Source organism: Rhodococcus sp. 06-156-4 (genome assembly GCF_002259345.1).
Taxonomy (GTDB): domain Bacteria; phylum Actinomycetota; class Actinomycetes; order Mycobacteriales; family Mycobacteriaceae; genus Rhodococcoides; species Rhodococcoides fascians_E.
The window spans coordinates 1-57,282 of sequence record NZ_NPGB01000003.1; the positions used below are offsets into that span (position 1 = coordinate 1).

55 protein-coding genes and 1 riboswitch (1 of these 56 only partly in view) are annotated in these 57,282 nt (G+C 65.5%); of the genes, 26 read left to right on the top strand and 29 right to left on the bottom strand.

Annotation, left to right across the window (positions count from 1 at the left end; all coding sequences use genetic code 11):
- Window positions 1-1,519, top strand: a 1,519-nt coding sequence (locus CH290_RS00245) for a phosphopantetheine-binding protein (protein WP_249277795.1), incomplete at its 5' end; no start/stop codon positions are given.
- 320 nt (window positions 1,520-1,839) lie between these two features.
- Here CH290_RS00245 and CH290_RS00250 read toward each other — a convergent pair.
- Genes CH290_RS00250 through CH290_RS00280 form a run of 7 tightly spaced genes read right to left on the bottom strand, consistent with a single transcriptional unit; the run spans window position 1,840 to window position 8,583 of the window.
- A complete protein-coding gene (locus CH290_RS00250; RefSeq protein ID WP_019663636.1) occupies window positions 1,840-2,730 on the bottom strand; it encodes a siderophore-interacting protein in 891 nt (296 codons plus the stop codon).
- 30 nt (window positions 2,731-2,760) lie between these two features.
- Entirely contained in the window at window positions 2,761-3,708 is a 948-nt protein-coding gene (locus CH290_RS00255) for a methionyl-tRNA formyltransferase (protein ID WP_019663637.1), read from the bottom strand.
- A gap of 60 nt (window positions 3,709-3,768) precedes the next feature.
- Window positions 3,769-5,067 (bottom strand): lysine N(6)-hydroxylase/L-ornithine N(5)-oxygenase family protein, encoded by a 1,299-nt coding sequence (locus CH290_RS00260; RefSeq protein WP_033190004.1) that lies wholly within the window; start codon window positions 5,065-5,067, stop codon window positions 3,769-3,771.
- A 39-nt stretch (window positions 5,068-5,106) separates the two neighbouring features.
- Window positions 5,107-5,952: an ABC transporter ATP-binding protein gene (locus CH290_RS00265; protein ID WP_033190005.1), complete on the bottom strand. Its 846-nt coding sequence runs from the start codon at window positions 5,950-5,952 to the stop codon at window positions 5,107-5,109.
- Window positions 5,952-7,004 (bottom strand): FecCD family ABC transporter permease, encoded by a 1,053-nt coding sequence (locus CH290_RS00270; protein WP_033190006.1) that lies wholly within the window; start codon window positions 7,002-7,004, stop codon window positions 5,952-5,954. Before CH290_RS00270 ends, CH290_RS00265 begins: the two co-directional genes overlap by 1 nt.
- Window positions 7,001-8,092, bottom strand: a complete 1,092-nt coding sequence (locus tag CH290_RS00275) for a FecCD family ABC transporter permease (RefSeq protein WP_033190007.1) — start codon at window positions 8,090-8,092, stop codon at window positions 7,001-7,003. The genes CH290_RS00270 and CH290_RS00275 overlap by 4 nt, the downstream gene beginning before the upstream one ends.
- Window positions 8,093-8,151: 59 nt before the next feature.
- Window positions 8,152-8,583 carry an HIT family protein gene (locus CH290_RS00280; RefSeq protein WP_019663642.1) on the bottom strand — a complete coding sequence of 144 codons (432 nt, stop codon included), beginning with the start codon at window positions 8,581-8,583 and terminating at the stop codon, window positions 8,152-8,154.
- 57 nt (window positions 8,584-8,640) lie between these two features.
- Here CH290_RS00280 and CH290_RS00285 point away from each other — a divergent pair, with 57 nt between their 5' ends.
- On the top strand, window positions 8,641-9,441 hold the full coding sequence (locus tag CH290_RS00285) for an HAD-IIA family hydrolase (RefSeq protein ID WP_019663643.1): 801 nt from the start codon (window positions 8,641-8,643) through the stop codon (window positions 9,439-9,441).
- Here CH290_RS00285 and purB read toward each other — a convergent pair.
- Entirely contained in the window at window positions 9,427-10,845 is a 1,419-nt protein-coding gene (purB, locus tag CH290_RS00290; protein WP_019663644.1) for an adenylosuccinate lyase, read from the bottom strand. The genes CH290_RS00285 and purB overlap by 15 nt on opposite strands.
- Window positions 10,846-10,856: 11 nt before the next feature.
- Complete coding sequence (locus CH290_RS00295; RefSeq protein ID WP_033190008.1) at window positions 10,857-11,507, bottom strand: TetR/AcrR family transcriptional regulator; 651 nt, start codon at window positions 11,505-11,507, stop codon at window positions 10,857-10,859.
- A gap of 54 nt (window positions 11,508-11,561) precedes the next feature.
- On the opposite strand from CH290_RS00295, the gene CH290_RS00300 reads away from it, so the two are divergent.
- On the top strand, window positions 11,562-12,554 hold the full coding sequence (locus CH290_RS00300; protein WP_033190009.1) for a threonine aldolase family protein: 993 nt from the start codon (window positions 11,562-11,564) through the stop codon (window positions 12,552-12,554).
- Here the strand turns inward: CH290_RS00300 and CH290_RS00305 are convergent.
- Window positions 12,551-13,705 carry a pyridoxal phosphate-dependent aminotransferase gene (locus CH290_RS00305; protein WP_033190010.1) on the bottom strand — a complete coding sequence of 385 codons (1,155 nt, stop codon included), beginning with the start codon at window positions 13,703-13,705 and terminating at the stop codon, window positions 12,551-12,553. The genes CH290_RS00300 and CH290_RS00305 overlap by 4 nt on opposite strands.
- Window positions 13,706-13,767: 62 nt before the next feature.
- Here CH290_RS00305 and thiM point away from each other — a divergent pair, with 62 nt between their 5' ends.
- The gene (thiM, locus tag CH290_RS00310) at window positions 13,768-14,589 is read left to right on the top strand and encodes a hydroxyethylthiazole kinase (protein ID WP_019663648.1); all 822 of its coding nucleotides are present in this window, start codon (window positions 13,768-13,770) and stop codon (window positions 14,587-14,589) included.
- Window positions 14,590-14,707: 118 nt separating this feature from the next.
- Here the strand turns inward: thiM and purD are convergent, their stop codons facing one another.
- The 3 genes from purD to CH290_RS00325 are packed head-to-tail and all read right to left on the bottom strand — an operon-like array spanning window position 14,708 to window position 19,215.
- Window positions 14,708-15,958, bottom strand: a complete 1,251-nt coding sequence (gene purD, locus CH290_RS00315) for a phosphoribosylamine--glycine ligase (RefSeq protein WP_033190011.1) — start codon at window positions 15,956-15,958, stop codon at window positions 14,708-14,710.
- A 45-nt stretch (window positions 15,959-16,003) separates the two neighbouring features.
- On the bottom strand, window positions 16,004-17,977 hold the full coding sequence (locus CH290_RS00320) for a glycosyltransferase family 39 protein (RefSeq protein ID WP_033190012.1): 1,974 nt from the start codon (window positions 17,975-17,977) through the stop codon (window positions 16,004-16,006).
- On the bottom strand, window positions 17,974-19,215 hold the full coding sequence (locus CH290_RS00325; protein WP_019663651.1) for a bifunctional glycosyltransferase family 2/GtrA family protein: 1,242 nt from the start codon (window positions 19,213-19,215) through the stop codon (window positions 17,974-17,976). Before CH290_RS00325 ends, CH290_RS00320 begins: the two co-directional genes overlap by 4 nt.
- A gap of 122 nt (window positions 19,216-19,337) precedes the next feature.
- On the opposite strand from CH290_RS00325, the gene CH290_RS00330 reads away from it, so the two are divergent.
- Entirely contained in the window at window positions 19,338-19,763 is a 426-nt protein-coding gene (locus tag CH290_RS00330) for an HIT family protein (protein ID WP_033190013.1), read from the top strand.
- Here the strand turns inward: CH290_RS00330 and CH290_RS00335 are convergent.
- The gene (locus CH290_RS00335; RefSeq protein WP_019663653.1) at window positions 19,756-20,271 is read right to left on the bottom strand and encodes a winged helix-turn-helix transcriptional regulator; all 516 of its coding nucleotides are present in this window, start codon (window positions 20,269-20,271) and stop codon (window positions 19,756-19,758) included. The genes CH290_RS00330 and CH290_RS00335 overlap by 8 nt on opposite strands.
- 79 nt (window positions 20,272-20,350) lie before the next feature.
- Here CH290_RS00335 and CH290_RS00340 point away from each other — a divergent pair, with 79 nt between their 5' ends.
- Window positions 20,351-21,721 carry an MFS transporter gene (locus CH290_RS00340; RefSeq protein ID WP_020113378.1) on the top strand — a complete coding sequence of 457 codons (1,371 nt, stop codon included), beginning with the start codon at window positions 20,351-20,353 and terminating at the stop codon, window positions 21,719-21,721.
- Here CH290_RS00340 and CH290_RS00345 read toward each other — a convergent pair.
- Both CH290_RS00345 and CH290_RS00350 read right to left on the bottom strand, forming a co-directional pair.
- Complete coding sequence (locus tag CH290_RS00345) at window positions 21,718-23,127, bottom strand: sensor histidine kinase (RefSeq protein WP_033190014.1); 1,410 nt, start codon at window positions 23,125-23,127, stop codon at window positions 21,718-21,720. The genes CH290_RS00340 and CH290_RS00345 overlap by 4 nt on opposite strands.
- Window positions 23,124-23,822, bottom strand: coding sequence for a response regulator transcription factor (locus tag CH290_RS00350; protein ID WP_026347530.1), 699 nt, complete (start codon window positions 23,820-23,822; stop codon window positions 23,124-23,126). The genes CH290_RS00345 and CH290_RS00350 overlap by 4 nt, the downstream gene beginning before the upstream one ends.
- 90 nt (window positions 23,823-23,912) lie before the next feature.
- On the opposite strand from CH290_RS00350, the gene CH290_RS00355 reads away from it, so the two are divergent.
- The 4 genes from CH290_RS00355 to CH290_RS00370 all read left to right on the top strand — a co-directional run bounded on the left by CH290_RS00355 (window position 23,913) and on the right by CH290_RS00370 (window position 26,829).
- Entirely contained in the window at window positions 23,913-24,911 is a 999-nt protein-coding gene (locus CH290_RS00355) for a permease (RefSeq protein WP_020113379.1), read from the top strand.
- Window positions 24,908-25,585, top strand: a complete 678-nt coding sequence (locus CH290_RS00360) for a TIGR03943 family putative permease subunit (protein ID WP_033190015.1) — start codon at window positions 24,908-24,910, stop codon at window positions 25,583-25,585. Before CH290_RS00355 ends, CH290_RS00360 begins: the two co-directional genes overlap by 4 nt.
- Before the next feature lie 25 nt (window positions 25,586-25,610).
- Window positions 25,611-25,674, top strand: a riboswitch (guanidine-III (ykkC-III) riboswitch).
- Window positions 25,675-25,687: 13 nt separating this feature from the next.
- A complete protein-coding gene (locus CH290_RS00365; RefSeq protein ID WP_020113381.1) occupies window positions 25,688-26,002 on the top strand; it encodes a DMT family transporter in 315 nt (104 codons plus the stop codon).
- A gap of 26 nt (window positions 26,003-26,028) precedes the next feature.
- Window positions 26,029-26,829 carry a hypothetical protein gene (locus tag CH290_RS00370; RefSeq protein ID WP_019663660.1) on the top strand — a complete coding sequence of 267 codons (801 nt, stop codon included), beginning with the start codon at window positions 26,029-26,031 and terminating at the stop codon, window positions 26,827-26,829.
- A 20-nt stretch (window positions 26,830-26,849) separates the two neighbouring features.
- Here CH290_RS00370 and CH290_RS00375 read toward each other — a convergent pair whose 3' ends face one another.
- Window positions 26,850-27,989, bottom strand: coding sequence for an acyl-CoA dehydrogenase family protein (locus CH290_RS00375; protein WP_020113382.1), 1,140 nt, complete (start codon window positions 27,987-27,989; stop codon window positions 26,850-26,852).
- A gap of 83 nt (window positions 27,990-28,072) precedes the next feature.
- On the opposite strand from CH290_RS00375, the gene CH290_RS00380 reads away from it, so the two are divergent.
- Entirely contained in the window at window positions 28,073-28,660 is a 588-nt protein-coding gene (locus CH290_RS00380; protein WP_019663662.1) for a TetR/AcrR family transcriptional regulator, read from the top strand.
- Between the two features lie 11 nt (window positions 28,661-28,671).
- Window positions 28,672-29,208: a hypothetical protein gene (locus CH290_RS00385; protein WP_033190016.1), complete on the top strand. Its 537-nt coding sequence runs from the start codon at window positions 28,672-28,674 to the stop codon at window positions 29,206-29,208.
- 1 nt (window position 29,209) lies between these two features.
- Here the strand turns inward: CH290_RS00385 and CH290_RS00390 are convergent, their stop codons facing one another.
- Window positions 29,210-31,297, bottom strand: a complete 2,088-nt coding sequence (locus CH290_RS00390) for an HNH endonuclease signature motif containing protein (protein WP_249277796.1) — start codon at window positions 31,295-31,297, stop codon at window positions 29,210-29,212.
- Between the two features lie 68 nt (window positions 31,298-31,365).
- On the opposite strand from CH290_RS00390, the gene CH290_RS00395 reads away from it, so the two are divergent.
- Entirely contained in the window at window positions 31,366-31,722 is a 357-nt protein-coding gene (locus CH290_RS00395) for a DUF1801 domain-containing protein (protein WP_230594276.1), read from the top strand.
- Between the two features lie 4 nt (window positions 31,723-31,726).
- Here the strand turns inward: CH290_RS00395 and CH290_RS00400 are convergent, their stop codons facing one another.
- Both CH290_RS00400 and CH290_RS00405 read right to left on the bottom strand, forming a co-directional pair.
- Window positions 31,727-32,389: a response regulator gene (locus tag CH290_RS00400; protein WP_026347531.1), complete on the bottom strand. Its 663-nt coding sequence runs from the start codon at window positions 32,387-32,389 to the stop codon at window positions 31,727-31,729.
- A 2-nt stretch (window positions 32,390-32,391) separates the two neighbouring features.
- On the bottom strand, window positions 32,392-33,936 hold the full coding sequence (locus CH290_RS00405; protein ID WP_019663667.1) for a sensor histidine kinase: 1,545 nt from the start codon (window positions 33,934-33,936) through the stop codon (window positions 32,392-32,394).
- A gap of 119 nt (window positions 33,937-34,055) precedes the next feature.
- Between CH290_RS00405 and CH290_RS00410 the strand changes: the two genes are divergently transcribed.
- From CH290_RS00410 to CH290_RS00430, 5 genes are all read left to right on the top strand, one after another.
- On the top strand, window positions 34,056-35,051 hold the full coding sequence (locus tag CH290_RS00410) for a Bug family tripartite tricarboxylate transporter substrate binding protein (protein WP_230594274.1): 996 nt from the start codon (window positions 34,056-34,058) through the stop codon (window positions 35,049-35,051).
- Window positions 35,052-35,106: 55 nt separating this feature from the next.
- The gene (locus CH290_RS00415) at window positions 35,107-36,504 is read left to right on the top strand and encodes a CitMHS family transporter (RefSeq protein ID WP_019663669.1); all 1,398 of its coding nucleotides are present in this window, start codon (window positions 35,107-35,109) and stop codon (window positions 36,502-36,504) included.
- 26 nt (window positions 36,505-36,530) lie between these two features.
- The gene (locus CH290_RS00420; protein ID WP_019663670.1) at window positions 36,531-36,914 is read left to right on the top strand and encodes a universal stress protein; all 384 of its coding nucleotides are present in this window, start codon (window positions 36,531-36,533) and stop codon (window positions 36,912-36,914) included.
- A gap of 188 nt (window positions 36,915-37,102) precedes the next feature.
- Entirely contained in the window at window positions 37,103-37,735 is a 633-nt protein-coding gene (locus CH290_RS00425) for an ANTAR domain-containing protein (protein WP_019663671.1), read from the top strand.
- A 61-nt stretch (window positions 37,736-37,796) separates the two neighbouring features.
- Complete coding sequence (locus CH290_RS00430) at window positions 37,797-39,383, top strand: phytoene desaturase family protein (RefSeq protein WP_033189550.1); 1,587 nt, start codon at window positions 37,797-37,799, stop codon at window positions 39,381-39,383.
- A gap of 33 nt (window positions 39,384-39,416) precedes the next feature.
- Here CH290_RS00430 and CH290_RS00435 read toward each other — a convergent pair whose 3' ends face one another.
- Entirely contained in the window at window positions 39,417-39,818 is a 402-nt protein-coding gene (locus CH290_RS00435) for an STAS domain-containing protein (protein ID WP_230620978.1), read from the bottom strand.
- Window positions 39,819-40,061: 243 nt separating this feature from the next.
- On the opposite strand from CH290_RS00435, the gene CH290_RS00440 reads away from it, so the two are divergent.
- Window positions 40,062-41,243: a zinc-dependent alcohol dehydrogenase gene (locus CH290_RS00440; RefSeq protein WP_033189258.1), complete on the top strand. Its 1,182-nt coding sequence runs from the start codon at window positions 40,062-40,064 to the stop codon at window positions 41,241-41,243.
- On the opposite strand, the gene CH290_RS00445 is transcribed toward CH290_RS00440, so the two are convergent.
- Window positions 41,240-41,758 carry a MarR family winged helix-turn-helix transcriptional regulator gene (locus CH290_RS00445; RefSeq protein WP_170947619.1) on the bottom strand — a complete coding sequence of 173 codons (519 nt, stop codon included), beginning with the start codon at window positions 41,756-41,758 and terminating at the stop codon, window positions 41,240-41,242. The genes CH290_RS00440 and CH290_RS00445 overlap by 4 nt on opposite strands.
- Window positions 41,759-41,927: 169 nt before the next feature.
- Here CH290_RS00445 and CH290_RS00450 point away from each other — a divergent pair, with 169 nt between their 5' ends.
- Both CH290_RS00450 and CH290_RS00455 read left to right on the top strand, forming a co-directional pair.
- A complete protein-coding gene (locus CH290_RS00450) occupies window positions 41,928-43,922 on the top strand; it encodes an MMPL family transporter (protein ID WP_019663676.1) in 1,995 nt (664 codons plus the stop codon).
- A gap of 5 nt (window positions 43,923-43,927) precedes the next feature.
- Entirely contained in the window at window positions 43,928-44,539 is a 612-nt protein-coding gene (locus CH290_RS00455) for a lipocalin family protein (RefSeq protein WP_026347535.1), read from the top strand.
- Window positions 44,540-44,630: 91 nt separating this feature from the next.
- On the opposite strand, the gene CH290_RS00460 is transcribed toward CH290_RS00455, so the two are convergent.
- Window positions 44,631-45,140: a MarR family winged helix-turn-helix transcriptional regulator gene (locus CH290_RS00460; protein ID WP_033189257.1), complete on the bottom strand. Its 510-nt coding sequence runs from the start codon at window positions 45,138-45,140 to the stop codon at window positions 44,631-44,633.
- A gap of 74 nt (window positions 45,141-45,214) precedes the next feature.
- Here CH290_RS00460 and CH290_RS00465 point away from each other — a divergent pair, with 74 nt between their 5' ends.
- Window positions 45,215-46,585 (top strand): FUSC family protein, encoded by a 1,371-nt coding sequence (locus CH290_RS00465; protein WP_033189256.1) that lies wholly within the window; start codon window positions 45,215-45,217, stop codon window positions 46,583-46,585.
- A 31-nt stretch (window positions 46,586-46,616) separates the two neighbouring features.
- Here CH290_RS00465 and CH290_RS00470 read toward each other — a convergent pair whose 3' ends face one another.
- Entirely contained in the window at window positions 46,617-47,462 is an 846-nt protein-coding gene (locus tag CH290_RS00470; protein ID WP_026347536.1) for an SDR family oxidoreductase, read from the bottom strand.
- 110 nt (window positions 47,463-47,572) lie between these two features.
- Between CH290_RS00470 and CH290_RS00475 the strand changes: the two genes are divergently transcribed.
- From CH290_RS00475 to CH290_RS00485, 3 genes are all read left to right on the top strand, one after another.
- Window positions 47,573-47,947: a winged helix-turn-helix transcriptional regulator gene (locus CH290_RS00475; protein ID WP_019663681.1), complete on the top strand. Its 375-nt coding sequence runs from the start codon at window positions 47,573-47,575 to the stop codon at window positions 47,945-47,947.
- Between the two features lie 90 nt (window positions 47,948-48,037).
- The gene (locus tag CH290_RS00480) at window positions 48,038-50,011 is read left to right on the top strand and encodes a neutral/alkaline non-lysosomal ceramidase N-terminal domain-containing protein (RefSeq protein ID WP_033189254.1); all 1,974 of its coding nucleotides are present in this window, start codon (window positions 48,038-48,040) and stop codon (window positions 50,009-50,011) included.
- 74 nt (window positions 50,012-50,085) lie between these two features.
- A complete protein-coding gene (locus CH290_RS00485; RefSeq protein WP_052083153.1) occupies window positions 50,086-51,021 on the top strand; it encodes an ABC transporter substrate-binding protein in 936 nt (311 codons plus the stop codon).
- 18 nt (window positions 51,022-51,039) lie between these two features.
- Here CH290_RS00485 and CH290_RS00490 read toward each other — a convergent pair whose 3' ends face one another.
- The 3 genes from CH290_RS00490 to CH290_RS00500 are packed head-to-tail and all read right to left on the bottom strand — an operon-like array spanning window position 51,040 to window position 54,222.
- Window positions 51,040-51,600, bottom strand: coding sequence for a TetR/AcrR family transcriptional regulator (locus tag CH290_RS00490; protein ID WP_026347538.1), 561 nt, complete (start codon window positions 51,598-51,600; stop codon window positions 51,040-51,042).
- Window positions 51,590-53,059 (bottom strand): MFS transporter, encoded by a 1,470-nt coding sequence (locus CH290_RS00495; RefSeq protein WP_230620977.1) that lies wholly within the window; start codon window positions 53,057-53,059, stop codon window positions 51,590-51,592. Before CH290_RS00495 ends, CH290_RS00490 begins: the two co-directional genes overlap by 11 nt.
- Before the next feature lie 53 nt (window positions 53,060-53,112).
- Window positions 53,113-54,222 (bottom strand): AbrB family transcriptional regulator, encoded by a 1,110-nt coding sequence (locus tag CH290_RS00500; RefSeq protein WP_230620976.1) that lies wholly within the window; start codon window positions 54,220-54,222, stop codon window positions 53,113-53,115.
- 93 nt (window positions 54,223-54,315) lie between these two features.
- Between CH290_RS00500 and CH290_RS00505 the strand changes: the two genes are divergently transcribed.
- Window positions 54,316-54,804 carry a MarR family winged helix-turn-helix transcriptional regulator gene (locus CH290_RS00505; RefSeq protein WP_020111867.1) on the top strand — a complete coding sequence of 163 codons (489 nt, stop codon included), beginning with the start codon at window positions 54,316-54,318 and terminating at the stop codon, window positions 54,802-54,804.
- Window positions 54,805-55,161: 357 nt separating this feature from the next.
- Here the strand turns inward: CH290_RS00505 and CH290_RS00510 are convergent, their stop codons facing one another.
- Together CH290_RS00510 and CH290_RS00515 are read right to left on the bottom strand one after the other, a co-directional pair.
- Window positions 55,162-56,184 carry a hemolysin family protein gene (locus tag CH290_RS00510; RefSeq protein ID WP_026347541.1) on the bottom strand — a complete coding sequence of 341 codons (1,023 nt, stop codon included), beginning with the start codon at window positions 56,182-56,184 and terminating at the stop codon, window positions 55,162-55,164.
- Window positions 56,181-57,282 carry the 3' portion of a hemolysin family protein gene (locus CH290_RS00515; protein ID WP_019663690.1) on the bottom strand. Its footprint extends 302 nt past the window's final position, so 1,102 of the gene's 1,404 nt are visible here — the last part of the coding sequence; its start codon lies beyond the right edge, outside the window; the stop codon is at window positions 56,181-56,183. The genes CH290_RS00510 and CH290_RS00515 overlap by 4 nt, the downstream gene beginning before the upstream one ends.

Below are 57,282 nucleotides of genomic sequence, written 5' to 3' on the forward strand. Positions count from 1 at the left end.
AAAATACCTCACCGCCTACCACACCGGCGACGCCATCGACCCCGATGAACTGCGGGCATTTCTGACCGACCGGCTACCGGACTACATGATCCCCACGGTGTTCATTCCCATCGACACCGTCCCCGTCACCCCCAACGGCAAACTCGACCGCCGGGCGCTGCCCGCACCCGACCTCACCACCGCCCTCACCGGCGGAACAGCACCCACCACCGCAACAGAAATCACCCTCACCACCATCTTCACCGACGTACTCGGACTACCCAGCGATGCACCCTTGTCCATCGACGACGACTTCTTCCGCCTCGGCGGCGACTCCATCTCGTCGATTCTCGTCGTCTCGAGAGCTCGCCGTGAAGGTTTGCACTTCACCGTGCGAGACGTCTTCGAAAAGCGCACGATCGCGGGTCTGGCCGGGGTCCTGGACATTCCGGAGATCGCGGCAGACCCGATTCCTCTCAGTGCCTCTTCCACGCTCGAACGGCTCCGCGAGGCCGGTGCCGAGCCGAACGATTGGGTCTACACCGAGCTGATCGCGATCGACCGGTCAGCTCTGTCGGGACTGCAGTCCGCGTTCGTCTCGCTTGTGAACAGGACCGATGCATTGCGGATGAGGGTTTCGCCGTTGAACCGTCGGCTGTGGACATCCGAGATCGCGCCCGCCGGAACGGTCGATCTTTCGAAGCAGGTCGTCGAACTCGATCCGGAGACCAGTGACTCCGCCGCAGCCTCTCGCGTCGCATCGTTGATCAGCATCACGGAGGGTCTACCGGCGGCAATCGCAACGTGGAGCACACCCACCCAGAGCTGGTTACTGGTTGCTGCGCATGCCGCGGCTGCCGACCGAGGCTCGGTTCACGAGATCGCCCGTATTCTTACCGGGCACGTCGAAGGTTCGGCGACTGTGTCACTCGAGACCGCGCTGGAAGCGGTCGATACCGCGGGACAGAACCTCGACGGCGAACTCGCGCAGCGTTGGGTCGATGCGACCGGTGTCAGCCGGCTCGGCGATTCGACCATGTGGTCCGACGGCAATCATGCACACATCCGGGCTGACCTGGCGGTCGAGGCATCGGACTTGCCGGAGCTCATCGCCGAGTCTCTTCGCCAGGTTGCACAGAGAGACTCGACAGAGGTGACGGTCGATCTCGAAACGACTATGGCATCACCGCGACCTGCGATCGGGCCGTTCACCGCAACGTGGCCGTACATCAGCGGGCTGTCCGAAGCCGAACGACGACAGTATTCGTTGCTTCGCTACCACAACCGTGCCGGGCGGCGGAGCTTGCGGAAGTCGAGCAATTCCATTGTGCTCGTGACGAACACCGTCGGAAAGCTCGCCGACCCAGGCTCGAGGGAGGGCGTGGAGACCGCGTACCGCTGCGTGATCCGCTTTTCCGTCGCCGATGGTTCGGTGGAGCTCGACGTCATCGGGCTGTCGCAGAGCGCGGTGGCAACACTGGGAATCGAGCTGTCCGCACGGTTCGACGCGGCGACCGACGTCAAGCGCAGCCGAGTGTGAAGACGGCGTGGAAGTCAACCAAGTACATTCCAGCCTTCTTCGAGATCCCGGATACACCACCGACACAGCGGATCACGATTCGCAAGAACGCGTGCTCACCACCCTGTCGGCGCTTCCCACTGTGAAGGCAGTCCAAGCCGCTCCCGGACGCGCTGCACGGATTCGTGCGGCTGTGTGGGAGGTCGCACGGCGGGAAGTACGCGCCCGGATCATGCCCTCCGGCTCTCGCAAGCACGAGTGTGCGATCGAATCGTGGTCCTGGAGGGCGGCACCGTGGCCGAAGAGGGCACGCACATCTCTGGCGCACCCACCGAGGACAGTTACAGCCCGGCCTCCTCGAGCATCTCCTCCCAGCGGTTGTCGGCATCTGCTTCTTCGACTCCGGCGTCGATCAGCTGCTGGTACTCACTGTGGAGCTGATCTTCGACGGCTTCGTACTTCTGGAGCCACTCCTCGGCCCTGACGCGCCAGTACCCGATGGTCTCGAACTGCGCGTTGCCGAAGCCTCGTTCTTTGCGCAGGTACTTGCGCACATCCCGGCTCGCAGCCGCTTCGCCCGCAAACCACACATAGCCCGGTCCCTCTGGAAGGCGTTCGGCACGTACGGCGTCGGCCAGCTGCGACGGCGAATGTCCGTTGCCGCCGATCAGCCACTCGATGCTCAGGTCCGCACTCGTCTCGATCGGGATCTTGTCGCCTTCGTCGAGGACTTCCACGACTGCCCGGACAGGAAAGCCGGCCGGCAACTCTTCGACGGCTCGGGACAGAGCAGGCAATCCTGTCAGGTCGGCGACGAGGAGTTGCCATGCAGTGTCACTGGGCGGGTCGTACCAGCCGCGCGGTCCCCATAATCCAATGACGTCACCGGGTGTCGCCGCAAGGGCCCATGCCGCCGCGATTCCGCCCTCGTGAGCGACGAAGTCGATCGTCATTTCCTTGGCGGTCGCGTCCCACACCCGAACCGTGTAGTTGCGATGCTCGGGCTCGTCGATGTCGTGATAGGCCCAGTCGCCGTCCTTCTCGGTCATGGCCGGCGGCTTGTCTTCGCCTTCGGCCGGAAAATAGAGCGAGACGCACTCGTCAGCGGTGCCATTCGATGTGTAGTCGGCCAATCCGTCGCCGCCGAATACGACGCGCACGAGCGAGGGAGAAATACGCTTCGCGCTCACCACCTCGGCGTAGGAGAAGCGCTGCAATCCTTTGATCGCCACGTGAAACCTTTCCGATATAGATTGTCCGATTCAGCGTGAATCGGCTGTGAGGTACCCGCCGCCGCTCGGAAAGTATTCGAGCGCAGAGTATTCCGTGCCGTCGCTGCTTCGGACACGGTCGATGACGAGGGCGTGATTACGGCCACGGTGGGCGTCGGGGCCGGCGACGATGGCCATTCCGTCGCCTTCGCGGATGAACACCCTGCCTGGCGTCCCGCCGTAGATGCCTTCCGACACGTGAGCCTGTACGACCGAAATACGCTCACCGCGGTAGTAGGTGAACGCGTTCGGGTACGGATCCGACATCGCTCGCACCAGCCGGTCGATGTCCGACGCCTCCCACGACCAGTCGATCAGACTGTCGGTTTCGTGCCGCTTGTGAAAGAAGGTGCGTTGCGCGAGGTCTTGGGGACGCCACTGTGCGGTGCCGGACTCGATGCGCTCGAGTGCTTCGAGCAGCACGCCGGGAATCAGATCGATGGTGGCCCGTACCAACTCCGTTGCAGTGTCTCGGGGTCCGATCGGGATTGCAGCCTGGGTGAGGACGTCACCGGTGTCGAGTTCGCCGTCCATTCGGTGCGCGGTCAGTCCTACTTCCTCGGCACCGCTGATCAGCGCCCACGCAATCGGGGAGAAACCAGTGAACCTCGGAAGCAGCGAGTCGTGGAGATTGAGCGTTCCATGCGGTGGGTGGGCAAAAATTTCCGGCGGCAACCAAGTACGCCAATTGTTGGCGACGATGATGTCCGGCTTCCAGGCCTGGATCTGCTCCTGCATCGTTGCATCCGGACGGCGAGCAAGATGGACGGGAACGTCGTGTTCGCGAGCCAGGTCCTCGACGGAATCGGCCCAGATGCTTTCGTACACTTGGTCGCTGGTCGGATGCGTGACAACACCTACCACGTCGTGCACGGAGTCGATCAGGGACTGCAGGGTCTTGTGCCCCCAGGTCTGGTAACCGAACATCACCACTCGCATGGCCAACCTTTCTTCGAAACGACATCGAACAAGGAGCGTCGAACAACTGGAGCAGTCTCCCTATCGATTCCCGCTCACGAGGGCGAAGCGTCTCAACTCGAAAGAATCCACGAGCTCCCCGGATCGCACGGCGATGTTGGACAACAGGGATGATGTGAGTCCGTGAGAGTGCTCGGTACCACCCTGCAGGTAGATTCCGCCGGTGATGTGGGACGACGTCCGTAGCCGGTAGTCTCGCTCCACTTCCGGCGTGCCGTCGGTTGCGAATACACAGTCGTCGGCAAGTGTGCCGAGGATCCCGTGGAGGTCGAGCGGACGAAAGCCCGTCGCATACACCACAGCGTCGCAGGTGAGCGATTCTTCGCGCCCCGTCGGACGGTGCAACACAGTAACTTCCACGCCACCGTCGGTCTCTCGCGGGACACTCACCTCGGACGCACCGCGGACGAACAATCGACGTCTGCCCGTCACTCGCTCGGTGTATTCGCGGTTGTACAGTTCCTCGATCAAAGGCAGATCCACCGCTGAGTAATTGGTGCTTCGGTGGTAGGCGATCAACTGCTCGCGGAGCTGGGGGGTGGAGACGTAGAAATCGTCCACGGCCTCTGGATCGAAAACCCGGTTTGCGTAGGGACTGTCGTCGGCGGGGCTGTAGCCGTACTTTCCGAACACACCGTGAACCTCAGCGTCCGAGTAGCGCTCATGGAGGTAAGCGACGACCTCGGCGGCGCTCTGACCGGCACCGACGACGACGAATCTTCCATGGGGCGTCGACGGCAACGAATCCAGATGATCGAGGACACGATGGTTGTGGAATACACGTGCACCCGAGGTGACTCCGTCCGGCAGAGTCGCCGTCAGTCCGCCTGCCAGCACCACGTTGCGAGCACGCAGCAGGCCATCACCTTCCGCGCCACTGACGCGTACCTCGAACAGCTCACCGTTCCACGACACCTCGGTGGCCGTGCTCCCGTACAACACGTCCGCGTCGACTTTGTCGGCCGACCACCGCAGGTAGTCGTGAAATTCGATGCGCGAGGGAAAGAACGTCTGCAAGTTGATGAAGTGGTTCAATCGATCTCGCTGCCGGAGGTAGGCAAGGAATGTGTACTCGCTGCGAGTGTTCCGCTGCGTCGCGAGATCCTTGAGAAAAGAAATCTGCATCGTGGCATCCGGAAGGAGCATTCCCGGGTGCCACGTGAACTCCGGTTGACGCTCGACGAAAGCAGACGTGATCTGTTCGTTCTCGGACACCGCTTCGTTGCGTTCGGCCAGCGCGATGGCCAGCCCCAGGTTCGATGGGCCGTATCCGACGCCGAGAATGTCCACCACGTCGCGAGCGCTGTTCACCTTGGGCACGTGCCGTCCTTAGTCAGTCGAGGGATCAACCAGCTAAGCCTAACCTATCTTCATGTCCAAATGTCTAGGCCGACCAACTCGCGCCAGCGGAATGACCAACGGAGTGTGCGACTCGGGATCTTCGATGATGCGGCACGGCAACCCGAAGACGGACTCGACGAGTTCCGCCGTGATGACCTCCGCCGGACGCCCGCTGGTCACCACCTCACCGTTCTTCATCGCGATGATGTGATCGGCGTAGCGGCAGGCGTGATTGAGGTCGTGGAGCACCGCGACCATGGTGTTTCCCTGCTCGCGGTTGAGCTGGGAGCACAGTTCCAGCAGATCTATCTGATGCGCGATGTCGAGGAACGTCGTCGGCTCGTCCAACAGCATCAACGGGGTCTGCTGCGCCAACACCATCGCAACCCACACTCGCTGACGCTGTCCGCCGGACAACTCGTCGACGAGCCGGCCGGACAGTTCGGTCACCCCAGTCGCGTTCATCGCGAACACCACGGCGGCCTCGTCGTCCCTCGACCACTGCTTGATCAGCTTCTGATGCGGGTATCGTCCTCGCGCAACCAGATCCGCGACGGAGATGCCGTCGGGTGCGATCGATGTCTGGGGCAGCAGCCCGAGCCGACGTGCGACTTCCTTCGCCGGATAGGAGCTGATGGCCTTGCCGTCGAGCAGGACGGTGCCTGCCTCGGGCTTCAGCAGCCGCGACAGCGCACGCAGAAGCGTCGACTTTCCACACGCGTTGGGTCCGACGATGACGGTGAACTTGCCGTCGGGAATCTCGACGGAGAGGTTCTCGCTGATGACGCGTTTGTCGTACCCGATGGTCACGTTGTCGGCGTACAGCCGGGCCTTGGCCCGCACCCGAGTCCCCGTATTCGACATCACTGTTTTCTACCTTCCCGAGCCAACAACCAGACGAAGTACGCGCCGCCGATGGACACCGTGACGACGCCGACGGGCAACTGCGTCGGCGCGAACAGACGCTGAGCCGCGAAGTCGCTGAGCACCAACAGAAACGCGCCCATGACCGCCGACGGCAGCAACGCGACCCCTGCCGTTCTGGTCAGCCGTCGAACCAGCTGAGGGGCGGCGAGCGCGATGAACGAGATGGGACCTGCGGCTGCGGTCACCAGCGCCGTCAGCGCAACGCCGAGCACCATGAGGATCAACCGTGTCGGCTCGGCGCTGATACCGAGGGCCTTGGCTGCGTCGTCGCCCATCTCGAGCATCGGCAATCTCTTGCCGACGACCGCGATGGCAGGCGTCAGAACCACCAGAACCAGCACGACGGGTCCGACCTGCGCCCACCCCAGCCCGTTGAGACTGCCCGCACCCCACACGGCCGCGGCCATGGCGTCGGCGAGATCGGCCTTGATGATCAGCCACGTGTTGACCGACGCGAGCACGGCGCTGATGGCGATTCCCACGATGATCAGCCGAAACCCCTGCACACCCTTCTTGAACGCCAGCAGATACACCACTGCAGCCGTGCAGATTCCGCCGATCAGCGCTCCCGCTCCGGTCTGGTAGTAGCCACCGCCGAGCGTCAGGATGACGATCAACGCACCGGTGTACGCACCCGTGTCGAACCCGATGATGTCCGGGCTTCCCAGAGGATTTCGTGTCAAGGACTGAAAGATCGCCCCCGACACCCCCAGGGCGCCACCGAGCAACAGTGCGAGCGCGACACGAGGGAACCGCCACTCCATCACCACCAGTTCGGTGAACCGCGGCGCATCGGAGAACAGCGCCTGCAGAACCTCGCCCGGCGGAATGTAGTAATCACCCGACCCGAGTGCAACGACCGACACCACCAGCGACAGTGCGACCAGAACGGCGCACACCACCACGGTCCTGACGTCGATGCGTCCACTGACCTCGTCGTCGGCGAGACGCAGAATACGAACTCGCCGACCGAAATCCACCGTGCTCACAGCCCACTCACCTTCTTGCGTCGAACCAGAAGGATGAGGACCGGAGCGCCGACGAAGGCGGTGACGATGCCGACCTGCAGTTCACCCGGCCGGATGACGAGACGACCGACGACGTCGGACAACAGCAGCAGGCAGGGCGCGGCCGCGACGGTGTAGAGCAGGATCCAGCGTTGGTCGGGCCCGACGAACCAGCGGACCATGTGCGGGATCATCAGTCCGACGAAGCCGATGGGGCCTGCGGCTGCGGTGGCGGCGCCGGCGAGCAACGTGACGGCGACGATGCCGATGGTGCGGGTGTGGGTGACTTTCGCACCGAGGGATTGAGCCAGGTCGTCGCCCAGGGCGATTGCGTTCAGCGGCCGTGCGATGACGAGGGCGAGGATCAGTCCGACGAGTACGAAAGGTCCGATGGCGAACGAGATGTCGAGGCCTCGACCGGACAGCGAACCTGCGCCCCAGAATCTCATCTTGTCGAACGCCTCCGGGTCCAGCAGGAGCATGCCGGAGGTGATACCGCCGAGAACCGCGGCCAGCGCAATTCCGGCCAGAGTCAATCTAATCGGCGTCGCGCCTGCTCGTCCCATGGACCCGAGCGCGTAGACCGCGACCGTGGCCAGAATCGCACCGAGGAACGCGAACCAGATGTAGGACCAGATACCGGTGAAGCCGAGCGCACCGACCGCGAGGGCCACGAAGAACGCAGCTCCGGCGTTGACACCGAGAATCCCCGGGTCCGCCAAGGGATTACGGGTCATGGCCTGGATCAGCGCTCCACTGACGCCGAGTGCGATTCCCACGATGAGACCGAGAACCGTTCGCGGGACTCGGAGTTCGCGAATGATGACGGCGTTGTTCGAGTCGTCGTACGCGAACAGTCCGTTCCACACCTCGTTCAGTGGAATGTACTTGGTACCGACGGCGATGCTGAGCAGGCAGATCGCTGCAAGGAGCGCGATGACGACGACAAGACCCGCGGTGCGTCTGGCGTTGGTCTTGGCAAGCCCTCCGGGAGTGCTCGGCGTCTCGAGCCGGCCTGCGACAGGCGCTTCCGGGTCTCCGGAGTCACCCGCCTTCACTACCGTCGTCATCGTGGTGCTCCCGCAATACCTGTCCTACTCGAATTAGGTACACCTTACACAGGCACGGCTTACCTACCCGCGGCACCCAATGCGCGAGAGATGTCGCCTGCCTGCGCGTCGAGTTCGGAGCGTTGCGGCGACGTCGGGCGCGCCCGAAGACCGAAACCGTCCCCTACGGTCCGCGGGATGACGTGCAGGTGGACGTGGAAGATCTCCTGACCCGCCACTTCTCCGTCGGCGAGGAAGAAGTTGACGCCCGCGATACGCGGATTCGTCGCCCGCAGCGCGGCCGCGACTTTCTGCCCGACGACGAACAGGTGTGCCCCCACGTCGGGCTCGAGTTCGGCGAGGGACCTCGCTTGTTGCCTGGGAACGACCAGGACGTGGCCTCTGGTGACCGGTCGGATATCCATGAACGCCACCGCGACATCGTCGGAGTACACGAGGCTGGATTCGGCGTTCCCGGCAATGATTTCGGCGAAGATCGTGTACGGATTCATACTTCGCCAGTCTAGGCAGAGACTGCGACCTCCTTGCGCCCCGACTAGAGTTCGGCCATGGGATTGTTGGGCGGGGTTCTCTTCGACATAGACGGCGTGCTGGTCACGTCGTGGCAGCCCGTTCCAGGTGCTGCCGAGGCACTGGACTATCTGGACAGCAAGGACATCGCACGCGCTTTCCTCACCAACACCACGTCGAAGACCAGATCCCAGATCGCCGACGCGTTGACCGAAGCAGGCCTGCCGGTCCACGCCGACGAGATCGTGACCGCGTCGTCCTTGACGGCCGATTACCTGCGTCAGACCTACCCTGGGGCGCGCACGGTCCTGATCAACAACGGGGACATCGCCGGGGACATGCCGGGCATCGAATTCGTCGACGAGGGCGACGGCGATCCGGACGTCGTGGTCGTCGGCGGCGCGGGTCCCGAATTCACCCACGAACGCCTCAGTCGCGTCTACGACTGGCTCTGCCGAGGAATTCCCGTCGTTGCGATGCACCGAAGCCTGATGTGGACGACGGGTGCCGGTCTACGCATCGACACCGGGATGTACCTGGCGGGGATGGAGAAGGCGTCGGGGCACACGGCGAAAGCCATCGGCAAGCCCGCACCGCTCGGATTCCAGACTGCTGCCGAGCGCATGGGCGTCGACCCGGTGGATGTCGTGATGGTCGGCGACGACCTGGACAACGACGTGCTGGCGGCTCAGGTCGTGGGTATGACGGGTGTGCTCGTCCGCACCGGGAAGTTCCAGCAGGACGTGCTCGACCGCCGATCCAAGCAGGAATTCGGCCTGCAACCGAACCACGTCATCGGCTCGGTCGCAGACCTTCCCGGTGTCCTAGAGAATCGGTGACGGCGAGTACTTCGCTGCCGACGGGAACTGGCTGACGAGCGTCTCCACATCGGAGACAACGGCCGCCACCTGCGCTTCCGCAGATCCGATGAATGCGGACTTGTCCGCGAGGGCGGCGTCGAGCGCATCCCGATCCAGCGGAATTCGATCGTCGGCCGCCAGGCGATCGAGCAGGTCGGGCTCCTGGCCCTGCTCCCGCATCGCAAGCGCGACGGCCACCGCGTGTTCCTTGATGGCCTCGTGCGCGGTCTCGCGGCCGACGCCGGCACGCACGGAGGCCATGAGCACCTTCGTCGTGGCCAGGAACGGCAAGTAGCGCTGCAGTTCCTTGGCGATGACGGCCGGGTACGCGCCGAACTCGTCGAGCACGGTCAGGAACGTCTCGATCATGCCGTCGATGGCGAAGAACGCGTCGGGAAGTGCCACTCGGCGGACGACCGAGCAGAAGACGTCGCCTTCGTTCCACTGTGCACCGGCGAGTTCGGCGGCCATCGATCCGTACCCGCGGAGCACGACCTGCAGACCGTTGACGCGCTCGCACGAGCGGGTGTTCATCTTGTGCGGCATCGCCGACGACCCCACCTGGCCCGGCTGGAAGCCCTCGGTGACCAGCTCGTGGCCCGCCATCAACCGAACGGTGTGTGCGAACGACGAAGGTCCCGCACCGAGCTGGACGAGTGCAGAGACGACCTCGTGATCGAGGGAACGCGGATACACCTGACCGACGCTCGTCAGGACGTGCCGGAAACCGAGGTGATCGGCGACGATCCGCTCGAGCGCGGTCAGCTTGGCCGAGTCGCCGCCGAACAGATCGAGCATGTCCTGCGCGGTGCCCATCGGGCCCTTGATTCCGCGAAGCGGGTAGCGCGCGATCAGTTCCTGCAGGCGGACCAGAGCGATCAGCGTCTCGTCCGCGGCGGATGCGAAACGCTTGCCGAGCGTTGTCGCCTGGGCTGCGACGTTGTGGCTTCTTCCCGCCATCACGATCGACGAGTACTCGGCCGCCTTCTCCGCGAGCCTGGCTGCGACGGCGACACCGTGTGCGTGGATGTGCTGGAGGGACCGCAGAATCTGCAGCTGCTCGACGTTCTCGGTCAGGTCGCGGCTGGTCAGACCCTTGTGGATGTGCTCGTGGCCGGCCAGAGCATTGAACTCCTCGATGCGTGCCTTCACGTCGTGGCGCGTCACGCGCTCACGCTCGGCGATGGACTGCAGGTCCACCTGATCCAGCACGCGTTCGTAATCTGCGACGGCGGAGGACGGAACGTCGACTCCCAGGCTGGACTGAGCCTTGAGGACCGCGATCCAGAGCTGGCGCTCGAGCACGATCTTGTGTTCCGGAGACCAGAGGTCCACCAGTTCGGGGCTGGCGTAACGGGTGGCGAGGACATTCGGAATGGTCACGACTGCCCAGTCTAGCTAGCCCCGGCAGGAGCGAGAACGTCGAGGACTGCGAGAAGCATCGACGACGCCATGGCCCGCGGTTCCGGGTCGACTTCGCCGAGAGCTCCGACCACCGCCCCGTCGACTACAGCGACGAGGCGGCGGAGTTGCTGCTCCTGCACGATTCGACCGGATCTGCGCAGGACGTCGGTCAGTAGGTCGTCGGTCTGCGCGCGCAGCCGCAGCTGAACTTCGCGGAGCTGCGGATGACGGGCGGAGGCGATGAAACGCTCGTACCGCGCGATCAGGCGTTCGGGACCGTCGTCGACCGCGCCCTGGGGCCCGATGAGGAGGTCGACGATCAGGGCGACCGTCGAATCGGTGTCGTGCGCCAGGTCTCCCAGCGAATCGATCCGGCCGCGCATCACTTCGAGTTCCCGTGTCCCCAGAAGCTCCACGGCACAGGCGATCAGATCACCCAGCGACTCGAAATAATAGGTCGTCGACGCCAGTGGCAGTCCTGCTTTCGCGGCAACGGCACGGTGACGCACCGCGTCGAATCCGCCTTCCACCAGCAGATCTGCCGCTGCGCACGCCAGTGCGTGCCGTCGACGCTCCCCTTTCGGGGTCGCACCCGACGCCTTGCTCGGCGAATCGGTGTGGCCTGCTGACATTCGAATCATGGTGCCAGCCCGCGTCGGTTCTTCTGGGGTAAACGGTGTGGAATCCTGAAGATCATGCACTTTTCGACCATCGACCTCCGTTCGGACACCGTGACGCGGCCTTCGCCGGAGATGCGGCAGGCGATGTACGACGCCGAGGTGGGCGACGATGTTCTCGACCACGACCCCACCATGGCCCGGCTGGAGGAGCGTGTTGCGGACGTTCTCGGGTACGAGAGTGCGCTGTGGGTGCCCAGCGGATCGATGGGAAATCTGATCGCGCTGATGATGCACCTGAGGCGGGGTGACGCATTCCTCGCGCCGGAACACGCGCACGTCCTCGATTCCGAGTTGGGCACGGCCGCGTGGCTCGCCCAAGGCATGCCTCGAATCCTGCCGCACGACGCGGGACCGGGACGCCCGACGTCCGAGACCGTCGCCGCAGCGGTGTCCGACGGCCCGTACTTCACGTTGACCACGACGCTGCTGTGCCTCGAGAACACCCACAATTTCGCCGGCGGGGCCGTGTTCGACGCCGAGGAATGGACGGCTCTGCTGGCCGCGGCCCGCGAGAGGGGCCTGTCGGTGCACCTCGACGGCGCGCGCGTGTGGAATGCGGCCGTGGCGCTCGGGGTGCCGGTCTCGGATCTGACGCGCGGCGCCGACACCGTCCAGGTCTGCTTGTCCAAGGGATTGGGTGCACCGGTGGGTTCGATGCTCGTTTCCGACTCCGCCCGCATCACCGAGGCCAGGCGGATCCGCAAGATGCTCGGTGGAGGAGTGCGCCAGGGCGGTGTCCTCGCCGCGGCGGGTCTGGTGGCGCTGGACACCGTCGACTCCCTTGTCGACGACCACGCCCATGCCCGTCTCCTCGCCGACGGCCTCCGCGAACGCGGCTGGACCGTCGACGAGCCGCAGACCAACATCGTTCTCGCCGACGGACCACTGACCGTCGCCGAGCTCGCCGATCTCGGGATCGCCGCGGTCAGCGTCGTCGGACGAACTCGATTCGTGACCCACCGGGATGTCTCACGATCCGACATCGAGGAAGCCCTGAGTCGTCTCTAGAGCACGGGCGCGAGGCGGGTCAGAGCCTCTTCCACGTGCTCGGTGGTCCCGGCGAACGAGAACCTGACGGTGTGGTGGCCGTGCACGATGTCGAAGTCGACACCGGGGGCGAGCGCCACACCGGCCTCGGCGAGGATGCGCTCGCACCATGCCCGTGAGTCCTGCGTCAGGTGCCCGATGTCGGCGTAGGCGTAGAACGCGCCATCGGCGGGTGCCAGGTCGGTGACGCCGGCCGCGGTCAATCCGTCGAGCAGGATCCGCCGGTTGACGGCGTAGCGCCGGACGTGGCCGTCGAGCTCGGCGCGCGACTCCTCGGTGAACGCCGCGACGGCCGCTACCTGAGAGATCGCAGGCGGGCACACGGTCATGTTCGACGCCAGGCGCTCCACCGCGCGGTGCAGGTGCGACGGCAGCAGCATCCACCCGAGTCGCCACCCCGTCATCGAGAAGTACTTGGACACCGATCCGATGACGACCGAGGAGGTGCGCGAGGTCTCCCACGCGCTCGACGTCGTCACGTCCCCGTAGGAAATGCCGTGGTAGATCTCGTCGGAGATCAGGAGGGTTCCGTTGGTCTCGCACCACCGGGCGATCGCGGCCAACTCGTCGGCGTCGACGATCGTTCCCGTCGGGTTGGCGGGACTGGCGATGATCAACCCCTTCGGCGGCTCGGGGAGTTCTTCGAGCATCGCGACGGTCGGTTGGAACCGCGACTCGGCGCCGCAGTCCAGTTCGACGACGCGGCAGCCGAGGGCCGCGAGCGTGTTCCGGTACGCGGGATACCCCGGACGGGCCATGACCACGGTGTCCCCGACGTCGAACGCAGCGAGGAACAGCAGCGTGAACGCGCCGGACGATCCGGTCGTCACCACCACCTCGTCGGGGTGCACGTCGATGTTCGACTCGGCCGAGTGATACGCCGCGATCGCTTCCCGAAGCGGCAGAATGCCGAGAGTTTCCGTGTACCCGAGCAGATGACCGTCCAGAGCCTCTCGAGCGGCCCGCAGCACCGGTGCCGGCGCAGGCGTCGACGGTTGCCCCGCAGCAAGCGACAGCACGTCCCCATGCGTTCGAGCTCTCACAGCAGCAGCCTTGAACACATCCATGACGTGAAAGGGCTGAATCTCGGACCTGGACGACGGAGTACGCACGCGATCGAGGTTATCGCTACGTTCGTGGGGTACGCCTGCCCAACCATCCGAGGTCGATTCGCATGACACACCCCACCGCACACACCGTCGCCGATGCCCTCGACGCACTGCGCGAGACGACCCCGTTGGTTCAGTCACTCACCAACGTCGTCTCGGCGAACTTCGTCACCAACGTCCTCCTGGCGGCGGGTGCGAGCAACGCACACATCGACAACGTGCACGAAGCTGCCGCATTCGCCGCGATCGCAGGTGGGGTACTGATCAATCTCGGCACCCCCGACGACGGCACTGCCGAGGCCTTCGTTCTCGCCGCCGACGGCGCGGTGGCAGCCGGAACACCCTGGGTACTCGACCCCGTCGGTGTCGGCGGGCTTCCGTGGCGCACGTCCCTGGCTGCCGACCTGCTCACCCGGCGCCCGACGGCTGTCCGCGGCAACGCTTCCGAGATCGTCGCACTCGCAGGCCTGGGTAGCTCGACACGCGGAGTCGACAGCTCGGTCGATTCGAAAGACGCCGTACCGGCCGCGATCGCATTACTCGACCACGCTGACGCGGTGTCCGCCTCCGGACCGATCGACTACCTCGTCGGGCGCAGCAACAACGGTCCAGTGGGCCTCACGGTCGCCGGTGGCAGTCCCCTTCTGACCAAGGTCACGACAACGGGATGCTCGCTGGGCGCTCTCGTCGCTGCCTACCTGGCCGTCACCCCGGATTCGCTGACCGGACTCACCGCCGCACACACGCACGTGGCGGTGGCAGCGGAGGTGGCGGAACACACGTCGTCGGGGCCCGGATCTTTCTCGGTGGCGTACCTCGACGCCCTTGCCTCGGTCACTCCGGACGACATCCGTGCGCGGGCACGGATCGAGCCGCTCGAGTTGTAACCGGTTCATCCACAGGCGTTCTCGTCAGCGCAGCAGGGGTGCCTGACGCTCCATTCCTTCGACGGATACGCGGTTTTCTGCGCATTCGACTCGATAGTGGAGCATCAGGATCGGGTCCTCAGAGTGAGATGCGCCCTTCGAGCGCGGCGAGGCCGATGTCGGTGCGGTAGTGACTGCCCGGCAACTTGATCGCGTCGATCTTCGCGTACGCGTCTGCCCTCGCCTCCGCCAGATCCGCGCCCGAACCGACGACGCTGAGCACGCGGCCACCAGCGGAGACGACTGCGCCGTCCTTGTGCGCGGTGCCTGCGTGGAGAACACCGTCGGCATCCGCACCCGTGATGACGTCGCCCGTACGCGGACGGCCGGGGTAGTTCTCGGCTGCGACCACCACGGTCACGGCCGAGCCGTTCTTCCACTGCAGCGGCTCGAGCGAGTCGAGCGTGCCGGTGGCCGTTGCGTTCAGGGCCTCGCCCAGCGGGGAGTCCAGCAGCGCGAGCACTGCCTGGGTCTCGGGATCGCCGAAGCGGCAGTTGAATTCGACGACTGCCGGTCCTTGCGATCCGATGGCCAGTCCCGCGTACAGCAGACCGGAGAACGGTGAGCCACGCCGCACCATCTCGGCGGCGACGGGCTCGACCACCTCGGTGACGATCTGCTGAACGACGGACTCGGGCAGCCACGGAAGCGGGGTGTAGGCGCCCATGCCGCCGGTGTTGGGACCGGTGTCCCCGTCGCCGACGCGCTTGTGATCCTGCGCCGGAAGAAGCGGAACCACTGTCTCGCCGTCGACGAGGCAGAACAGCGACACCTCGGGTCCGTCGAGGAACGATTCCAGCAACACCGGATGCCCGGTCTCGAGCAACTCGGCAGCGTGATCGCGGGCCGCGAGGCGATCGGTGGTGACCACGACGCCCTTGCCCGCCGCGAGCCCGTCGTCCTTGACGACCCAGTTGGGGCCGAAACGATCGAGAGCTTCGTCGAGCTTCGCCGGCGAATCGACGATTTCACTGTGCGCCGTCCGCACACCCGCTGCCGCCATGACGTCCTTGGCGAACGCCTTGGAACCTTCGATTCGAGCAGCGTCGGCCGACGGTCCGAACGTGGCGATACCGGCCTCACGCAGAGCATCGGCAACACCGAGCACGAGCGGGACCTCGGGACCGATGACCACGAGATCTGCCTCGACCTTGCGAGCCAGCTCGGTCACCGCTGCACCCGACGCCACGTCGACGGGATGCTGCTCGGCGATAGACGCCGTGCCTGCATTGCCGGGAGCGACCAGCAGTTTGCTGACCTCAGGGTCCTTGCTCAGCGCAAGGAGAAGGGCGTGCTCACGAGCACCTGAACCGATTACGAGTACGCGCACAGTGCATCAGACTATCGGCTCGACTCCCATCGGAGAAAAAGATGGTCAGCTCAGGTCGTACAACGTCACACCGTCGACGGTAGTGGCCGTGTAATTCGCCGCGACCCACTCGGAGATCTCGGCGGACGTGCCGGAACTGGACCCACCCAGCCCTCCACCTGCGATGAAGTAGTGGATCTCACTGTTGGCCACGTACTCCTTGAACTGCTCGAGCGTCGGCGACGGGTCGGTGCCGTTGAATCCGCCGATCGCCATGACGGGGTCCTCGGTCGCCAGCTGATAACCCGACGCACTGTTGGATCCGATGGCTGCCGCGACCCAGGTGTAGGAGTCTGCGTCGTGTTCGAGCAACGAGGTGATCGCCTCGGTCGGGGTGCTGCCGCTGAGGAGTCCACCGGCCCCGCCCATGCCACCGCCGGGAAGCCCTGCAGGCATCTGACCGTCCTGCATCGGGAAGCCCTGCATCCGAGATTGACCGTCGCGGGTCCGGCCGTCGCCCATTCCGCGGCCACCGCCCATACCGCCTGGACCGCCCATTCCTGTCGACGGCCCGGCCGAGACGATGGATCCGGTGTGCGGGGTCGCGATGGTGTCGAGTGCGTACGCGGTCGGGCCGGCGAGGCCCGCGAACATCACTGCGAGAATGGCTGCGACAGAAAGTTTTCCACGTGTCATCGCCGGGATGAGCAGTGCGACCGCGCCGAGGACGCCGACGACGAGGATCGCCCACCGCAACCACGGCACGAAGTCCGCACTGCGGCCGAGCAGAACCCAGGCTGTCGCCACGGCGGCGAGGGTCGACACTGCCATTGCGATGCGCACCCAGTACCGCTCGCGGTTGCGCCACGCCAGCACGCTGCCCGCGCCGATCAGTGCTGCCACAGCAGGTGCCAGTGCCACCGTGTAATAGGAGTGGAAGATGCCCGCCATGAAGCTGAACGTCAGACCGGTGACCAGCAACCACAGGCCCCATACCGTCAAGGCCGCGCGCTGAGGATCGGTGCGGCGAACACGTCCGCGGATCACGAGGCCGACGACCAACAGGATCAGCGCCGACGGGATGAGCCATGCGATCTGACCGCCCTGCGAGGAGTCGAACATGCGCGTGATGCCGGTTTCACCCCACATGCCACCTCCTGCACCGCCGCCCGGGCCACCGGCAGCGCCGCCACCCGGGGTCACGCTTCCGGTTTCCTCACCGTTGAGGCGGCCGAGACCGTTGTATCCGAGGGTCAGTTCGAGGATGGAGTTCTCCTGCGAGCCCCCGATCCAGGGCCGTGACGACGCCGGCCACAGTTCGACGACGAGTAGCCACCAGCCGGCCGACACGATCGCCGCGCCCAATGCGGCAAAGAGCTGCATCAGCCTGGTGACCAACTTCGGCCGGCCGAAAGCGAGGTACATCAACGCGATCGGCGGAATGACGAGCATCACCTGGAGCTGCTTGGTCAGGAACCCGAACCCGACGAACACTCCGGTGAGCACGAGCCACCGAGTACGCCCGTTCTCGACGGCCCGCATCGATGCCCACACCGCGGCGATCATCAGCAGCACCAGCAGGGCGTCGGGATTGTTGAAGCGGAACATCAGTGCCGCAACGGGAGTGACTGCGAGGGTCAGTCCGGCGAGGAGACCGGCGGCGGAACCGAACTGACGACGAATGGTCGCCCACAGAAGCGCGACCGAACCGACGCCCAGCAGTGCTTGCGGGATCAGCATCGCCCAGGAGCTGAGTCCGAAGACTCGAACCGACAACGACATCAACCACAACGACATGGGTGGTTTGTCGACGGTGATGGAATTTGCCGCGTCCGACGAGCCGAAGAAGAACGCTTTCCAGGACACCGAACCGGCCTGCACTGCCGCGGAGTAGAACGAGTTCGCCCAACCGGACGCGCCGAGGCCCCAGATGTAGGCCACGGCCGTACCCACCAACAGCACTGCAAGACCGATCCATTCCCATCGAGAGTGCGTCTTCTGGGTGGGTTCCTCCACGGGTCGTTGCATCAGCGTCGTCATTTCTGCGCGTCCTCCTTGGTACGGAACACCCAACGAAGGGCAACGAACCGGCACACCGTTGCAACGAGATTCGCAACGACGAGCACCGAGAGTTCGACGTGCCGCGACACGTCGGGTGCCGCGGCGTGCAGTGCGGCGAGTGAACCACTGGTGACCAGCAGTGCGAAGCCGAACACCAACAGCCCCTGCAGTTGGTGCCGGCCGGCATTCTCGGCCCCACGTATTCCGAACGTGAAGGCCCGGTTCGCCGCCGTGTTGAGGACGGCGGTGATCAACAATCCGAGGAAGTTGGCGGCCTGTGCACCGATGAGCGGGTGCAGAATCAGATACAGCAGCGCGTAGGCGACCGTGCTTGCGACGCCGATGATTCCGAATCGGACCAATTGCCCGACCATTCCGTGCGGTACTCCGGCCACGAGCGGCTCCCGTCCGAGACTCTTGCGCAACTCCGCGACCGGCAATGCGCCCGACGCCAATGCTCGGCCCACTCGCCAGCATCCTTCGAGGTCCTTCACGGCGGTGTCGACGATGTTCACGCTGCTGTTGGGGTCGTCGACCCAATCGACCGGCACCTCGTGAATCCGCAGACCCACTTTCTCGGCGATGACGAGCAGTTCGGTGTCGAAGAACCAGCCGTTGTCCTCCACGAGCGGCAACAGTGTCCGCGCGACATCGGTGCGCATCGCCTTGAAGCCGCACTGCGCGTCGGAGAACCGCGCACGCAGCGAGGTACGCAAGATGAGGTTGTAACTGCGAGAGATGAATTCACGCTTCGCTCCGCGCACCACCCGCGACGATCGGCTCAAGCGTGAACCGATCGCGAGATCGGAGTGCCCGGACAGCAGCGGAGCGATCAGAGGCATCAACGCGTTCAGATCCGTGGACAAATCGACGTCCATGTAGGCAACGACGTCGGCATCGGACTCCAGCCACACCGCTTTCAGCGCTCGGCCACGTCCCTTCTCGTCGAGGTGGCGGACGTGCACGCCGTCGATCTCGGCCGCCAATCGCCGGGCGACGTCGAGTGTGGCGTCGGTGCTGGCGTTGTCTGCGATGGTGATCCGGGCGCGGAAGGGAATGGTGCCCTCGAGGTGCGTGTGCAGTCTACGAATGCACTGCTCGAGATCCGCCTCCTCGTTGTAGACCGGAATGACCACCTCGAGGACGGCCGTCGCAGCGTCACCCGGGGACGAGCTGGGCTCACGGCCACCTGCTCGGAGTAGCGAGTTCGATGTCATGAACCACAGATTCGTCTGCCTGCCTGCGACCAGCCTGGATCCAAGCTGGCAGTTTCCTGTGCCGTCGGAGTGGAGCCTGCGGATTGACCCATGGGTCCCGCACGCCGCATAGGGTTGGGCGCATGGCATCGGTATTCAGCAAGATCATCAGTGGAGAGATTCCGGGACGATTCGTCTGGGAGGACGACGACGTCGTCGCGTTCCTGACCATCGCTCCCGTCACTCAGGGACACACCCTGATCGTGCCGCGCGAGGAGATCGACCAGTGGCAGGACGTCGACGGCGCGGTGTTCGGCAAATTGACGTCGGTTGCACAGAAGATCGGTCGAGCGGTGGTCCGGGGCTTCGACGCGCCGCGGGCAGGGTTCCTGATCGCCGGACTGGAAGTGCCGCATCTGCACCTGCACGTGTTCCCGGCGTTCGAGATGGGGAACTTCGACATCTCCGGCGCGGACCCGAGTCCGTCGGCCGAGTCCCAGGACGAGGCAGCGCGGAAGATCAAGGCTGCACTGACCGACCTGGGTTACGGGGAGAACGTCCCTACCTGATCGGGTCGAGCAACCGCCGCGTCGAACGCAAGGCCGCGGACACTGCGTTCGGCCGCACGGTGCCACCGATTCCGGGCCCGGGACGCATCAGCACATCGCGGGGGCCAGGCGCGAGCGCGCAACGGGTGCACAGACCGGGGCCGGTCAGCAGGGTGCCGCAGTCGGCGTGCAGGAATTCCCGACGCGCACCGCCCGGCGACGGAACCTGGGTACCGCCCCAGTCGTTCAGCGCGAAGACCACGTGCCACAACCCCTCGAGCGCTGTCGTCGGAACGTATTCGTCGCGGCCGCCGTGAGGTACACGCTCGAGCAATCCAGCGTCGACGAGGCCTGCGAGCCGCTGCGTGAGGACGGCCTTCGACATCTCCAGATGGGTCTGGAAGTCCGAGAACCGTCGTACACCGAACAGCGAGTCACGCACGATGAGAAGCGTCCAGCGCTCGCCGACGAGTTCGAGCGCACGTGCCATCGAGCAATCCTGATGTACGTAGTCGACGCCGAGGGCCATGCACGGAAGCCTACCCGAATGGTCTGTTGACCGAACCGAATCGCGCGGTTACAGTTCGGTCACCGAACCAAGGGGAACCATGACCACCACCGACCCGTCCACCGTGCAACGACGCTCACTTGTGATCGCGTCGCTCGGCACTCTGCTGACCCTGGTGGCGTTCACAGCGCCCTTGGCGACCATCAATCCGACGGCGACGACCCTCGGAAGTGACGCTGCCGGGAAGACCTGGATTCTGAGCTCGATGAGCATCGGGCTCGGTGCTGCTCTGTTGACCGCTGGAACCGTCGCCGACGATTTCGGACGCCGTCGGACGTTCGCGATCGGCGCCGTCGTGCTCGCCGCGGGTTCCGTTGCCTGCGCGGTTGCCCCCACCACACTGATCTTCGTGATCGCCCGCATCGCACAGGGCATCGGCGGCGCAGCACTCGTCGCGTCGAGCCTCGGGATCATCGCGCACACTCACCCGGTCGGCCCGCTGCGGGCGCGCGCAAGCGGGATCTGGGGCGCCAGCGTCGGCGCAGGCATTGCCCTCGGGCCGCTGATCGCGGCCGGTTTCGATCGTATCGCCACCTGGCGCGATGCGTACGTCGTGCTCGCGGTCGCCGCAGCTGTGCTGGCCTACGTCTCGCACCGCTTCGTCGTCGAGTCGAGAACCGACGTTCCGCGAGGCCTCGATCCGGCGGGCGCGCTTCTGCTCGGCCTCGGCGTCAGTGCGCTGCTGGCTGCGTTGGTCGAGGGGCGCCAGGGATGGGCAGACCCTCTGCCCATCGGATTGTTCGTCGTCGCAGCACTGCTACTGAGCATGTTCGTCATTGTCGAATTACGAAGCAGCACGGCGATGCTGGACCTGTCGCTGTTCGCTCATCCCCCGTTCGTCGCAGCGACCTTCGCGGCACTCATGACCGGTGCCGGCGTCATTGCCCTGATGTCGTACGTGTCCGGATTCCTCGGAAATGCCTACGGTATCCAAGCATTGGAAGCTGCACTGCTGATGTTCGCGTGGTCCGGCACGTCGGTCGTCACAGCTCTGCTCGCTCGGAGAATTCCGCCGAGCATCTCGGGCGGAACACAATTGGCCGTCGGACTGCTCGGCGTCGCCGTCGGGCAGCTCTTTCTTCTCGGTCTGTCCGAGGACTCGACGTGGTCTCGCCTGCTGCCCGGCCTGCTCGTCGCCGGTGTCTCCAGCGGTGTCCTCAACGCAGCCCTCGGGCGCGAGGCCGTGGCCAGCGTGCCCGCCGGGCGTGCAGGCATGGGTAGTGGCGCCAACAACACTGCTCGATACGTGGGTTCGGCCGTCGGCGTCACCGTGGTTGCCGTGCTCGCTGTTCCGACCGGAACGCCCAGTGTCGCCGGGCTCGTCGAGGGATGGAACAGCGCAGTGCTGTTCACCACCGCCGCGTCCATCGTCGGCGCGCTGGTGGTGCTTGCCTGCCGCCGCCGGGCCTAGTCGACCCGGTCCTGATTCACCCGGGGCAGTTCGACCCGGAACGTTGCGCCCAGTCCGGGCGTACTGTCGACGGTGACGGTTCCGCCGTGCGCGGCGACGAGGGCCGCGACGATCGACAATCCCAGTCCGCTGCCCCCACTTTCACGAGTACGGGAGCTGTCCGCGCGATAGAAGCGCTCGAAGACGTGCGCCGATTCCTCGGCCGACAAGCCGGGCCCGGTGTCGCTGACCTCGAGTCGCACCGACGTGTCCGTGGTGCCCACACGGACCTCGATGGACGCATCGGACGGAGTGTGCCGAACAGCATTTCCGACGAGGTTGGCCACTACCTGACGTAGCCGTGCGTCGTCACCGGTCACCTCGGGAATGCCGGGCCCTGATACGACTTTCAGTGAGATGTCGCGTTCGGGAGCGACGGCCCGGGCGTCGTGCACGGCGTCGGCAGCGATGGTGAGCACGTCGACGGATCGAGCCTCCAACGGGCGTTGCGCGTCGAGCCTGGCCAGCATCAGCAGATCCTCCACGAGCAAACCCATGCGTGCCGATTCACCCTCGATTCGGTTCATCAACAACGTGATGTCGCTCATCGCGCCTTGCCGATGCAGCTCCGCGAATCCTCGAATCGTCGTCAGTGGTGTGCGTAGTTCGTGACTCGCGTCGGCGACGAAGCGCCGCATCTTGTCCTCGGATGCGCGGGCCGCCTCCTCGGACGCCTCGCTCGCCGCGAACGCCTGCTGAATGCGAGTGAGCATGCCGTTCAACGCAATCGACAGCTTGCCGATCTCGGTGCGCGAACTCCGCTCCGGCACCCGCTCGTGCAGGTCACCGGCTGCGATCGCGGCCGCTGTTTCCTCGACCTGCACGAGTGGACGCAGACTGCGGCGAACGACGAAGTACGCCAGCACCGCGAGAAGTGCCAGAACTATGGTCCCGATGATCAACTGAAGCACCACCAAACGATCGACCGTGATCTTGGTGGGTGTCAGACTCTGCGCAACCACGGTGGTGCCCTGGGAGTTGGTGACGCTGAAGGCTCGCCACTCCTCGTCTCCGTCGACGGAACCGACCGTGGTGGGCCGAGACGTGTCGACGCCGTCGACGTCGGGAACGTTCTGCCCGGCGTCCTCCTCGATCCTGATCTGGCCGTCGGTGTCGGTCGCTTTCACGTAGAAGTCCGCCGGTGGTCGCCTGGACTCCGACGGCGGTGGCATGTCCGGGTTCCGGGGTTCCGCCCACACGCGGGACGCGTCGAACAAGCTCTTGTCGACGCGTTCGACGAGCGATTGCTGCAGCGCGGACGTCACTGCGACACCGGACGCCAGCAGCCCGGTCGCGACGAGAAGCAGCAGTGCCGCGACGAGCGTGAACCGTAGCGGAACGTCCCTGGGCGTCGGCAGTTTCTTCACCGCGGCTGCCGCATGACGTAGCCGACACCACGCAGAGTGTGGATGAGTCTGGTGTCCCCGGTGTCCACCTTGCGGCGCAGATAGGACACGTAGGATTCGACGACACCGACTTCACCGCCGAAGTCGTAGTGCCACACGTGATCCAGGATTCGCGGCTTGCTCAGCACGGTGCCCGCGTTGACCATGAAGTACCGGAGCAGCGTGAATTCCGTCGGCGAGAGTGCAACCGGCTCGCCTGCCTTCCACACCTCGTGGGTGTCGTCGTCGAGTTCGATGTCCGCGAACGAGATTCGCGACGGTGCAGTCTCCTCCGTCTTTCCGGATCGACGCAGAATGACCCTCAGCCGAGCAACCACCTCTTCGAGGCTGAACGGTTTGGTGACGTAATCGTCGGCGCCGAGCGTCAGGCCCGAGACCTTGTCCTCCACTGAATCGCGAGCGGTCAGGAACAGCGCGGGCGCGTCGACGCCGTCGGCGCGCAGCCTGCGCAGCAGACCGAACCCGTCCATCCCCGGCATCATGACGTCGAGGATGACCGCTTCGGGACGGAAGGTGCGCGCTTTGTCGAGCCCTTCGGGCCCGGACGATGCGGTCTGGACGTCGAACCCCTGGAATCGCAGACTGACAGACAGCAGTTCCAGAATCGTCGGTTCGTCGTCGACGACCAGCACACGGGCCTCAGGTGTTTCGCTCACGTACCCATTCTGGACCCGCAGCCTGCGCACTTGCTGCACTCTCGCTGTGAGGTTTCTGTGAGTGCCGCACGGGGTGCATGATGGACGGCGATGGCGACGACGGACACCTCGGCGAGTCCGGCCCGCCGCATCAATTCCATGCACGTATTCGCACTTCTGCTCGTGTGCGCGATCGTGTTCCGGGATCAGCTGGTCACGGCGGTGAACTCCTTTCCCGAGCTCCGAACAGGTGCGACGATCTTCCTGGGCGTCTTCGTTCAGGCAACCCCGTTTCTGGTGCTCGGCGTGCTGGTCAGCGGCGCGATCGCCGCGTTCGTCTCGCCGCGGGTTCTGAAACGACTGCTGCCGGCCGACGAGAAAGCTGCTGTCGGTGTCTCCGGCCTGGCCGGAATGGCCCTGCCGGGGTGCGAATGCGGCGCCGTTCCGGTATCCAGGCGTCTGATGGACCAGGGTGCGCCGACGTCGGCGGCGCTCGCATTCCTACTGTCCGCACCTGCCATCAACCCTGTGGTGCTGGTGTCGACGGCTGTCGCGTTCCCCGGTGAACCGCGGATGGTGTTGGCGAGATTTCTCGCATCGCTGGCCACCGCCCTGGTGATGGGCTGGTTGTGGGCCAGAATCGGACGTGCCGAGTGGATCACGAAGAAATTTGCCGATCACAGCCACGATTCCTCGCGGTCGAAATGGGAAGTGTTCACCGAATCCGCCCGACACGACCTGATGCAGGCGGGCGCCTTCCTCGTCCTCGGAGCCGGAGCCGCGGCACTGCTGCACATCGTCGTTCCCGATTCCATCCTCGAGCACCTCGCCGGGCAGATGCTCCTGGCGATTCTGGTGATGGCAGTTCTGGCCGTCGTCCTCGCGTTGTGTTCGGAGGCCGACGCCTTCGTCGCAGCGAGCATGTCGATGCTGCCTCTGCTCCCCCGGCTGGTGTTCCTCGTCGTCGGCCCCGCGGTCGACGTCAAATTGATGGCGATGCAGGCGGGCAGTTTCGGACGTGGATTCGTCGCCCGATTCGCCCCGGTCACCTTCGTCGTCGCGGTGGCGTGCGCCACCTCCGTCGGGCTTCTCGTTCTGGGTGCCCGATGAGGCGGGAGACGCAGAACGTCCTGCTTCTGCTCGTCGGTGGCGCGATGGTCAAGATCTCCGTGGACGGAAGCTTCCTGCGGTACGTGAAGCCGAGCCTGCACCCCTACCTGCTGGCCAGCGGGATTTTCATCGTCGGCTTGGCGTTGGTGGCGATCGTGCGCGACGTCCGGCGAGGCGGACCGGCGGACGACGACCACGCCCACAGCTCTCGTCCGTACTGGATGTTGCTTCTTCCGGCGGCGTTGATTCTGTTCGTCGCGCCGCCCGCACTCGACGTGTTGTCGGTGTCGGATCGGGTGGTCGCGGCCGGTCCTGCGGAGCGCACTGCGTTTCCACCGTTGCCCGACGGCGAAGCGCCCGAAGTACCACTGCTCGACGTCGTGCAGCGCGCCGCGCGGGACAGCACGGGCAGCCTCGACGATCGCGAGATCACCGTGACGGGTATTCGAGTGGAGAACCCGGACGGCAGTGTCGATCTGGCGCGCATTTTGATCATCTGCTGCGCAGCCGACGCGCGATCCATCCGCATCCACCTGGACCGAGACGTCGAGGGCGAGTGGCTACGGGTGCGCGGAACCGTCGGTGAGTCGTCTCCGGAGACGGGCAACATTCCGACGATGGCGGTGACCGGCGTCGAGCAGATCGACGAACCCGAGAACACGTACGCCTATTAGTGGTACCCTAGTACCAGTCTTGCTGAATTCGACACAGTGGGACCAGCGGACGAGCGCACCGTACCCGGCCAGCGACAAGACGGTGCATGGGAGTGTTTTCTCATGGCTTGGGTCATTCTTGTCATCTCCGGCGTACTAGAAGCAGTGTGGGCCACCGCCCTCGGCAAGTCCGACGGTTTCTCGCGTCCCGTTCCCACGATCGTCTTCGGTGTCGCCCTCGTCGCCAGCATGGGCGGCCTGGCCGTCGCGATGCGTACCCTGCCTGTCGGCACCGCATACGCCGTCTGGGTCGGAATCGGCGCAACCCTCACCGTCGCCTACGCGATGATCACGGGCGACGAATCGTCGTCGTGGATCAAGGTCGCGCTGCTCGTGGGCATCGTCGGCTGCGTCGTCGGGCTGAAGCTGCTGCACTGACCGATCCAGCAGTTACAGTAACTTCCATGAACTGGGTGTCCGCGATCACACTGCCTGCACGCGCTGGGATTGCCATCGCGGAAACTGCCCTGGAGGTCTCGGGGGCGATTCTGTCCACCACTCGATTCGCCCTCGAGACCGGGGCAGCCACGCCTGCCAACCTGGCCTCGCTCACCGATCCCAAGGGCGGCACGATGCAGCTGCTGTCCCAGCTGGGTCAGCTCACCTCGGACGACCGAGCGCTGGGCAACGCACTGCGTGAGGGCGGGCCACTCGACCGGCTGCTCGCGCCGGGTGGCGTCGTCGACAGGTTGACGTCGGAGGAAGGCACGCTCGAACGGTTGCTGGCACCAGGCGGACCCGTCGATCGTGTGACCGCCACCGACGGACCGCTGGACCGGCTGCTCGCCGAGGACGGTCCACTCGAACGGCTACTTGCCGACGGCGGACTTCTCGATCGAATCACTGCCGTCGACGGCCCCCTCGAACGCCTCACCGCCAAGGACGGGCCGCTCGAACTTCTGACTCGCGAGGACGGCATCATCGAACGCGCCACCCAGGAAGGCGGCCTGCTGGAACAGCTGCTCGCCGAGGGCGGTGCCATCGAGAGGTTGACCGCGAAGGGTGGTCCGCTCGATCAGCTCGTGACCTTGACCGAAACCTTGTCGCAGCTGGCACCCAACATCGAACGCATGGGCGTCAGCATCGACATCCTGCAGGATTCGGTCGAGATCTTGTCGCAGGCGGTGAATCCGTTGGGCGAGTTGGTCGGTCGGCTACCCAATCGCTGGCTCAAAGGGAAGCAGACCGTCCACGAACTGCAGTAGACGGATCCACCGCACAGGCATCAGTTCCGCAGACTCCGTGCGATGACAAGGCGCTGAATCTGGTTGGTGCCCTCGAAGATCTGAGTGATCTTGGCGTCGCGCATGTACCGTTCGACGCGGAAGTCCCGCGTGTAGCCGTACCCGCCGAACACCTGGACCGCGTCGGTGGTGACCTTCATGGCGGCGTCGGTTGCGACGAGTTTCGCGACGGATGCGCCCCGCGAGTAGTCCAACCCGGCGTCCCGACGTCGCGCAGCATCGATGTAGGTGGCCCTCGCGGAGTCGACCGCGGCCGTCATGTCGGCCAGCAGGAACCCGAGGCCCTGATGATCGACGATCTTCTTGCCGAACGTCGTGCGCTCGTTGGCGTAGGCGACTGCGTCGTTCAGCGCTGCCTGCGCAATACCCACCGCGACCGCAGCAATTCCCAAGCGGCCGGAATCGAGTGCGCTGAAGGCGATCTGGAGGCCCTGCCCCTCGGCGCCGAGACGTCGCTCCTTCGAGACGAAGGCATTGTCGTAGTTCGCCGACGTGGTGGGCACTGCGTGCAGACCCATCTTCTCCTCCGGCTTGCCGAAGGAGAGCCCCTCCTGATCCTTGGGAACGAGGAAGCAGGAAATACCCTTCGACCCTTCACCGGTGCGGGCGAAGAGGTTGTAGAAATCCGCGATACCGCCGTGCGTGATCCACGCCTTGGCGCCGTTGACGACGTATCCGTCGTCCTTGGCTGTCGCCTTGCAGGTCAACGCGGCGGCGTCGGATCCGGCCTGCGGCTCGGACAAGCTGTATGCGCCGACGAGACTGCCGCCCAGCATGTCCGGAAGCCAGCGCTGCTTCTGCTCCTCGGTTCCGAACGCCAGCAGCGGGGAGCACGCGAGGCTGTGCACGCTGACCGCAACGGCCACCGCCGCCCAGCGGGCCGCCAGTTCTTCCAGCACCTGCAGGTAGACCTCGTACGGCTGGCCACCGCCGCCCCACTCCTCCGGGAACGGGAGGCTCAACAGCCCGGCTTCACCGAGAGTGCCGAACACGCCTTCGGGATAGGTCTCGTTCTTCTCGTGATCGTCGACGATGGGATCGAGCACCTTGTCCGCGACATCGCGAGTGAGCTGGATGAGGTCGCGAGCTTCCTCGGTGGGCAACAAACGATCGACAGGCACTTTCGAACTCCTCACAGTACTGACGGTCCCATCACAGTACTGTAGATGATACTGGCTCGCCCACTGCAGTACTGTCATGCTTCATGACCGCAGCTCACGCGACGGCCCGCCGTGCCCAACTGTTTGACCAACTCGTCGACCTCTTGTTGAGCGAAGGGTTCGCCCACCTCACACTCGACGACATCTCGGGACGCCTCCGCTGCAGCAAATCGACGCTCTACACCCTGGCAGGCAGCAAGGAACAACTCGTTCGAGCGGCAACCGTGCACTTCTTCCGCGGAGCAACGGACCGCGTCGAGTCAGCGATCGTCGGCGTCGACGGTTTCGGCAACCGCCTGACCGCGTACCTGACCGCGGTGGGAATTGCCTTGCAGCCGGCATCACGACAGTTCATGGACGACCTCGCCGCCTTCCCTCCTGCCCGCGACATCTACGAGCAGAACACTGCGTTCGCCGCCCAACGCGTTCAAGACCTGATCGACGACGGTGCCGCCGCGGGTGAAGTCCGCAGCGTCCATGCCGCATTCGTCGCCGACGTCGCCGCATCGACAATGGCGCGCATTCAATCGCGTGAGATCTCCGAACGCACCGGCCTCGACGACTCCCAGGCGTACGCCGAGCTCGCCGCCCTCCTCACCACCGGCATCAGCGGTCACCGGGCACCTTCGTAGAATTGTCGGCGATGAGGAACGGTCGGCACGCATCCAGAACAGCCTTCTGGGCCTCGTGTCTGGTATTCGTTCTCTCGCTCGTTTTCGTCGCCGCGACCTCCGACGGCGACGTTCCGGCACATTTCGACGGGTCCGGCGTCGTCACGCGAACGGAATCCCCGTGGTCGTTCGTCGCCACGATGGCCGGCGTCGGTCTTGCGCTCGGTGTGTTGTTCGCGGGTGCGCGCCGGTGGATCCGGTACATCCCCGCGCAGATGATCAATCTCCCCGATCCCCGGGCACACCGATACTGGACGCATCCCGCGCAGCGCCCAACGTTCGATCACATGATCGCCGAGGATCTCGAATGGATCGGCGCAGCGACGTTTGCCCTCCTGACGTGGATGACCGTGGTCGCCGGAACAACAGGATCCGACGACGGGTCGGTCTCGACGTGGGTCCTCGCGGCTCCGACCGTCGCCTACGTGCTCGGCATCGCCGGGTACGCGATGTATGTGATCCGAGGCGGTAAATACCGAGTGCCCGAGGGCGATCGACCGCCTTCGTAGATCAGAACGGTGGTGGTTTCTTTCGTTCGCGGAGGCGTTGGATGGTTTTGTGTTGTCGTAGTTTTCGGCGGAGGAGTCGGATTCGGGTGCGGGCGGTGTCGGTGGGTGCGTGTCGGAGGTCTGCGGTGGTGGGTTCGGGTGTGGTGGGGGACATGTGTTGTTCCCACCAGGTGGGTGTGGTGATGTCGGGTTCGGGGACGGGTCGCCGGTGTCGGCGGGTGCGTGCGGTGGTGGGGCATCCGAGTTCGGGGAAGGTGAGGGTGCGGGTGCCGGTGGTGTGGGTCCAGAGGATGATGCCGCCGGCGAGGTAGGCGACGGTGGCTGCGTTGGCGGTTTTGTGTTTGTGGTGGGCGGTGCAGACGGGGTGGAGGTTGGTCTCGATGGTCCATCCGCCGCGGTGGGGGGTGTGGTGGTCGTAGGGGACGATGTGGTCGAGTTCGCAGTCGGTGGAGGGGACGTCGCATCCAGGGTGGGTGCAGGTGCGGTAGGTCATGCGTACGCGAGCGGCGAGGTCGGTGTCGGGTCGGTAGGTCAGGGCGCCGGGTGGTGGCTCGGTGACACCGCCGTGGCCGTCGGGATGGGGTCCTGCAGCGAGGGCGGGGTCGGCCGTGATCGCTGCCAGTAGTGCCGCGGTGATCTGCGCACGAACAGTGTCACTGAGCAGACCAGTGTTATCGGGCAGACCGGTGGCGCTGGGCAGACCTCTGCCGCTGGTGGGTGTGCTGGTGGGTGTGGGTACGGCGCCTGCTCGGCGGATCCGGCCGCGGTGGATCAGCCGCGGTACCCGAATCCGTAGGGACGAGAGCACTGTCCTCGGTACTTGTCGTCGATTCGTCGCGGCAGCACCGGTTCCTGCGTTCCCGGAATCGTCGGGACCGTCAGTGCCGGGACCCTCGGCGCCGGGACCCTCGGTGCCGGGCCGATCAGCTGCCTCGTCGCCAGCCGCCCCGTCGCCAGCCGCCTCGTCGTCAGTGCTCTCGTTGTCTGTGCTCTCGTCGTCTTCGGTCTCGGTGTCACCCAGACCCGTGTCAGGTGTGCCCGTGTCGGTATCGGCATCGACGTGGGTCCCTGCGTCGCCGGGAGGGTCGGCCTTGTCCGGTTCACCTTGTGTCTGGGTGTGTGGTGCTCGGGCGGTGAGGACGTCGTGGAGTTCGGTGAGCAGGCCTTGCCAGTGGGCGTCGGTGGCGATGAGCCGAGCCAGTTCCGGATCGAGTGGGGTTCCGTCGGCCAGTACGGCGGGGTTCTGACGCAATCCGAGCAGTGTTTCGGCGTCGAGGAGGATCTGCACCAGCGGACCCCGCCGAGGATCGGGCCGATCCGCGGCACCGTCCAGCGGGCAACGTTCACCGCGCCCGCAGTGGCATTCGAGGGCGTGTTCGCCGTGGATCAACGCCATCAACCCATCGACCCGTAACGCCGTGCTCGACCTGGGGTCTTGCTGGCAGACCGTTGCGGCGATCTCGGTCACCAATGCGTCGACTTCGGCGCCTTCGAGGTCGGTGACGATCGCTTCGAGTACCGACGCACCACCGGAGTCGCGGCGCACCCGCATCCCCCGGCTACTGCGCACCGTGCGCTCTTGTGCGGCTGCGGCCTCGTCCCGGTCGTGGGCGAGCCACAGTCGCCACAGCCACAGTCGCAGTGATCGCGGGGTCAACCGTTCCGCTGCAGCGACGGCCTCGTGTTCGAGGGCTGCGATGGTGGCATCGGATGCTTTGCCCAGCACAGCGGTCAGTACCTGGATCCGCGGCCAGTCGATTCCGCCGAAGACGAACCGCAGCGCCGTGAGCGGCATCCGCGACAGCTCCTGCCCGACGGTCAGCAACGGCCGCGTGGCGCTCTGCGACAGACCCAGCGTCACCGCCACCTCGGTGACCACCTGCGCCAGAACAGTCAACGGATCACCACCAGTGGTGTCGGCGTCGGTGGTGGTGTCGGCGTCGGTGAGGCGGATGTCGGCGATTTCGCACACCGCTTCCACCGTTCTGGCGCGGGCGATGTTCTCCCGTACCCGGCATACCGCGGCGTAGCCTGCCAACCCGGTTACGCATGCCGTACTCGATCCCGCCGAAACCCCCGTATCGAACATGCGTTCGAATATACCGAGAGGGTCCGACACGGACGAAAAAACTACCGAAGTGGGGAATGATGACGTGCATGCCGGCCAAGAAATCGACACAGGACCCCACCGCTGCAGTACTGGAGAAGATTGCCTCGTACCCCGCGCCGTACGACTCCGTGGGGCGCAGGCTGCACGAGGTGATTCTGGCTGCGGCACCGGAGCTGCAACCTCGATTGTTCTACGGAATGCCGGGATACGCGAAGGGGAAGGGCCCGATTCTGTGCCACTTCATCGCAGAGAAGTACATTGCATTCGGGTTGTCGGAGAAGGCGAACGTGTCCGCGCCGGACGATGCAGACGACCTGTTGATGCCGTCGGGATGGTTTCTGACGGAGCTCGACGACGCGACGGAGAAGAAGATCGCAGCCATTGTCCGACGGGCAGTCGAGTGATGGACTACTTACGCAGATAGAGCCTTTCGGGCCGCCCGACGTTCCCGTAGTCCAGGGATACCTCGACGCGTCCGATGCCCGCGAGGTACTCGAGGTATCGCCGGGCGCTGGATCGGGAGATCCCCGACCGCTCGGACATCTCGGTGGCCGACACCGGCCGTTCGACGTCACGAAGTCTGAGTTCGACCAGATCCAGCGTGACGCGGCTCAGACCCTTGGGAAGGTCCTGGCCGGAACCGGTTATGCCGAACGCTTTGTCGACGGCGGCCTGTTCCGCCTCCGCCGAGGACCCGAGGGTTTGCCGCGTGGTTCGGTACTGCTCCAGCCGCGCCTGCAGCACGGAGAACTTGAACGGCTTGATCAGGTAATGCACGACGCCGCTCCGGAGCGCTTTCTGCACGGACGCGACTTCTCGTTCGCTGGTGATGACGAGAATGTCGAGGTCCGGCACCAACTCTCGGAACGTCCCGATGAGGTCCAGACCGCTGGCACCGGGCAGGTGCACGTCGAGCAGCACGAGGTCCGGCCGGAGAGCGGACACTGCGTCGATCGCGGACTCGGACGTGTGGGCGACGCCGCAGACCTCGAAGCCGTCGACCTTACCGACGAACCCCGAATGCACCTTGGCGACCATGAAGTCGTCGTCGACGACGAGAACCCGAATCACACTCACTCCTTCATCATCGCGCGGAACACCGTCCACTCGCCGTCCGTTCCGACCGTCACGTCGCCGCCCCGACGCCTGCACGCGAGCCGGACCAGCGCGAGACCGAAGCCATGACCGGTCGATGCCGCCCCTTTGGTGCTCCAGCCCTGTTCGAAGATATTCGTGGTGTCCGACGCGTCGACGCCCGGTCCGTCGTCGAATACCTCGGCGACGATGTCACCGTCGTTCTCGTGCAACGCGATCCGTACCCGTCCACTCGATGCCGCCACGGCATTGTCGACGAGATTGCCGAGGACAGTGCAGAGATCTCGGGACAACGCTCCCCCGTGCGATCGAAGAGCGGACCCCTCGACGATGTCGACGGTCACCGAACGATGCGCGGCAGCACCGATTTTCGCGATCAGGAGCGCAGCGACACTGACGTCGGCGACGGAATCGGTGACCACCGACGTCGCATCCTCGCGGCGCGCGGTGAGGCCGTCCACGTAGCGCACCACCTCGTCGTATTCGTGCAGTTGAACCAGTCCGGAAATGGTGTGCAGCTGGTTGTCGAATTCGTGGATGTGTTCACGCAGCGCCGTCGAACTGGTCTTGGTGACTCCGAGTTCCTCCTCGACGTCGGTCAGTTCGGTGCGGTCACGGAAGGTCGTGACCGTTCCCACCGCTTTGCCGTCGGCGACGACGGGGACTGTGTTCAGGACCAGGACTCGATCGCCGACCAGCACGATCTCGTCGGAGGTCTCCACGGTTCCGAGAAGGACGTCGCGAAGCCGACCGGTGACCCCGAGCTCGTCGACGGTTGCGCCCTTGCTTCCGTATTCGATGTGCAGCAACTCGTGCGCACTTTCGCTCATCAGCACGACGCGGCCGTTCGGGTCGAGGGCGATGACGCCTTCCTTGAGCCCCCGCAGCATCGCTTCACGCTGCCCGACGAGGTCGAGGATCTCGCTGGCCTCCATGCCGAGGGTCTGACGCTTGACTCTCCGCGCGAGCAGTACCGAACCCAGCCCGCCCAGCACCGACGCGACCGCCAGGTAGACGATCAGATTGGGTGCCGATTGCAGGAACCGGTCCACGGCCGAGGGATATCGGTCGCCGACGACGGCCGTTCCCACGAGTGTTCCCGAGTCGTCGAGCACCGGCACCCGCGCTTCGACCGCTTTGCCTGCCGCCGTGTCGGTGAGCCCGACCCTCGATCCGTCCGCACCGGTCTGCACGGTCGTCCCGACTTGTTCGGGAACGGTGGACAACACCACCACACCGTCGACGCCCGAGAGTGCCGCGTAGTCGAGGCCGGAGACCGCGCGTACGGATTCGACTGCGCTCTGCAGACCGGTTCGGATGCGAGGCTGGGCCGACGGCAACAGCTGACGGACGACGGGGTTCGCCGCGAGAGTTTCCGCCGCCGACTGTGCGCGGCGGCCTGCGTCCCGTTGGAACGCGGCGGACGACTGGGCGAGCGACAACCCGCCGATGGCGACCAGAACGACCACGACGATCAGCAGCTGCAACCTCAGCAACTGGGCCGCCAGCGTGGTTCTGCGCACCAAAAGACCCTACTGCGCGGCCAGGAGCCTGGAGCGCAGTTCGGCGCGACCACAATGGACACAAAAGAAACTGTGATCGCAAGGGTGACCGCAGTCACAAAGTGTTGTTCACTTCCATGGTGCCTACTACGAGAGTTCGATCAGCAACCAGCGCCGTGTGCGTCGCGGTTGCCGTTCTCGTGGGCGCATGCAGTTCCGAGCCTGCGGTCTTCGCCGGCGCAGACGGCACTCCTCGAGTCCAACTGGTCGTGCCGTCCGACGCCGGCGGCGGATACGACCTGACTGCCCGGAACCTCACCCAAGCTCTGGGCAGCGGAACACCCGGCAGCACCGACCCCGATTACGACGTCGTGGTGCTGCCCGGATCGGGTGGGATCGTCGGCCTGGGTCGGTTGGCTCTCGAGCGCGGTAACCCCGATCTCGCGATGGTCATGGGCCTCGGTCTGATCGGCGCGCTGGAGACGACGGAGTCCGACAATTCGTTGTCCGAGGCCACGCCCGTCGCCAAGCTGCTGGAGGAACCGGAAGTAGTTCTGGTTCCGGCGAACTCGCCGCTTCGAACGATGAACGATCTGGTCGACGCGTGGCGCGCCGATCCGTCGGCGCTCAGTTTTGCCGGTGGTTCCGCCGAGGGTGGGCCCGACGGTCTGTTCCGGATCCTTCTTGCTCGGGCCATCGGCGTCGACCCGTCGGCGTCGCAGTATCGACAGTACGAAGGTGGCGGACAACTGCTTCCGGCTCTGCTGACCGGTGACGTCGACGTCGCGACGACCGGCGTCAGCGAGTATCTCGACCAGATTTCCGCCGGAACCGTGCGGGCACTTGCCATCAGCACCGACGAACGGGTGCCGGTGGTGGACGCGCCGACCGCACGTGAGGCCGGCGTCGACGTCGTCTTCGCCAACTGGCGAGGCCTGCTCGCGCCGCCGGGCATCACACCGGACCAGGCGACGACGTGGACCGACCGCATCCGCGATCTCGACACGTCCGGCCGATGGCAGGACATCCTCACCCGAAACGGCTGGCGCAGTTCGATACTGACCGGCTCCGACTTCGCCGAGTTCCTGGGCGAACAAGCTCGATTCGTCCACGAGACGCTGACCGTCACCCCTTGACGTTCGGATTCACCCGACACCACGTTTCACCCTGCTCGCACAAAGGAGTACACCCATGCTCGTGATACTGGGCTTCCTCATGGTTGCCGTCTTCATGTATCTGATCCTGACCAAGCGCGCGACCCCGGTCGTGGCGCTGACGTTGGTGCCGGTTGCGTTCGGCCTCATGGCCGGTGCGGGACTCGGGATCGGCGACATGATCACCGACGGCATCAAGTCGCTCGCCCCGACGGCTGCCCTGCTGTTCTTCGCGATCATCTTCTTCGGGATCATGATCGACGTCGGCCTGTTCGATCCACTGGTGAAGGGCATTCTGAAGCTCGTCAGGAACGACCCGATGAAACTCGTCGTCGGTACTGCCGTTCTGGCGATGGTCGTGTCCCTCGACGGTGACGGGTCGACGACATTCATCATCGTCACCTCCGCGATGCTGCCTCTGTACCTGAAACTCGGTGTGAGCCCGGTGATCCTGACCGTCGTTGCCGGTCTGGCCAACGGAACAATGAACATCATCCCGTGGGGCGGCCCCACGGTCCGGGCAGCGTCTGCGCTCGGCATCTCGCCGTCCGAGGTCTTCGTGCCGATGGTGCCCTCGCTGATCGCCGGATTGGTCATCGTGCTGCTGTTCTCGGTGCACCTCGGGCTGATGGAGCGCAAGCGAATCGGCAAGTTGGTCTACGAATCCGAGCTCGTTCACGCAGGCGGCTCGACCGGCACCGGCTCCACTGGCACCGGTGGCTCCAAGAACACCGGCGGCTCGGCCGGAACGGGCAGTGATCACGACGGCGGAGCCGGTCAGTTCATCGACGGCCTCGATCCCAATCGCGATACCCTGCGTCCGAAGTTGTTGTGGTTCAACGCCGCTCTGACCGTGGCATTGCTGGTTGTCCTGGTCATGGACATCCTCCCCATCCCGGTGCTCTTCATGATCGCAGCGTCGATCGCGCTCGCAGTGAATTTCCCGAAGGTCAAGGAGCAGGGCGAGGCCATCGCGCGGCACTCGTCGTCGATCGTGTCCGTCGTCGCCATGGTTCTCGCTGCAGCGATCCTCACCGGCGTGTTCCAAGGAACGGGCATGGTCGAGGCCATGGCCGAGTGGCTGCTCAACGTCATTCCGGCGGGTATGGGTCCGTACCTCGCCGTCATCACCGGCGTTCTGTCCCTTCCGTTCACGTTCTTCATGACCAACGACGCGTTCTACTTCGGCATTCTGCCGGTTCTCAGTGAAACCGCTGCGCAGTACGGAATCGAGCCCGTCGAGATGGCGCGTGCGTCGATCACCGGTCAGGCATTCCACCTGCAGAGCCCCCTCGTCCCCGCCATCCTGCTTCTCGTGACCCTCGCCGGTGTGTCGCTCGCCGACCATCACCGCAAGGTTCTGTGGCGCGCAGCGGTCATCTCCCTGACCATGCTCGTCGTCGGTGTTGCCCTCGGCCAGATCCCGTTCGGCTGATCCCCACGTACCGAAAGGTCAAGCACATGTCCGTCGTAGTAGTTCACAATCAGTCCGACGAGGGAAGAAGCGCACTCGCCGCAGGTGTCCGCGAGTCGCAGTCCAGAGGAACCGAACTCGTTGTGATCCACGCACTGTCGGGTTCACCGGATCCACGCGCCCAAGCGCAGGAGGTTGCCGCGGTCGAAACCGCGGTGCACGCCCTGGCACCGGGTGCACGGGTCGAGGTAGGAGTTCCCGATCCCGATTCGACGTCCACGTTGCTCGCACTGGTCGACAAGGTCGACGCGGAGCTCGTGGTCATCGGGTCACGTCACCGCAGCGCCGTCGGGAAGTTCCTGATGGGGCAGACGGTCCAGCGGTTGCTGCTGGAGATACCGGTGGAGATCCTGTTGGTCAAATCCCGGTAACACGCTCAGCACCGAAGGGGCGGATCCGACACGCGGGTCCGCCCTTTCGCGTGCGATCCGACGGCGCTCCGGTGACCTGGTGCGTGAAGTCGGACAGGTGTTGTCGTAATATTTCCAGTCTCATTCGGTGAAGTCATCGCCGGCAATCCAAGGGCACGGCAAGTGCACTCGAAGAGTGTGGTGATGACATGAAAGAGACGCCGCGAGTCTGCGACCCGCGCGACGGTGAGCTGCGCGCGGACGAGGACGGAGCCCTCGAGCCGGGGCTCGAATCGTTCCGCAACCTTCTGTTGTCGCACGCTCAGGTCGAGACGCTGCTGCACAGTGTGTGCACCCAGGTCGTCGACACCGTGCTGGGTGCCGACATGGCGGGTGTCACGCTCGTGGACGAGTCGACGGGAACTCCGAAGACGGTTGCGTACACGGACCCTCGTGTTCTCGAGTTCGATGCGCCGGGCTGCCTCTCGGCGCCGATCTCTGTCGACACGACGCAGATCGGTGCGCTCGAGGTCTACAGCTTCACCGACCACACGTTCACCGAGACGGACGAGATCCTGATCAAGGTGTTCGTCACCGCGGTCGAGAGCGCCATCTGGAACTCGCGACGTGCGAGCGAGGCACAGCGAGAACTCACGGGACTTCGTGAGGCGATGCGGACACGAGCGACGATCGAGCAGGCCAAGGGGATCGTGATGGCGATCCGGGGCATCGCTGCGGACGACGCCTTCGAGGTACTGTCGCTGCAATCGCAGAACGAGAACGTCAAGCTGCACACCCTGGCTCACCGCATCGTCGAATCGGTCGGCCGCGACCAGTCCTGATTGACTCTCGACCGTGCGGGGCATGCACCCGGCAGCACTCTCGCGAAAGGTCGCCTCCCGCATGAGCACCACCACTGCCGACGCCGTTGTCATCGGCGCAGGCCACAACGGCCTCGTCGCCGCTGCCGCACTTGCCGACGCGGGATGGGACGTGGTGATCGTCGAGGCGGCGCCTGCTCCCGGCGGCGCGGTACGCAGCGCCGAACTGGTTCCCGGGTTCACCAGTGACCTGTTCAGCGCGTTCTATCCCCTCGGCGCGTCGTCTCCGGCGATGACGGCGCTGGGGTTGGAGGACCACGGATTGAGGTGGTCACGGTCGCCGGCGGCGTACGGCCACGCGCGGTCGTCCGCCGACGAGGATGCGCCGACGGTTCTGCGGGACGTCGCCGATACCGCTGCCGCATTGAGCGAACACGACCGGCGTGACGGCGATGCCTGGCTCGCTCTGTTCGAGCAGTGGCAGAACATCAAGAAACCGCTGCTCGACGCCTTCTTCACGCCGTTTCCGCCCGTCAAGGCCGGTGTGTCGCTGTCCCGAAAGCTCGGTGCCGCGGAGACGCTGCGGTTCGCGCGGTTCATGGCGCTGCCTGCACGTGCGATGGCGCACGAGACGTTCCGCAGCTCCGCGGCCCGATGTCTGCTGCTTGGGAACGCGATGCACGGCGACGCACCCCTGGATGCGTCGGTCAGCGGCGCGATGGGTTATCTGCTGACGATGATGGCTCAGGACGTCGGCTACCCCGTTCCGGTCGGCGGAGCCGGCGAGCTGACAGCCGCCCTGGTTCGTCGGGCCGGGTCCGCCGAGCTCCGGTGCGGCACCCCCGTGGTGTCGGTGATCACGTCGAACGGGCGGGCCACCGGGGTTCGCACCGCGTCGGGCGACGTAGTCCTGGCCCGTAAGGCGATCGTCGCCGACGTCTCGGCGCCGATGCTCTACCAGGACCTCCTCCCGCACGACGCCATTCCGCAGCGCATGCACGACGACCTGGCGAAGTTCGAATGGGACACCCCGGTGGTGAAGGTCAACTACGCGCTCGACCGTCCGATTCCGTGGCGATCGAAGAGCCTGTCCGACGCGGGGACCGTCCACTTGGGTGCGGACGAGGACGGGCTGCTGCGGTGGACCACGGACCTGTCGATCAACGTTTTGCCCAAGCGTCCGTTCATGCTGTTCGGCCAGATGACCACCGCGGATCCTTCTCGGTCACCGGCAGGGACCGAGAGCGCATGGGCGTACACGCACCTTCCCCGCGGAGTCACCGACGACGCGTCGGCCGACACCATCGCGGCTCGGGTGCGGACGGTACTGGAGGAACACGCACCCGGTTTCAGCGGATCGATCGTCGGCGAGGTCGTTCAACGCCCGTCCGATCTGGCGGCCGAGAACACCAACCTGTTCGGCGGTGCGGTCAACGGCGGGACCGCGCAACTGCAACAGCAACTGATCTTCCGGCCGACGCCGGGTCTGGGGCGGGCGGAGACGCCCGTCGAAGGGCTGTTCCTGGGAAGTTCGTCCGCTCATCCCGGTGGCGGGGTGCACGGCGCAGCCGGGATGAACGCAGCTCGCGCTGCCCTTGGACAGACGGGCCTGCTCGGCCCTGTACGCAAAAAAGTGACCAGCTCCCTGTTGGAGCTGGTCACCAGATGAAGTGCGTGCCTACATGAATCTGCTAGCGGGCGGTCAGTGGACCGCGTTCTCGACCGAGTCGAACCTCTGGGCCGTGGGAACGACGGCTGCTGCCTGCAGCAACCTGTGCACCGCGTACCCCTCGACCAGGCACCAGTCCAGGCGTGCCTCGTCCAGTGCTGTGAAGATCGTCAATCCGGCGATCGCGAAGAAGTCCACATCCGACAGATCGAGAATCATCCTGACGTCGGGGGTGACCCGACTGAGAACGAAATCCGTCAGAATCGGTGCGCTACGCATATCGATGTCGCCGTGAACTTTGACGACGAGAGAGTTGGATCCGGCCGCGGAGGCGCTGAAAATGGCACCTGTCGCGGCAACCGAGACCGAAGTTTCGGTGGCAGCATGCGGCCGGGTAGTTCCTTCGTCGTTCAAACCGTGTGGAGTAACAGTCATAGCCATCCCATCGTTGATCGATCGGGAGGAAACTGAGCGAGCTGATGCGGGTGACCGGAGCCGGCCACAAATCCGAACAAGCCGCCGGGCTATCCCGTGGAGTCTCCTCCGACAACGGCTGTTATCTCAACCGCGTCCAACCCTACGGCACCGGGGGCTTCCCGTACACCCGCGTTTCGGCTCGTCCTACCCAGGGCACCCGAGACATGAGCTCGACCGTCTCCGACCTAGCGAGGACCGAACATGAAAGCTGTTACATACCAAGGAAAGCGCAAGGTAAGCGTCGACACCGTGCCTGATCCGAGGATCGAGGAACCCACCGATGCGATCATCAAGGTGACCACCACGAACATCTGCGGATCGGACCTTCACCTGTACGAAGTGCTCGGTGCGTTCATGTCCGAGGGCGACATCCTGGGGCACGAACCCATGGGGATCGTCCAGGAGGTGGGGCCGGATGTCGGCGATCTGAAGGTCGGCGACCGGGTGGTCGTTCCGTTCCAGATCTCGTGCGGTCACTGCTACATGTGCAATTCGAGTCTGTACACCCAGTGCGAGACCACGCAGGTCCGCGACCAGGGAATGGGTGCCGCCTTGTTCGGATACTCGAGCCTGTACGGCCAAGTTCCCGGTGGTCAAGCCGAGTATCTTCGGATTCCGCAAGCGCAGAACACGCACATCAAGGTTCCCGTCGGACCGGACGACTCACGGTTCGTCTACCTCTCCGACGTGCTCCCCACAGCGTGGCAGGCGGTGGAATACGCCGACATTCCCGACGGAGGTTCGGTCACGGTGCTCGGACTCGGCCCCATCGGCGACATGGCAGCCCGCATCGCGCATCACCGAGGCCACCGAGTCATCGGCGTCGACCGAGTCCCTGAGCGACTCCAGCGTGCCGCGGACCGCGGAATCGAGGTATTGAACTTCGACGATCTGGGCGGCGATCTTGCCGACGCCATCCGCGACCTCACCGACGGTCGCGGTACCGACTCCGTCGTCGACGCGGTCGGCATGGAGGCACACGGGTCTCCCGTGGCGAAGTTGGCCCAGAGTGTGACGTCTCTGCTCCCCGACGCGATCGCCGGACCGATGATGCAGAAGGCGGGCGTGGACCGTCTCGGCGCGTTCTACAGTGCCATCGACATCGTCCGACGGGGCGGCACCATCTCGCTGAGCGGCGTGTACGGAGGAATGGCGGACCCGCTGCCGATGCTCACGTTGTTCGACAAGCAGATTCGGCTGCACATGGGCCAGGCCAACGTGCTGCGCTGGGTCGACGACATCCTGCCGCTCCTGACCGACGACGATCCCCTGGGCGTCGACGATTTCGCCACCCACACACTGCCCCTCGACCAGGCGCCGCACGCCTACGAGATCTTCCAGAAGAAGCAGGACGGAGCCGTGAAGGTGCTGCTGAAGCCCTAGTTCTGCCCGGTGTGTAGTTCGTCGTGGTGGTCGCGCATGGCGTCGATCAGCACGGCGAACACCCGGTGCGCGGCAGCCAGATCTCCGTCGGGAAGGTCGGCCAGGGCTGCCGACGTCTTGACCCCCAGTGGTCCGAAGAATCCGCGCGCGACTTCCATGCCGTGCTCGTCGTACCGGAGGATCACCTTGCGGCGGTCGTGTGCATCCTTCTCCCGCCGGATGTGTCCCGACGAGATCATGCGTTCGACGAGGTACGTCATGGCGGCGGACGAGAGTCCGAGGCGGCCCCCGAGCTCGCCCGCGGTGAGCGGCTGCCCCTCGACGTCGGCGACCATGATGAGCAGGAGGGCACGAAAGTCGTTGGGCCGCAGCTCGTGTTGCGCCCCGAATGCCCGCCCGATCTCCTCGGACACCGACGACAGGGCACGGACGTCCGACGAGATCATCGACTCCAGTTCCGCGCGTCGTTCGGATGCACGTGGCTCGGATGCACTGCGGTCGGGCACGGAGTTCACTTTCTTCGGTTTCGTTCCATCGGGTCCTGGGCAACACTATCGCGCTGAAGACGCGCGAGTTCTCTCAGTTGCTTAATTGTTAAGTTAGTGAGATTGTTGCCCGGTGGACTTCTGGACTCGATTTGCCCGAATTGTCAGCTCACGACGCTCGTGGGCCCTGTCGCTTGCCGTGATCGTTCTCTCCGTCGCCTTCATGGGCCTCGTGGGCGAGAACGACTCAGCCGGGCAAGCCCCTTCCTCGGTGCCACCCGAAGCGGATTCCGCGCAGGTCACCGAACTACTCGACCAATTCCCGGGGTCGGAGACCGCGCCGGTCATCCTCGTGGTGAGCCGCATCGACGACGGTGTCCTGACCCCGGCCGACACCGATGCCGCCGCTCAGGCCCTCGCACGCCTGTCGGACACCGCGTCACCGCTGGTACCTGCGCCGGACGGCAAAGCCACCCTCGGCATCGTGCAGGTGGACAGCTCCCTGTCCGGCTTCGACCTGAACGACACCGTCACCTCGCTCCGCGACAAGGCGGTCGACGGCCTCCCCTCGGACCTCGAGGCGCAGCTCACCGGCGGGCCCGCATTCGGCGCGGACATCGCGAACTCCTTCTCCGGCGCGAACTTCACCCTGTTGGCCGTCACCGCACTCGTCGTCGCGATCCTGCTCATCGTGACCTACCGCTCCCCCATCCTGTGGCTCGTTCCACTGCTGGTCATCGGGCTCGGGGACCGCGTCGCCACGTCGGTGGGCACCGCACTGGCGGAACTGACCGGCCTGTCGTTCGACGGGTCGACGTCCGGCATCACCAGCGTGCTCGTCTTCGGCGCGGGTACCAACTATGCGCTCCTTCTCATCTCGCGCTATCGAGAGGAGCTGCGCACCCGCGACGACCACCGCGACGCACTGCGTCATGCCGTTCGCCACGCCGGGCCCGCCATTCTCGCCAGCAACGCCACCGTCGTCCTCGCGCTTCTGACGTTGTTGCTCGCAATCCTGCCCAGTACCCGCAGCCTCGGTGCCCTCGCCGCCGCGGGCCTCGTGGTCGCAGCCGTGTTCGTCCTCGTCGTTCTACCGCCACTGCTCGCACTGTGCGGACCGAAACTGTTCTGGCCGTTCATCCCCAAGGGTGAGGACAAGGACACCGCGACGACGGGTGCTTGGCACTCGGTCGCTGCCGCGGTCTCACGCCACCCGACGCGCACTGCATCCATCACACTCGTCGCGCTGATCGCTTGTGCTGCAGCACTGTTCGGCACCGGAATCGGCCTGTCCCAGACCGAGCAGTTCCGCGTCACCGCCGAATCCGTCGAGGGTTTCGACACACTCTCGGAACACTTCCCGGCCGGACTGGCCGATCCGACGACCGTTGTCGCACCCACCGACTCCGCCGAGCGCATCGAGACCGCGCTGGACGGAGCCACCTCCGTCGACTCGTTCACGCGCGGAGCGGATTCCGGGACCGGCCTGACTCAGTGGTCCGTCGTCACCGACGCCGCCCCTGCCTCGGACGACGCGTTCGCCGCCGTCGAGGAACTGCGTGCCGCGTTCGCGGACATCCCCGACGCCCTGGTGGGCGGCAGCGACGCACAGGCCCTCGACACATCCGACGCCGCCGCACGCGACCGACTCGTGGTCGTTCCTGCCATCCTGATCGTCGTACTCGTCGTACTGATCGCACTACTGCGCTCGTTGATCGCGCCGTTGATACTCGTCGGCACGACGGTGCTCAGCGCCCTGGCCGCGCTCGGCGTCGGAAGCTGGTTCAGCAGCAGCGTGTTCGGATTCCCGGCGCTCGACGACAACGTTCCGCTGTACGCGTTCCTGTTCCTCGTTGCGCTCGGTGTGGACTACACGATCTTCCTCGTCACTCGCACGCGCGAGGAAGTTCCCGGTCACGGCACGCGCTCGGCGATCGTTCGAGCCGTCGGCGCGACAGGTGGAGTCATCACCAGCGCCGGCATCGTGTTGGCCGCCGTGTTCTGCGTCCTCGGCGTGCTACCGCTGATCACGCTGACGCAGTTGGGCATCATCGTCGGGTTCGGCATTCTTCTCGACACGTTCGTCGTGCGCACGCTGGTCATACCGGCACTGTTCACCCTTGTCGGCCCGGGGATATGGTGGCCGAACCGAATCGATTCCAGCAGAACCGAACTGGTGGGAACAAAGGAGTGAGATTCATGAAGGTACGTGTTTCGATCGCGGCGGCAGCCTGCGTCGCAGGACTCGCCCTCGTCGGCAGTCCGGCCCAGGCCGCACCCGACACAGGATCGGCGGGATGGCAGCCACTGACCCCGATTCCGTCGCTGGACGTCGAGCGCTATCTCGGAACCTGGAACCAGGTCGCCGCGGTTCCGCAGCCGTTCAACCTCGAGTGCGCGCGCGACACCCAGGCCAACTACCAGTTGATCGATCCGGCCAACATCCGCGTCGAGAACACCTGCACCACGTGGACGGGTGAGCAGAACCGCATCGTCGGTAATGCACGGGTGAACGACACGGTGACCAATGCACAACTGCACGTGAGCTTCCCGGGCGTGCCCACGCAGGAGAACCCGGAAGGGCCGACCAACTACATCGTCGCCTACATCGCGGACGACTACTCGTGGGCGCTCGTCGGCGACCCGCTGCGTACGTCGGGCTTCATCCTCTCGCGTTCTCCCGAGGTCAGTACCGAGAAGTTCCGTGAGATCCGGGCAGTGGTCGAGTCCAAGGGATACAACTCGACGTTCATCCTGACCTCGCCCACTGCGGGCGGGGCGACGGACATCCGCCCCCTCTCCACGGTCTGACCCCCTCGGTCCGACCCCTAGGTGAGTGGAAATGTAGGCCATGGGCCAGGAGCAGAGCCTGCGGAGCGACCAGAAGACGCTGCATTTCCACTCACACAGGTTTGTCGGCATTCAGAGCGACCTTGCGCAGTAGTGCTGCGAGAGTGCGCAGTTCGTCCTCGTCGAGCCCGTCGAGGAGTTCCTCGTCTCGTTGCAGCCGGACGGGAAACACCCGGTCCACCAGATCGGTTCCCCGGTCGGTCAATTCGAGAAGAACCACTCGGGCATCTCGCTCGAAGCGTCGGCGTTCGACCATGCCCTCCTTGACCAATCGCTCGGAGATCTTAGTCGTCGACGCCCCGCTGAGAAGCGTGACCGATGTGACCTCGCTGGCGCGGAGCGGCCGTCCAGCCCGTCGCAACGCGCTCATCACGTCGAATTCGGCACGCGAGACCCCGACGGGAGCAAGTGTGGCGTCGAGCAGGTGGCTGGCCCGCGAGGCGATCCGACCCACACGAGCGAGCACCTCGATCGCGGAGGTGTCGACGTCGGGGAAAGTGGCCGTCCACTCTCGCCTGACCTCGTCGACGAAGTCCCCACCTGATCGCTGCGCCGGAATCATGACTTCACCCTACGGCGAGGATCACATCGACACGCGGTTTATTTTACTAGTGAAATATCTGTAGGCTCGACTCCGTGCTTCTCGACCGAATCGACCACACTCGTTCCGCCCTCGCCCATGCCGTGGCGGTCAGCACCTGGCGCCAGGCACTGACCGTCGGGAAGGCCGACGCGACCGTCGCGCCCGCCGTGCGCGTCGGGCTCGCCGTGGCAATCGTCCTGCTGGGAGGCGGCATCCTCGGACGCCACGACCTCGCGGGATTCGCTGCGCTCGGAGCGCTGTGCTCGGCCTTCGGCCGGTACGAGCCGTATCCACGCCGGGCCGGAAAGATCGCGCTCGTCGGGGCGCTCATCGTCGTGTACGCCACGCTGGGCGCCGCACTCGGGGCAGCAACGACATCGGCGATCATCCAGGTGCTGGCCATCTCCGTCGCGGCCGGTGTGGCGGCGTTGCTGCTCACGGCGTTCGCGATCACCGGTCCCGGTGCGGTCGTTCTCATCTTCGCCGCGACCGCCGCCGTCGGCTTCTCGCACGCGGTCGGTGACCTCGGGACTGTCTTCGTGTCCGTCGCCATCGGCGCTGTCGTCGGGTGGACGCTGTCGATGGCCCCGGCGATCCTGCATCCGACGGGGCCCTCGCAGCTCGCCGTCGCCCGAGCCCTCGCCGCACTCGACCGTCGGGATGCGCCCGGCGCGCGAGCCGCGATCGCCCGCGCCCGGACCGTCGTCGCGCTCGATCCCGGAGACCGTGAGCATCGGCGCGGTCTGACCACACTTCTCGACGATGCCGACGCGGTGCTCGACGCGTGGAGCCGCGGTGAGGATCCGTCGCACGCCGCCGAGGTTCTGGCCCACGAACGGCACCTGCGCAGAATGCGCCGCTACCGCGTTCCGACGGCAGGCGAGTTCTCGGCCGAATCACCGCCGCACCCGACACCACGGAATTTCTTCGCCGAGGGCGTGACCCAGGCGGCGTCGACACCGATCGTGCGGAGCGCCGCGCGCATCACCGTCGCCGCCGCGCTGGCTGCCCTGTGCGCGACTGCGCTCGGGTTCGAGCACCCACTGTGGGCCACCATGGGCGCGATGGCCGCCATGCACGGTATCGATTACCACACCACGGTTCAGCGCGGAATCCAGCGGTTGCTGGGGAACGTCGGCGGTGCCGTGATCGCCGCGGTGCTCATCGCGTCGTCACTCGGGTACTGGGAGACCGTGGTGGTGATCGTCGTGATGCAGGTCGCCGCCGAACTTCTGGTGATGAAGAACTACGCGCTGACCTCGTTGGCGATCACTCCGATGGCGTTGCTCATGACCGGTCTGGCCGGGCACCTGAGCCCCTCGGTGTCCGTGAGCCGGATCGGGGACACGCTCGTCGGGGTGGTCATCGGGATCTGCGTTGCAGCCCTGACGGTGGAACGGGCGGACCGCCACCACCTGGTCTGACGGTCCGTCCGGCTTCCCTTCCGTCCTACCGTCAGCCGAGAACGGACGCGACGGGAGTCGACGCACGGCCGATCAGCTTCTGGAGGTCGCCCGAGTCCGTGTCGAGCTCGCCGCGCGCGATTCCCGCGTCGGCACTCGACAGCATCTCGGCGACGAAGCCGGGCAGGCCCGCTCCTTCGAGGACGCCCTTGTACTCGTCCTCCGACACGTTCTTGTACTCGACCGGCTTGCCGGACACCTGCGTGAACACGGCGGCGAGCTCGGCGTAGGTGAGCCGCTCGTCTCCGCCCAGTTCGTAGACCTTGCCGCCCTGATCCGCGGCGAGGAGCACCTCCACCGCAGCGGCTGCGAAGTCCGCGCGCGACGCGGCCGCGAGCTTGCCCTCGCCCGCTGCGCCCAGCAGTACACCGCTGTCGGCTGCCTGCTGCAGTGCGCCGAGGTAGTTCTCCCAGTACCAGCCGTTGCGCAGCACGACGGTGGGGATCGAGGACTCGGCCAGGCGGTTCTCGGTCGCGAGGTGTTCGGGTGCGAGGCTCAGTCCGGACGTGTCCGCCTTCAGCAACGAGGTGTACGCGATGAGCGACACGCCTGCAGCCTCGGCTGCGCCGATGACGTTCTCGTGCTGCGCGATGCGCCGGCCGACGTCCGACCCCGAAACCAGCAGAAGCTTGTCGACGCCCGCGAGCGCTGCCTTCAGCGCGTCGGTGTCGGCGTAATCGGCGACGCGCACCTGGACTCCCCGGTCTGCGAGCGACTGCGCCTTGGCTGCATCGCGGACGACGGCGACGATGTCGCCCGCGGCCGTGCCACGTTCGATCAGGCCGTCGACGACGAGTGCGCCGAGGTGTCCGGTTGCGCCGGTAACTGCTGTGGTCATGATTCGTTCCTCCGGTTGTCGGTGTTCGTCGACCACTATGCACTTATTTTTTCGACAGTGCAACCTTTTGATGCAGCGCTAATCCATCTGCATGCGCTACCCTGGACTACATGAGCGAACAGGACCCGACCCTCGAGGCCGATGTCTTCGCGCGGGGCTGCCACTCACGTGAAGCACTGCAGAACGTCACCAGCCGCTGGGGCATCCTCGCGCTCGCCGCTCTGTCCGAAGGCGACTACAGGTTCAACGCCCTTCGGCGACGGGTCGACGGAGTCAGCGAGCGCATGCTGTCCCAGACGCTGCAGACCCTCGAACGCGACGGATTCGTCCTGCGTACGGTCCTGGAATCGATCCCGCCGAAGGTCGAATACAGCCTCACCCCACTCGGCCGCTCCGTCGCGGATCGACTGGTCGGCCTGATCGAGTTGGTCGAATCCAATCTCCCCGCCGTTCTCGACGCTCGCGCGCAGCACGACGCTCGCTGAGCGATTTGCGCGCCTGAAAAAGCACCGGCCTATAGCGTGTCTCCGGTGACCTCGCATCCGTCAAGAAGAACATTCCTTGCTGCAGCCGGCGTGGCAACTCTGGCGACTGCAACGCGCGAATCGACATCCGCATGGGCGTCACCTGCCGGACTGCATGTCGGTCGCGGAATCGGCGACATGACGGGTGAGCCCTTCGGCGCAGGCATGAACGGCTATGCGGTACTGGAACAATCGAGCGCAGGCCTTCATCTACGGCAGCGCGCGCGGGCATTCGTCTTCGTCGACCCGGCGTCGGACACTCGCCTGGTACACGTGACGTGCGAGGTCGGGTTGATGTTCGAGAGCATCCTCGAAGCGGTGCTCACTCGGCTCGACGCTCGGTACGGGCACCTCTACCATCGCGGGAACGTTCTGCTGTCGGCCACGCACACCCACGCTGCCCCCGGCGGTACCGACGGACACCTCCTCGTGGACATCACGACCCTCGGCTTCCGGCCGATCACGTTCGAGGCCAACGTCTCCGGCATCGTCGACGCGATCACGCGGGCACACGAGGACATTCAGCCCTCGGATGTCGTCGTCACCGCATCCTCCCTGACCGATGCCGGAGTGAACCGTTCGCCGCAGGCGTTCGACAGGAACCCCGACGCCGCCGAACTGCCGGGGCGGATCGATCCACGCTCGGTGACGCTGCAGGTGTCCAGACGCGGTGAGCTCGCGGGCGTCGTCAATTGGTTTTCCACACACGGTACGTCGATGAAGGCGACCAATCTGCTGGTGAGCACCGACAACAAAGGTTACGCGGCGTGGCACTGGGAGCGTGAGGTCGCGGGCGTCGACTACCGCGATCCGTCGTTCGTCGCGGCGTTCTGCCAGAGCACACCGGGCGATGTGACACCGAACCTCGACAAGCAGCCCGGGTCCGGTCCGACGGCCGACGAGTTCGAGAACACCCGCATCATCGGCGAACGCCAATTCGATTCGGCGAGTGCGCAGATCGGCGCACCGGGCACCGCACTGCAGTCCGGCATCGAGATGCGCGGAACGTACGTCGACTTCGCGTCCGTCACGGTACGACCGGAGTTCACCGGCGACGGCCGCACCCACACCACCAGCCCCGCGGCCCTCGGTGCCGCCTTCGCCGCGTCCAGCCAGGAGGACGGTGGCGGCCTGCCGGAGCTCGGACTGCAGGAGGGCGAGCGCGGCGGCAATCCTGCTCTGGCAGCGATCGGTTCGGTTGTCGTGCCTCAGTGGTTGCGCGACGCACACGCACCCAAGGACGTGATACTCCCCGTCGGGTTGATCCCTGGTGTCGTACAGCAGGTCCTGCCGTTTCATCTGGCACGACTGGGCGCATTCCACCTCTTCTCCTGCCCGTTCGAGCCGACGGTGATGGCCGGGTCGCGCCTGCGGACCGCGCTGGCGGACACCTTGGGAGTCGACCGCGAACTCGTCGTCGTCCAGGGCTACACCAACGGCTACGGCCACTACGTCACCACTCCGGAAGAGTACGACCAGCAGGACTACGAGGGCGGCGCCACCGCATTCGGGCGCTGGCAACTGCCCGCCACCGTGCAGATCGCGACCGAACTCGCCGTCGCTCTCCGCGACGGAACACCCGTACCGAGCGGAGAACCCCAGCGAGACCTCACCGGATCGATTCCCAACTCCCCCGGCGGACTGTCCTTCGTCGACGTGGCCGCACCCGGAACCACGTTCGGCGACGTCCTGACCCAACCGGCCGCGGCATACGGCGTCGGGCAGCGGGTGTCGGTTCGTTTTTCCGGTTCCAACCCGAACTCCGATCTACGCCGCGACGACACCTATCTCGCGATCGAGCGAGACCGAGCGGGTACGTGGACTCGCGAATACGACGACGGCGATTGGTACACGAAGATCTTCTTCGACGCCGCCGGGCCGATCACCACGACGACCGTCGAGTGGGACATACCGGCAGATCAGCCTGCGGGCTCGTATCGGGTGGTGCTCTACGGGAGCTCGCGCGATCTCGCTGGGCGTCCGACACCGTTCACCGGGGTCTCGTCGCCGTTCGAAGTCGGTTGAAGCTTGAAGTGAGACGTGTCACGTCCGCCCCGCCGAGTTGTGTCCGAGTGGAGTCACTCTCTAGTTTCTAAGCCATGCCTAATGTTGTCTACAAAAGTACGTTCGCGGCATCCCTCGTGTGCGTGGCAGTCCTGGCCGGGTGCAGCTCTCCGCAGGAAGACGAGACCTCGTCCGCCGATACTCGAACCGTGACCCACCTGTACGGCGCCACGGACATTCCGGTGGACCCGCAGCGTGTCGTGGTGCTCGACGCCGGGAACGTGCTCGAGTCGGTCCTCGCTCTCGGCGTCGAACCCGTCGCGACGGTCGTTCCGAAGACGACCGGCACCTGGCCGGACTTCATCGCCGAGAAGCTTCCCGAGAACGCCGCGTCGGTGGGCGATTCCGAGGCCAACGTGGACGTGGAGAAGGTCATCGGCGCGAACCCCGACCTGATCATCGTCACCAGTGAGGACGAGTCCCAGCGGGAGTTCTACGACAACGTCTCCGGCATCGCCCCGACCGTCGCCGTCGGGGATGTCGCGAACGAGTGGAAGGAAACCCTCCGGCTGCTCGGCGATCACCTCGGCAAACAGGACGAGGCCGCCACGCTGCTGTCGGACTACGAGGCCCGCGTCGACGCGGTGCGGCAGGAACTCGGTCCCGACCCGGGCACGGCCAGCTTCGTCCGCGTGCGTTCGGACAAGTTGAACTACATGGGATACGAGGGCTCGTTCATCTGGACCACACCGAAGGCAGTCGGCTTCCGCTCGCCCGAGTACCAGGACGTCGGCACAGCGGAGGATTCGTTCTTCGAGGTCAGCCTCGAGCAGACGAATCTGCTCGACGCCGACCGTATCTTCGTCGTCACCGACGGTGCTGCGGCCGAGCCCGGCCAGTTCCTCGACACCGTCAAGTCCAACCCGCTGTTCGGCCTCCTTCAGGGACGAATCGAGTACCTGCCGTCCAACGCCTACCTGTTCGGCAGCATCATGAAAGCGAACAAGATGCTCGACGTACTGGAGTCCTGAAGCATCTCTGGACGTGATTCACGGCTCGAGCAGGGATCCGAGTATCCGTGCGGTCAGGGCGACGACGTCGTCCTGATCCGCGGTCGCCAGTTCGTCGAGCGTGCCGGCGGCCCGGCCGAGCGCGATGCCGGAGAGCGCCGCGACCGCCACCTGTGCACGTAGCCGCGGATTACCGGCACCGGCTGCGCGCAGCCGGTTCTCGAGCCCTACCGTCAGTCGTTTGTCCACCCGCTCGGCTGCGGTCGCCTGCACGTCCGGGTCGTCGTGCTTGCCTACGACGGCATGCAGAACCGGTCCGGGTCCGAGGCGAGCGACCCTCCTGATCGTGTCCTCGATGCGCGACGGATCGGCGATGTCGGCGAGGTCCGGGCCTGTGTCGTCGGTGGGGAGGGTCGCGAGGTACAGCGCCGCCTTGTTGCCGAAGTATCGTGCAACGAGCGCCGGGTCGACGCCTGCACGATCGCCGATGTCACGCAGGGTCGTTTTCTGAAATCCCCTCTGCCCGAACAGCTCGGCCGCGGCAGCCAGCAAATCCGCCCTGGTACGCGCCGAATTCCTGCTTCGCCCCTCAGATCCCATGACGTACCTCGAGATCACCGCGTGGGCTGCCGTTCGCCTTCTGTGTTCGAGACGCTCGCCGACGGGCGTAGGGCAGCACCGTTGCCAACAGTGCCGTGACGAGCCACAGGACGGCTCCGACGACGATGATGGCCTCGTATCCGTCGGCCGTCGGGTACAGGGTGTCCGGCACCGTGTACGCCGCCAGAACCGTTGCACTGACCGCACTTCCGATGGCACCGCCCACCGTGCGCGTGACCTGGTTGACGCCGAGGGCGCTGCCGGTCTCGTGCTGTGGAACGGCACTGACGATGAGTGCAGGCATGGCGGCGAACGTGAAGCCGACACCCAGACCGGCGATGCCCATCACCGCGAACACGATCCACAGTTCCGAGCGACCGACGAGGAAGACGACGAGCGCGGCGACGAATGCCAGTGCACCGATGGGCATGATCAGGTTCTTCGGCAGGACCCTGCTCGCTGCGGGCAGCAGACGGTTGGCGGCGACACTGGCCAGCGAGAACGGCACCAGGACGAGTCCGGCGACCATGGCCGACCGACCGAGGCCGTACCCGGTGTCGGTGGGGGTCTGCACCAGCCGGATGACCGTCGAGGACAGCACGAACATGCCGATGCCTGCCAGCAGCCCGGTGACGTCGGCGGTGAGTACGGACCGGTTCCGCAGCAGTCGAAGCTGGACGATGGGGTGCGGCGTGCGCAGTTCGTGGCGAGCCCACAGGGCGAGGGTGCCGGCGGCGGCTGCGAACGAACCGACGAGCAGCGGTGAGCCCCAACCCCACTGCCCACCGAGGCTGATCGCGAGGAGCAGGAACGTCAGGCCTGCGCCCAGCACGAGGGCGCCCGTCACGTCGAGCCGGTGCCGCGTCAGGTGCCCGCTGCTCGGTACGACGACGACGGCCGACACGAGAACCAGCGCCGACGCCAGTGCGGCCACGACGAAGCACGCGTGAAATCCCCAGACATGGGCGATGACGCCGGTCAACGGATATCCGAGGCCGATACCGGCGACGGCGGTCACCGACAGTGCCGCGACACACGAGCGGGCCCGCGGCGGGTCCAGGTGGTCGCGGGCGATGGCCATGGCCAGAGGCATCAGGCCGAGCCCGATTCCTTGTAGACCACGCCCGACGATCAGTAGGGCGAAGTTACCGGGGACGGCCGCGAAGATGCATCCCAGCAGGACCACGGCCAGGGCACCGATCAGCACTTCCCGACGCCTGGGCCCGTCGCCGAGCCGTCCGAGTACGGGAACCGTCACGGCGCCGGTGAGCATGGTGATGGTCAACGACCACTGGGCTCCGGTGAAGGACACGCCGTACGTCTCGGCCACCGTCGGGATGAGCGGTGCACCGACACTGCTGACGACAGCCACGATGGTGCAGATCGCGATCAGGACAGGTACGAGCAGTCGGCTGCGCGTACCGACTGGGGCATCGCGTATGTCACCGGTCGATGTCATCGGCTGATGATAAGCGACTTCCTCTTTCATCACCCAATCGACAGAAGTGACGGTCAGCCCACGAGGGCGTCGTCTCGCTGCTTCTTGCGCTCGGACCGCGCCCTGACCGCCAGGTACGCCTTGGCCCCGAACGGCGCGGCGAACAGCATGATGACCAACCGAATCACCTGCACCGCCGCCACGAACGTGACGTTGGCGCCACTGGCAGCGGACACGGCCAGTACCGCCGACAGACCACCCGGCGTCGTCGCGAGGTATCCCTCGAGCAGACTGATCCCGGTCAGGTGGGACAGCAGGAGGCCCAGCAGCGCGCAGACGACGCCGAGGATCACGATGAGCAGGATCGCCCACGGCAACACCCGGCCGACCGCCCGCACACTCTCACCGGTGAAAGCGAGGCCCGCCTGCCAACCGATCAGCACGAACGCGATCGGCAGCAGGACCATCGGCGCGGACACCGAGTCGATCCACCCCGACAACTCCAGCGCGCCCGACGCCACCAGCGGCCCGAGCGTGGCAGGCGCGGGCAACCTGATCAGGCGGGCACCCCCGATTCCGACGACGATGCACCCGAGCACCACCAGAAGGTCCACGTAGAGCGGGCTACCGTCACCCGAACCCAGCGCGCCGCCCGACGAGCCGGCACCGAACACGAGCGTCGCAACCAACGGCATGGTGACGATGATCAGACCGACGCGGACGTACTGCACGACGGCGACGATCCGCTCGTCACCACCGAGTTCTCGGGCGATCGCGACGAGGCCCTGCGCACCGCCGGCGATCATCGACAGTGCGCCGGTCAGCACGTCGACGTCGCGGTGGGCGCCGAGTAGCACTCCGGCGCCGACACTGACGATCAACGTGGCAAGACATACGGCAAGCGCCGGAAGCCAGTTCGCCCCGAGCGCGGACAGCGTCTCCGTGTCGATCATGAATCCGATGCTGACCGCCAGAATGCCCTGCGCTGCCATACCCGCGGGCCTCGGCACTTTACTGGGTCCGTACCCCTTCACCGCGAACACGGCCGCAACGACGAGCGAAGCGAACAACGGTGCTGCCGACAGCTTGGCCACGGCCAGAACCGCCCACACCACCCCGGTGGCGAGTACGAGGCCCACCCACAGCCTCACAGCTCGCTGCAGCGTGTACCCAAGTTTTCGCACACGCTAAGCCTACTCTTATCATTGGGGCGAACATAATCGATTCGAAGGCTGTTAAAGGTACGTACACCCTTACCAAGAACGGGGTCGGAACGCATGAGCATCGACAACACCGCCATCAAACCTGCCGGCGCGGAGGTGAGTCCGCCGCACGCGACCGAGCTGCGCGAGGCGATGCTCGCCCTGACACGCAGGCTCCGACGCCAACGCCCCAGGCACTACCTCACGCCGAGTCAGATGCAGGTGCTCGGCGACGTGGAACGCAGCGGAGGGTCCAGCGCACCCGTCGACCTCGCCGCGATGCAGGGCGTGCGGATCCAATCCCTCACCAGCAACCTGAATGCACTCGAGGCCGAAGGGTTCATCACCCGAAGCCCCGATCCCGGCGACCGTCGACGCCTGCTGATTCGCATCACCGACTCCGGCACCGAACTCGTCGCAGCGGACCGCGAACAGCGCGACAGTTGGCTCGCCGACGCTATGAGCGAGGAACTGACCCAACTGGAACGCGATGTCCTGCACCTCGCCGCCCCGATCCTGTGGAAACTGGCCAGAAGTCCCGAGCCACTCGTCCGACAACCCTGACCGGATCTCGGGGACGTTCCGCGGGCTCCACGTCGCACGTTGACCACGGGCCCGGCGTGGGGAAACATGAACGTCGATGCCCGCCACCGTGCGCCGCGTGCGGCGCAGCGACGAACAAGGAGTTCGCCCCTCATGTCCTACCTGCTGTACGACGCCCTGCTCCCCCAGCTCGGACACGATATCGCCACCTACTGGGCCACCCTCCTGGTGATCAACCCCGCCTGATCGCCCCAGCCTGATCACCCCAGCCTGATCACTGCGGTGGCACTACACACGACGAGGGCCGCACAGGAGTGGAGCCTGCGGGAACGACCCGACGGGCTGTGACTCTCGGTGCGGCCCTCGTGTTTCCTGCGGCTAGCCTGCCGGTACGGGTGTCGGCAGCAGACGGGAGAGAACGTCCGACAGCGTCACGACGCCCACCGTCGTATCGGCTCCGTCCGCGGAGCTGTTCACGACGAGTGCGAGATGACTGCTCGTCTCACGCATCGACGCGAGAGCGACATAGACCGGCGTCGACGCCTCCAACGTGAAGACCGGCCGAGTGACCTCGGCGAGCGTCACGTCCCCGGCGAGGGTGTCACGCACGTGCACGACACCGCTGATCGTGTCACCGTCACGTACCAGGATGCGCAGATGACCGGATTCCAGGGCCACCGCACGCACGTCCTCGACCGTCGCGTCCGTCGGGACCGAGATCGGGACACCCTGCGCGCGAACGAGATCGCCGACCTGCAGGTTCTGCAACTCGAGCGCACCCGCGATCTGGACCGAGTAACTGGCGTCGAGCGCACCGACGTTCACCGAATGCTCCACCAGTTGCCTCAGGTCGTCCGGGTTCTGGCCGGACGCCACCTGCGCCGCCGGCTCGACGCCGACCTTGCGGAGCAACCAGTTGGCCATTTCGTTCATCGCGACGATGACGGGCCGGGTCAGGAACATGAAACCGCGCATCGGCAGTGCCAGCATCGTCGCCGACTTCTCGGGGTGAGCGATGGCCCAGGACTTGGGTGCCATCTCACCGACGACGAGGTGCAGGAAGGTGACGATGATCAACGCGAGAACGAAGCCCGCGACGTCGGCGACCCAGTACGGGATGCCCCAGGACTCGAACATCGGAGTCAGTGCGTAGTGCACCGCGGGCTTGGTCGTTGCACCGAGCGCCAACGTGCACAGCGTGATTCCGAGCTGCGAGCCTGCCAGCAGAACCGTCAGCTCGCTCGAACTACGGAGTGCGGCCCTCGCCGACCTACTGTTCGGAGCTGCGTCCTCGAGCCGGTGACGCTTGGCCGCCAGCAACGCGAACTCCACCGCGACGAAGAACGCACTGGCTGCGATGAGCCCGATGGTGACCACGAGAACTACCCAGGGATTACTCATCGGTGATCATCCATTTCCGCCTCGGCCGAATCGGCCTCGACCTTGTCCCGCTGCCCCAGTTCGAGGCGCACGGACGATGGGACGTAGTTGTCGATTTCGAGCACCTCGACGGACACGAAACGCTCGGGGAGTTCGTCGTCGTCGGCGATGAGGTCTTCCGACTCGGCCGGCAGATCCACCTCGATGCGTGTGCCGACGGTCGGCAGCGAACCGTGATGCGCGATGACGAAACCGGCGATGGTCTCGTAATCACCGTCCGGAAGGTCGTGGTCGATCGACCGCTCGACCTCGTCGACGTGTACCTCACCCGCCATGGTCCAGGAGCCGTCCTCACCCGCGATCGGGGTCTGATCGACTTCGTCCTCGTCGTGCTCGTCGGTGATCTCGCCGACGAGTTCCTCGGCGAGATCCTCGATCGTGACGACGCCCGTCAGCCCGCCGTATTCGTCGATGACGCAGGCGAGTTGGTTCTTCGACGACCGCAGCTCGACGACGGCGTCGGGCAGGGCTTGAACCTCGGGCAGGATCAACGCGGGGCGGACGAACTCGGACACCTGAGCGTCCGGTCGATCGGTCACCGCCAGGATGTCCTGCAGGTGCACGACGCCGACGATTCCGTCGTCGTCGTCGAGGACGGGGTACCGGGAGTGCTCCTGCCCCATCAGCGTTTTGACCTCGGCGAGAGTGTCCGTTGCGCGGACGGTCGCCGCCCGCGAACGAGGAATCATCGCGTGTTCCACCGTGCGGGTCGGGAAGTCGAGGATGCGATCGAGCAGATCCGACAGCTCGTCGGGCAGATCTCCGGAGTCCTTGGACTCGGCGACGATGTGCTCGAGGTCCCGAGGGGTGGCCGAATGTTCGACGTCGTGTACCGGTTCGATCTTCAGTGCCTTCAGCAACAGGTTCGACGCGTGATCGAAAATGGTGATGAGCCAACCGAAGAGCTTGAGATAGATGGTGGTCGACAGCGACAGCCACCGGGCCACCGGCTCGGGACGAGCGATCGCGAAGTTCTTGGGGAACAGCTCGCCGAACAGCATCTGAATGAACGTCGAGAACAGCAGCGCGAGGACTGCGCCGATGCCGACTCCCACGGCG

Bases quoted from the DNA above. Each gene is read 5' to 3' on its own strand.
- CH290_RS00255 (WP_019663637.1), bottom strand. From the start codon at position 3,708: ATGCGAGTGGTGATGTTCGGTTACCAGACCTGGGGGCACAAGACCCTG.
- CH290_RS00265 (WP_033190005.1), bottom strand. From the start codon at position 5,952: ATGTCGAATACGGGGACTCGGGTGCGGGCCAAGGCCCGGCTGTACGCC.
- CH290_RS00275 (WP_033190007.1), bottom strand. From the start codon at position 8,092: ATGACGACGGTAGTGAAGGCGGGTGACTCCGGAGACCCGGAAGCGCCT.
- CH290_RS00280 (WP_019663642.1), bottom strand. From the start codon at position 8,583: ATGAATCCGTACACGATCTTCGCCGAAATCATTGCCGGGAACGCCGAA.
- CH290_RS00285 (WP_019663643.1), top strand. From the start codon at position 8,641: ATGGGATTGTTGGGCGGGGTTCTCTTCGACATAGACGGCGTGCTGGTC.
- CH290_RS00295 (WP_033190008.1), bottom strand. From the start codon at position 11,507: ATGATTCGAATGTCAGCAGGCCACACCGATTCGCCGAGCAAGGCGTCG.
- CH290_RS00300 (WP_033190009.1), top strand. From the start codon at position 11,562: ATGCACTTTTCGACCATCGACCTCCGTTCGGACACCGTGACGCGGCCT.
- thiM (WP_019663648.1), top strand. From the start codon at position 13,768: ATGACACACCCCACCGCACACACCGTCGCCGATGCCCTCGACGCACTG.
- CH290_RS00320 (WP_033190012.1), bottom strand. From the start codon at position 17,977: ATGACGACGCTGATGCAACGACCCGTGGAGGAACCCACCCAGAAGACG.
- CH290_RS00325 (WP_019663651.1), bottom strand. From the start codon at position 19,215: ATGACATCGAACTCGCTACTCCGAGCAGGTGGCCGTGAGCCCAGCTCG.
- CH290_RS00330 (WP_033190013.1), top strand. From the start codon at position 19,338: ATGGCATCGGTATTCAGCAAGATCATCAGTGGAGAGATTCCGGGACGA.
- CH290_RS00335 (WP_019663653.1), bottom strand. From the start codon at position 20,271: ATGGCCCTCGGCGTCGACTACGTACATCAGGATTGCTCGATGGCACGT.
- CH290_RS00340 (WP_020113378.1), top strand. From the start codon at position 20,351: ATGACCACCACCGACCCGTCCACCGTGCAACGACGCTCACTTGTGATC.
- CH290_RS00355 (WP_020113379.1), top strand. From the start codon at position 23,913: ATGGCGACGACGGACACCTCGGCGAGTCCGGCCCGCCGCATCAATTCC.
- CH290_RS00360 (WP_033190015.1), top strand. From the start codon at position 24,908: ATGAGGCGGGAGACGCAGAACGTCCTGCTTCTGCTCGTCGGTGGCGCG.
- CH290_RS00365 (WP_020113381.1), top strand. From the start codon at position 25,688: ATGGCTTGGGTCATTCTTGTCATCTCCGGCGTACTAGAAGCAGTGTGG.
- CH290_RS00370 (WP_019663660.1), top strand. From the start codon at position 26,029: ATGAACTGGGTGTCCGCGATCACACTGCCTGCACGCGCTGGGATTGCC.
- CH290_RS00380 (WP_019663662.1), top strand. From the start codon at position 28,073: ATGACCGCAGCTCACGCGACGGCCCGCCGTGCCCAACTGTTTGACCAA.
- CH290_RS00385 (WP_033190016.1), top strand. From the start codon at position 28,672: ATGAGGAACGGTCGGCACGCATCCAGAACAGCCTTCTGGGCCTCGTGT.
- CH290_RS00390 (WP_249277796.1), bottom strand. From the start codon at position 31,297: ATGTTCGATACGGGGGTTTCGGCGGGATCGAGTACGGCATGCGTAACC.
- CH290_RS00395 (WP_230594276.1), top strand. From the start codon at position 31,366: ATGCCGGCCAAGAAATCGACACAGGACCCCACCGCTGCAGTACTGGAG.
- CH290_RS00415 (WP_019663669.1), top strand. From the start codon at position 35,107: ATGCTCGTGATACTGGGCTTCCTCATGGTTGCCGTCTTCATGTATCTG.
- CH290_RS00420 (WP_019663670.1), top strand. From the start codon at position 36,531: ATGTCCGTCGTAGTAGTTCACAATCAGTCCGACGAGGGAAGAAGCGCA.
- CH290_RS00425 (WP_019663671.1), top strand. From the start codon at position 37,103: ATGAAAGAGACGCCGCGAGTCTGCGACCCGCGCGACGGTGAGCTGCGC.
- CH290_RS00430 (WP_033189550.1), top strand. From the start codon at position 37,797: ATGAGCACCACCACTGCCGACGCCGTTGTCATCGGCGCAGGCCACAAC.
- CH290_RS00435 (WP_230620978.1), bottom strand. From the start codon at position 39,818: ATGACTGTTACTCCACACGGTTTGAACGACGAAGGAACTACCCGGCCG.
- CH290_RS00440 (WP_033189258.1), top strand. From the start codon at position 40,062: ATGAAAGCTGTTACATACCAAGGAAAGCGCAAGGTAAGCGTCGACACC.
- CH290_RS00455 (WP_026347535.1), top strand. From the start codon at position 43,928: ATGAAGGTACGTGTTTCGATCGCGGCGGCAGCCTGCGTCGCAGGACTC.
- CH290_RS00460 (WP_033189257.1), bottom strand. From the start codon at position 45,140: ATGATTCCGGCGCAGCGATCAGGTGGGGACTTCGTCGACGAGGTCAGG.
- CH290_RS00470 (WP_026347536.1), bottom strand. From the start codon at position 47,462: ATGACCACAGCAGTTACCGGCGCAACCGGACACCTCGGCGCACTCGTC.
- CH290_RS00475 (WP_019663681.1), top strand. From the start codon at position 47,573: ATGAGCGAACAGGACCCGACCCTCGAGGCCGATGTCTTCGCGCGGGGC.
- CH290_RS00485 (WP_052083153.1), top strand. From the start codon at position 50,086: ATGCCTAATGTTGTCTACAAAAGTACGTTCGCGGCATCCCTCGTGTGC.
- CH290_RS00490 (WP_026347538.1), bottom strand. From the start codon at position 51,600: ATGGGATCTGAGGGGCGAAGCAGGAATTCGGCGCGTACCAGGGCGGAT.
- CH290_RS00495 (WP_230620977.1), bottom strand. From the start codon at position 53,059: ATGACATCGACCGGTGACATACGCGATGCCCCAGTCGGTACGCGCAGC.
- CH290_RS00505 (WP_020111867.1), top strand. From the start codon at position 54,316: ATGAGCATCGACAACACCGCCATCAAACCTGCCGGCGCGGAGGTGAGT.
- CH290_RS00510 (WP_026347541.1), bottom strand. From the start codon at position 56,184: ATGAGTAATCCCTGGGTAGTTCTCGTGGTCACCATCGGGCTCATCGCA.